Below are 57671 nucleotides of genomic sequence, written 5' to 3' on the forward strand. Positions count from 1 at the left end.
ACAGCTCTGAAGGATCCTTCAACCGATCGCTTTGGCTTTAACTGATCGGCATTAGAGCTATTGCCCAACCTTTTAGTCTGTATCTAAAGTCGATTTAGATTAGAAGTCGTAACGGATGCCCGCTTGTAGTTGGTCATCTTTATTGTCTCGCTGTTCAAACTTGTAACCAGCATATGTGCGAATGTGGCCGTTAAACTTGTACACCGCTTCAATAGCAAAGTTATTTGCTTCTTCGTCAGCCGCTTTATCGAACTCGCCGTAGTTGTATACGCCAATTAGTGATAGCTGTTTAGTTGCTTTGAAGATAGCTGAAAGCTCGTAGCCTGTGTAATCTTTATCTGCAACTGAAGCCATTGTGTATAGACCACCAACCGTAAACGCATCCATAGAAAATTGAGCTACAAGGTTGATTTGATCGTCATCGAAGTTACCATTCTTTTGAGAAACATAACCCGCACCAAGGTCAAAAGCGCCTAGGTTATACATAGCAGCAAGGCCAAAACTATCTGCATCTTTTTCATTTGCAGCGATGTAGTTAGCTTGTACCGTCAACGCGTCAAACTCGCCAGAGTAAAGGAAGTTATTCTCACGCTTATCTTTGTTGCCATCAACGGCATCAGCAGCATCTGCACCAAATGTTGCCATTGTATCTGTAATGTCAGTCAGCATTACCTGTGAAGAATCTTGCTTACCGTATGAGAACTCACCGAATTTGGTTCCTAAACCTGCGTAGTAGTAGCGATTGGTAAGAGATTCATTTTCAATTTTTACAGTATTGCCACTTCCGTCTTCGAACTCTGTTGTTGATGCGCTAGTGAACTCTGCTTCATACTTACCGAATCCATATAAACCGTCAGAAAGTTCAGATTTACCTGAAATATTCACACGAGCTCGTGACTTGTCTTTGAAAGAACTGTCAGATGCGCTTTCGTTGTTGTCAGATACGTTGAAACGAGCCTCCGCACGACCGCCAATTTTAAGTTCTGTACCATCAGAGCTGTAAACTGTTGCTGCTAGAGAAGAACCTGAAACTAGTGCCGCTACCACTGCAGAAGCTAGAACTGCCTTTTTCATAATCACTTACCTTGTATTTTAAAATCCGTGAGCAATGTGCTCTCCGTTTCGATATGAAGCTAATTTAGAGCAGCTAAATTAAGCTTTCATTTCTATAAAATTACATTTTCGTGAATAGGGAACTTTTTAAGTGTTGATTTTATTGCACTTTCATTTCAATAGACTGAGTGGTTTGTGAATGGTTATATAACTTATCGGTTCTTAAGTGCAGACTTTCACAAGCTTTTATTTAGGGGAAGTGATGATGATATGCGTGAGTATTATGGGAAAGTCAGAGCTTGTTCATCTTATTAACTGTTTGTACTGATTAAGATATCCTCTATGATGCAAAAACTTAGAAGAGAATAGATTTTGCTCAACAAGATGGAGACGTTGGATGAAAACAGAGTACTTAGGCGATGTTTTACAAGGTAGGCAGGTTATTGGCTCCTTGAATGTTGAAGACCTACCCGTTGGAGAGCACCAGTTTTGGTTTCAAGTCACCAGTGATGGGCTAGGGCAACCTAAGAACATGCCGGTTTCTGTTTTCAAAGGCAGTCAAGAAGGTCCTAAGTTGATGATCACCGCCGGTATTCACGGTGATGAGCTAAACGGAGTGTTGGCTGCACAGCAAATTATCAGGGACTTAGTCGGTAAAACGCTCAAAGGTACGGTAACGATTGTGCCTACTGTGAATTTGTCTGGCTTGCTGAACCATAGCCGTGATTTTATCTCTTCGGATCCGGGCTCTTGCCCTGCCAACCTTAATCGACTCTTTCCGGGTGATGCGAATGGCCTAGCTGCGGAACGCTTTGTTGCGTCTTTGTGGGAGCGTTTGCTTAAGCATAATGCCACCTTCGCCGTTGATCTCCACACTCAAACTCGTGGCGCAGTCTACCCACTTTATGTATTTTCTGATTACCGCATAGAACAATGTTTGGAGATGGCGAGGTTGATGCAGCCCGATTGTGTTCTGAATGACCCAGGCGATCCAGGTATCTTAGAAACGGTTTGGAATCGAAGTGGAATTCCGAGCATCACGGTGGAAGTGGGTATGGGGAAATTTACTCAGCCTGACATGATTCAACGTGCGGTAGACGGTGTTTTTAACATGCTGTCTTATTATGAAATGTTCGAAATTAACCTAAATAACCCAGACAAAATGCAACTGCCAAGTATGGATTGGATAGAGGGTAATGATGTGGTTTCTATCCGCGCTGATATTGGTGGTTTTGTATTGCCGCAGGTTGAGCTTCTGCAGAGCGTAGAACAAGATGATTTATTGGCTATTCAATATGACGCTTTTGGTAATGAGTGTCGCCGTTATCACGCGCCGTCTGCTGGACGTGTCCTTAGCTACAACGTGGATGCGTTAAGGGAGCCGGGTGCGCTTGTTTGTCGCTTGCTAAGTTAGGCTTAGTCGGTTGGACGTTTCTGTGCTAATACACTGTGTTGCTATCTAAAACACGTAAAAAAAAGACCGAGCTAGGCTCGGTCAAAGGACAGTTGTCTAGAGTAAGCACGTCTTGGACTCATCGAGAGAACTGTTTTTAGAGTAGCGAGGCTAGATTAAGAATCCATTGCAAGATAGTGACACTTCGACTGCTTTTCTATTTCAAAAATAATATTGAAAACATTATCTTAAACTCATCAAAAAGCCGACTGCGAGTTACGCGAGTCGGCTTTTTATTACTTCTCTTTCGAATTTTTATCTCTAACTACACTCGATTAAAAAGCGTCGTCCACGATCTCTTTTAATCGGTCGTAAGGCACGTATCCCGGTAAGACCTGCCCGTTCATCATTAATGTTGGTGTGCCAGTTAAACCCAATGCGCTAAAGGTTTGGTGGTTGGTCATTAGCGTGTTGCTTTGTTCTGTGGTGGTGTCTAGTTGTGCCTCTGTTCCCGTCTTCTTGGCTACAGCTTGCAGTGACGATTTTGTGTGGCTACCGCTTTTCGCCATTAATAGTCGGTCTACTTCTGGGAACGCTTCTGGATTATCTTTCCATACTTTCATCGCGTATAGCGCTGCGTTGGTGTTTAGACCCGAAACCTGTTGCTGCTTAAATGATAGGTAGACATTGATGACCTTAATGTCGCTATTTTCAGAGGCCAGTTGAGTTAACCCTTTTTCTAAGCGCTTACAGAAAGGACAGTTGTAGTCGGTAAAATTAACGATGACCGATTTGCCATCTGGATTGCCAAGGATCGGGTGAGCGTCATTGTTGTATAACCAATCATGGCTTTCCGCTTGGGCTTTCTTCGCTTGCTCTTGACCTGCTACGTACTGCTCTAAACTGGTATGCAATCCAGAGATCGTAGAAGGGTTATCTTTCAGGAATTGATTAATTTCTTCAAGTTGTTGAGTTTGTTCTTTGTTTAATTCTGCGAAGGCATTAGTACTCAGTAGTGAGCCTAAAATCAGTGCGCTTATCAGATGCTTTTTCATATTGTCTTTTCTCTAATTCGTGATAATCGTGAGCGCTTATTGGGTTGCGCTCACATTAATATTGTTTGTTAAACTGGCTGAGTCGGTTTATTCACTTAGCTTTGCTCTGTTTTTCTTTGTGAGCGAGTTAGGCAAAGTAGGTTCTTAACCACAGCCCTATAGGAGAAGTAACGCCTGTTGCGATACTGCTGATCTTTCCGTCTTTGATGATGACGATGCTTGGAGTGACATTAACGCCCCAACTTCTGCTGATTGATCCAGAAAGATCATTGATAACAGGGAAGTCATACTCTTTTGCATCCAAGTAGCGCTGGACACGTTCGTCTGAACCAGATGACAGAGCGACCGAAATCACCTGATGGGAATCACTGAAGCTATTGACGGTTGGGCTTACAAATTTGCAGGCGCCACACCAAGTCGCCCAAAAATAGACAATGACTGGCTTACCATTTTTGCTTAGCTCGATAACATCAATATCTTCGCCTTGGAGCGATTGACCCACAATTGGAATCGCGTCGCCCTGAGGCATGCTCCTGCTGTGATAAAAGTCCATCGCAAATGAAACCACGCCAACGATCAATATCATTGAAACCAGTTCCTTTCCCCACTTCTTAAGACGACTTGGCTTTTTGGTATCACCCTTTACAGCGCTGTCTTCAGTCGTGCTAGATTTATCTTTATTGTTGGGAGTCTTCATCTATTATCTCGCAGCGTCGATGGCTTGAACGACAGTGTCACTGTCGAGAATGACAGGCAGTGGAATACCGCTTCTATAGCTTGGGCCGTAGACGATATTAAATGGCACACCAAATCGACCATTACTTTGTAGGTATTGAGTGACGCTTTCACTTGGTGTTGTCCAATCGCCTTTCATCAAAACAATGTCTTCTTGCTGCAGGTGGCTGTAGACAGGGTCTTGGAGAATGACGCCGATCTTGTTGGCCTTACAGGTAATACACCACTCAGCGGTCACATCGACAAATACCGTTTTGTCTTGCTCAACCAATTGAGGGATTTGTTTTGCATCTAGCTTTTGCCAATCGAGATCGTCAACAATCGGTGTCGCCCAGTTATCAGCGGTGACACTACCGACGATCAATGCAGCACCAAACACCAAGGTTGTGGTTGCGACGATAGGAATAAGTACCTTGCGGCCCAACTTACGGCCAATCCAAATCAATACTGTAATCACGATAAACAGTGACAACAGGATCGTCGGGAATTTACCAATGAATGGGCTCATTAGGCTTGCTAACCATAGACTGGTAATGAACATCATTAAGCCAAATACCAGCTTAACTCTGAACATCCATGCCCCAGGTTTTGGAAGCAGTTTTGTAAGACTCGGGAACAGCGCGAAAATCAACCAAGGTGCACTCATACCGATGCCGAGTGCGATAAAGATAGCCCACAACTCTTGGTAGCTTGCCCCAAGTGCATAAGCAACTGCGGTCCCTAAGAACGGAGCACTACACGGCGTTGCCAACAGCGTCGCAAACATGCCTTGAATAAAGTGGCCTGAATGTGAGTCATCGCCTTTGGTTGCCATCCAAGTGTTTAAACCTGATGGTAGTCTGAATTCGAATAACCCAAGTAGATTAATCGAGAACAGCAAAGTGATGATCAGCATGAACCCGATGAACCAAACATTTTGGAACTGGATTCCCCAACCAATCGCATTGCCACCCATTTTTAGAACGGTCATGCCAAGGGCTAGGAGTGCAAATGATGTAATGACACCTGACGCAGAAGCTAAGAATGAGAGTCGGATATGACGATTAGATGCGCCTTGGTTTTGAATGATGCTGTTTAGCTTCATTCCTAATACAGGCAGCACACACGGCATAATATTGAGGATTAAACCACCAATCAAAGCAAAGCCGATCATTGCAAGAAAACCGTTGTTACTTGCTTGATAAGCAATAGGTTTTGAGCCGACTTGAGCCGTCATTTCTTCGGCAAAATTAGTGTCTGAAACGGTGACACTAACGGTGCGATCCGTTAAGTCGACTTCGCCTATCCAGTTGCTGACGTCAAATACCGCGGTCATCGTATTGCCGGTGATGTGGACGCTTGGTTGAGCAAAGAAATCATCGATGACTTCTTTGCCATCGATCAACACCATCGGCTTATCCCAGCCTTCGTTACTGTTTAGTTGAGTGACCAGTTGTTGCTTGCTTTTGTCCCAAAATAGACCGTTCACTGAAGTCCGGTTCGCTTCTCTTGGAGATTGGCTCATGCCTTGGTTGAACAAGAACATCGCTTCTTCATCGAACTGCAATTGCTGCGTGTCGATAGGGAGTTCGATGTCATAGTCAGTCAAAACACAAATATTGGTGCACGACGGGAACGAGAGAGAAGCCTTAAATACAGCAGGTTGCGTTTTGTCTTTCAACGTTAGGGTGACAGGAAAGCTTACGTGCTTTTTGTAACCTAACGTCATCACGTCAAGTTGTTCATAGTATTTAGGGATCGGCCAATGCCAATCTACAGACTCTATATTAGTTGAATCAGACCAGTCCCAGCCTGGCGGAATGCCACCTTCACCTGGGCTGCGCCAATAGGTTTTCCAGTCACCGTCGAGTGTAACGTCCAATACAGTTTGAACGGTACCGCCGTTATCCGACTGTTCACCCGTCGACATCATTCGCATCTTAACTGGCGGATGCTCAGGCACGCTTATCCAGCCCGTGGTTTGAGCCAGGGCGGTAAATGACGTCATGACTAAGATTGCAGTGACGAAAGCTTTTGCGCATGTGCGCATGCAGAATGCCAACGAATCGACAAACTTAGTTAGTAGTGTGTTGTACACAAATGTATCTCCAAAAAATAAATAAAAGGGTGTAGTAGCCCGGTTATTTACTCTCTAAATATACAGTGCTTTAGATGCAATCGGTGTTTTGTCGGTCGAGTAGAGCGATGATTGTCTCCGGATAATCTCGAGATGTGCGGAGATAAGTTAAACGCAACAGCAATAATAAGTACGAATGGGATCAGCCAGCCGGTTTTTGGGGCGGCAAAGGTCAGCATTTTTGAACTTAGGCTGCATGAACTTGAATTGGGGGACGTTAACATTTTTGAGGCTTCTAAGCCGAAAACACTGGCGTATAGAGTGGCCATTTTTTCTGAAGAAGCGATGTCGGTTTGAGGGTTACTGGTTTCTGTATGAGTTTGTGCGCCAACTAGGACTGATTGACCATTAGCGGATGCAGATAACGATACTTTCTTTACGGCCAGAGTGCTCGCCAGACAAGTTACGATAACCAGTCCGGTAAGGAAGAGCGCCCAAAGCGAATGCTTTTGTCGGCGGTTCTTTGTGGATAAGAAAAGTAGTGATGTGTTCAGCAAATTAGTCAGTAATCAAATTTGTTATTAGTTAAAGCCAGCTCATTGAATTGTGGCTAGCTTAGATAAGTTCTCTTCGCGCCACAAGTCATAAAATGGTTAAAGTGAAACTATGTATAAACGCGGAAAACGGCAGGTACACGATAAACGACGCATAAACACCAATTCACGCGAATACGACCTTGAGTTCTAGCTAAAGTTCACAACAACTGAAAGTTATCGCTAATTATTCTGTATCGAGTGGTCTAACCAAGATGAGGCGATACAAAAAAGCCCAACAGACCGTCAGTGAATGTGTTGGGCTTTAATCATTGGTGCTATTGGAAAGGCTTAGTGAGTGCGGCGAGGGCCGTTACGTACCAAGTCTTTACCGTTATCAAACACTTCTTTGGTGATCCAGCGAGCAAGCAGAACTTTGTGACTGCTGTTGAATACAGCAACGAAGTGACGACCATCTGAATTATTGGTTGCCATGCCTACACCTTCAACGCCTTCAAGGCCTAAACCGCCAGCTTCCACTGAAATTAGGAATTGCTCTAGTTCTTCTAGAGACTCAATAATATCAAGTTCGTTGTTCATTTTTATGCTCTCTTGCTGTGAGCCAACATCGTATTTAGGGCGCTTTAGTGCTGTGCTCGAATGAAGATATTGGCTGTTGTTCTTTGTTGGATGCGTACTCTACAGGTCATAAGAGGGGATTGGAACTCTCAAATATTAGAAGCAGGCTGATAATTTGCGAATTTTTAACATAACATACGTTTAAATGCTTGTTATCCATATTCTTTTTACTACTATTTATAGGGTCAATTTAGACAGTGATAGGAATTAATATGATGAAGGTTTGGCGTTGTCTATTGTTAATGTTGGCGTTTGTCGCATTTGGAAGTTATGCGCAGAGCGTTGAGAAAATCGCAGAAGTACAAGATCAGTTAATGCTCGATCTAGCAACATTAGAAACGGCGCATGATGCTGAAAAACCCTTTCTTGAAGATATCTTAAGGCGTAAGAATCAGGGCCTACGCGAAGAGATTTTTTCACAGCTATCGTCAGATAAAAAAGAGGGGCTGGATGTCACTCTTGCTCAGCAGGTCGAACTGCTACAAAAATTGCTGTCGTTGAATGAAACTAAAATCGTTTCAATGAGTAAAGAAAACCGTTCAGCTGAAGGTGACGCTAAAAAACGCCTTGAATTGCGTATTCAAAAACGAATCGGAATGATGGATGTCTATTATCAGCAGCTTGCTAAGACCTTAAATTGGTCGAAAGAGCGTGGTGTTGATGTTGCTGTTCCTGAAGGTGAGCTCAAAACGGCACTTGTTTCTCGTTCTCAATATCTTACTAATGCAATTCTATACACGGATACACAACGTCAAGATTTAGAACGCCGGTTATCTTATGTAAGTGAAGAAGAGAAAGCGACGATTAAAACTGAGCTTGAACGCTTCAGTGAGCGAACTAGCGTTATGGTCGCGAGCTTAGAAGAAACCATCACGCTAATGGAACCGTTTGGCGTGGATGTGACTTCGTACAAACGTGTTTTGCTAGCGACGACAGGTGACATTAACGCCGATGTGTTGGATGTTGATGTTGCACTGGAGCTGTTGGATGGTTGGCTTCGTTCGTTCAGTTCATGGGCTTTTGAAAATACCCCTTCTTTTATCGTTAAACTTGCTCTGTTTCTCGGTATTTTGTATGTAACTCGCCTTATTGCTAACGTGGCTCGCAAAACCGTTCGTAAGAGTGTTTCGCACTCTAAAATGGACTTCAGTGTATTGATGCAGGACTTCTTTGTATCCATCGCATCTAAAGCGGTCGTGTTTATTGGTTTGCTTATCGCACTGTCTCAAATAGGGATAGAGCTAGCACCTCTTCTTACTGGTTTCGGTGTAGCCGGTGTCATCATTGGTTTCGCATTGCAAGACACACTATCTAACTTTGCATCGGGTTTGATGATCTTGATCTACCGTCCTTATGACGTCGGTGACATGGTTAAAGTGGCAGGCGTGCAAGGCACGGTAAAAGACATGAGCTTAGTATCGACGACTGTTCAAACCATTGATAACCAACGCTTGGTGATCCCAAACAACAAGATTTGGGGTGACGTGATCAACAACATCACGGCAGAACGTGTAAGACGTGTTGATATGGTTTTCGGTATTGGTTATTCAGATGATATCGATAAAGCGAAAGCGGTATTGAACGACATCATTCTTGCACACCCTCTAGTGTTGAAAAAACCAGAGCATATGATCAAGCTTCATACCTTGAATACGTCTTCTGTTGATTTCGTAGTACGACCTTGGGTTAAGACTGATGACTATTGGGATGTGTACTGGGATGTAACGGAAACCGTGAAGAAACGCTTCGATGAAGAAGGCATCACGATTCCATTCCCTCAACGAGATGTACATATTTACAATCACGAAGAGAACTAAACGAAAGATCTAGTATGAAAAGCTATTACGAAAAAGCTAAGCATGGCTTAGAGCCATCATTCTTAATGTGATATCAAATGGACGCTGAACAAGCGTCCATTTTTATTGGCTGCCGTTTATATTGAGCTTCATTCTTTTATGTCACTCAACCGCCTTAGAATTACGTTATGATGGGGTAGGCTTAGTTTGGACAGTTGAAATCGAATGGATGATTCACAGAAAAAAACGAATACTAGAAATACACCTGTAAGAAAAGCGACCCGAATCGAAAGCGTCATGAACTCTGCGATGTGGCATTTAACTCAGCGAGATATGACGGAAAGCGAGTTGGTTGCGAAGCTCAAAGTGAAAACCGACAATCAAGAATGGATCGATGAAACTCTAGGGACACTGAAAGGCTTCGGGTATCTCAAGTCTGACCAAGTGTTTGCTGAACAATTCGTGGAACAAGCTTTTTCTGGTGAATTCGGTTCTCGATATATTGTCGAAAAATTGAAGAAGAAAGGCCTGACCGATTCAGTGATTTCTGATGCAATCCATAAGGTGTCTTTCGAAAAGTCTATTGATGAACAGACCATCCTGATAGACCGCATCAACCATTACTATACAAGTTTTACCATGAGCCGTGAAAAGCTTGTCGCGACCCTGCAAAAGCGTGGCTTTAGCTATCAACAAGTTAAGGTAGCGATTGACCAGCACCCACAAGCGCATCAACTGAAAAGTAACATTCAAATTAAGGCCGAGAAAGCCGACTTGGAAAAAGAGGTGCTCAAGTACGCTCGTAAAGGCAAGGGACTGACTGCCATTCAGCAAGAACTTAGACAACGACAAATCGACACAAGTGAACTGTCATCGCTCATCGACCGATTGATTAATGAAGAGCAGCTAGATTTCTATTCTTCGTGTTTAGAACAGTTGCAGAAGAAGCCTTATGACCTAAACGATCATAAAGAACGCTCTAAGGCTTACGCGATGCTAAGTCGAAAGGGGTTCTCTTCTGACGAGATCAAATTTGCATTGAGTGAAGATAACGAATAACTAAGCCGGAAAAATTTCCTATTGTAGTATGTTGGTTTGTCCTAAGTAACTATTGGACAAAAACGTTTTAGGTGTACTGCTCTAAACCGTTTCGTTCAGATTAGAAAAAGTCCTTGAAACCTTAAACGCTTGTTATGCGATTGGACACTTTTTCAGAGATCTAGCAAAGTAAAACTCTTTTGCACTTTCGATACTTTGCTTATTTACTGCTGCAACATCAGAGTAATTAAGGAAACTGTCTGGAGTATTAGCTGCAAACGCAAACTTAGGAGAGATAGGCATTAAAAAAAGATCATGATAGCTGTCCGCACATAAGAATTGACCTTTGCTTGCTTGGAGCAAGCCCCACTTTACATCTTTAAAGTCGAGCATGTGTTGGTCGATTCCAGATTGGATTAGATGCCCCGTCAATTGTCTCGCTGGAATTTCACCCTCTGAATTCACAAATCCTGCACGCTTAACCTCAATGATTTCCTGTTGCTCCTTAGTTAAACGAAGGCCGGGCACACCACTAAGTTTTGCGTTTGACAAACGATTTAGATGAGCCTGATGACGTAAACGCCATAAGACAAAATATTTAGATATTGCATGGTGGTTTCTTTCTTTTGAAATACCAAGGTTATCGATTTGCTCATGATAACCATGCTCAATATCTACCATGTAACCACGCTCAGCACGCTCATCCCAATTGCGCTTAGTACAAAATATTTTCGCTCGCTTGTTCCGAGGGAAGGTTAGAGAAGTTGACTTCTCAAATACTTCAACATTGTCGGTATGGTTATAAAATTTACCTATTGAATGCGCTGTATGAAAATGCTGTTCAATTGTAATTCCTAGTGGATTTCTCTTTCTAGGTCTTTCGTATTCCATGGTTCCCTCTTGAATCGCATAACGCTTTATAGACGGACTTTTTCCGTCTATGTTGCTGCTATTTGTTATGAAACTCAAATGTTATCAATCTGTTGTGTGAATTTGTGTATATTTACAGGGGTGAATTACGGAAAAACTCCGTATATGAGACTAAAGTACGGATTAGATTAACTTGGTCTTTTGATGTAATGGCTAGATCGTCCACTCATTTGGTCTGAGAAGCTTTGGGGCAAAAATGAGTTATGTCACTACTCATTTTTGCCTTTTTCATTAGCATTAAAACTCAATCTATCGACCGTATTGCCCAACAATGAATTTCTCAAACTCATCACACATCTGATGATTTGATTTGTCATTATTCGCCAACTCGGTAGCCCCATCAACGATCGATATCTTCGCATTCAAATCAGAGACTGGTGCACGTTCTCTTGTCGACAGTTGTTTGATTTTTTGCTCCTCAATCGCCCAAGCTTCCTCTGGCGATAAGTTACACTCGTCAGCAAGGTATTTGGCATTGAAACCTTCTCCAGTCAGGCTCTCTATCGTTCCATTGTGATTAACGCTATTGCCTTTATACCAATAGTGCTTAGCTAACAAAGGGCCGATCTCTGGGTTATCCGTTAAGTAGCCAAACTTATCAGTGAAATACGCACGAGTTTGATACACCGCCATATGAGCCAGCAGGTAGCCTTGATACGCGCAAGATGCTTCATCCGACAATAGATGCGGGATCGCCATTAATGGGCGAGGGCTACAAGCTAATCCAAGAATCGTTTTCTCACTGCTACGAGCCAGAGCAGTGATCTTTTCAGGTGTCAGATCTTCATCCGCCAATTCGTAAAGTGCTCGCTCGAAATACGGAACCACTAAAATGCTGCGCTCTTGATAAGCTCTGAAGGGCTGTTTGTTATCGATGATTGCTTTGATTAACTCGTCAGGTACTGCTTGGCCATCTGCATTAAGCGCGTATTGTTTGAGCCAATCGGCATCATTCAACAGGCTATCACAGAACATAGACTGAGTTTCCGCGTAAGCCATCGAGGTCGGTGCAAACTCTTGAGAGAAGCACGGCGCGTTCATTTTCACGTTGGCAAAGTGAGCAGCGTGACCACCTTCGTGGAACAAGGTGTTAATCCCATCATAACCACTGCCTACCTGATCGGGCTTAGCATTACTCGTGAAGTTGACTTGAGCTGGCACCCAAGTGTCTTGGTCATAGAAAGAAGGAATAGGCCCGTGACAGAAACCATTAGGGTATTTACCTTTGCGATCAAGCAGATCCAATTTTAATGTCGCTTGAGAGTATTCGATATTCAGGCGGCCAAAAGATTCAATCCAGCGTCGAAGTGACTTTGAGAATGGAACATAAGGATCAAGATCATTCATAACGTCACCTGCAAAAGAGTAGGTAAAGTTATGGGCTTGAAGTGCATTCTCGCCTTTCTGTTCTGCCAAATTGGCTAGGCTTTGCTGATGGCTATCGCGTGTACGTGCTTCGAAGTCATCCAGAATCGTAAACAGTTGTTCTGTCGTCATCTGTTCGGTTTTCAGCACTGAGTAATCAAAGAAGGTTTTAAACCCCAGTGATTGAGCAAATTGGTTACGTTTTTTGATCAGCTCAATAAAGCCGTTAGCCAGCAGCCATTGCTCTAAATCTAATAATGCTTGATGTGCAGAAAGCCTAACTTGTTCATTACCATTACTTCTAACGGCTGAACCTAAAACGGGCAGTGACCCTTCTGTTTCATCACCAGTTTCATTTACGTAAGTCATCACATGATTTTGTTTTTTCTCAAACAGTTCAGCCTCAAACTTTATGAGATCGGCTTTAAGCTTCTGTGACTGCTCAGACTCAATAGCATGAGATCTAAAGGTCGCTAACCAACCATTCAAGCCTGTCAGTGTACTCTCTTTTTCGAGGGGATCTTGAATTTCATCGATAACAGCGAGTTGCGTTTCGATAGCAGTAATCTGTTCGGCAGAGCTAAGAAATTCCGTCCACTGAGTCTGCGCGAGTGTCGAACCATCGTGGTCGTCACTGATCCCCATATATGTATCCCAAAAGAAGTCTTCTTTCGCTTTATGAGTCGCAAGATACTTTTGATTCAATTGGTTGAGATAGTTCGTTGCAGTCATGACATTCCTTGAAAATTAACCAGTAATTTCAACATTATGACACATTCATTGAATGTATTTTGTGATGATAGATATAACTGAATGCAAGTCACAGCCTATCGGTTTACTTTACAGCGTATTAGTGATAATTAATTAACTGTTAATGGTTTGTTGTTTGCTAGTATTAATTTGAAATAGTTCGCTGATTTCTCCAGCCTTTTATTGAGTAAATGGATGTACTCAAGGTCAGCGCTTTTGTAAGGAAGAGGTTTAGGATGGATCCTATTTTATATATCGAAGTTGGTGGTGTTGTTTGGCAAGTCTTCCCTGATGGTACTTGGCTTCAATTACCTGCTACGCAGCCAAAAGTTGAAGGCGTGCAAGTCGTCAGCATTGAACCTCAGAATTTACAAGAGGCTCAGCCCTTAACTGAGCCACAAATAGACGCAGTTGAACAACAGTTGGAAAAGGTGGTCACCGAACTCGTTAACAACATTCAAAGCGCACCTCAACAGCCTAACTCAGTAAATGACCAACCTAGTTCCAGTGCCTCTTTTATTGCTTATGTTCGTTCCACCTTAGATGAAACGCTTGCAGAGGCGGGTTTTGATACGCGTCCTACAGAATATGTCGACGAAGATACAACCTCGAATGAGGGTAACCTTGATATTTTGTTACCTAGTGCACTCTTAACCGTTGATATTTTAGATGGTGGTGACGGTTACGAAAACCAGTTTGAAGTACCAGGTGTCACGATTACGGGCACGGCTGTGGATGTTCGAGACGGGCGTACCATTGTTCTGACCATCACTGATGTTAACGGAAACACAGTAACCACCACAGCCATCACAAACGATGAAACGTATGTCGTCAATGGGGTCGACCTTTCTTCATTGGAAGAGGGTGATCTCCAAGTCGACGCGGTCATTGCTGATGATTTTGGCAATAGCATTACAGCTAACGATTCCACAATCAAAGACACATTAGCCAACATTGAGGTTGACTTCGATGGCTTTGGTGATGAGTTTTATAACAAGTTTGAAGTAGAGAATGGCGCATTAGTTGGTACTGTAGTCAATGTTGAAGATGGACAGACTATTTCAATAACGATTACAGACAGTAACGGCTTATCTGTGAGTTACTCAACGGTAGTCTCAGGAAATAGCTGGACGCTCGAAAACCAAGATTATTCCAATTTCGCCGAAGGTGAACTCACTGTTGTTGCAAGCACCATAGATATTGCCGGAAACCCTACCACAGCAACGGATACCATAGAAAAAGATACGATTGACCGGATTCTCGTTCGATTTGATGGATTTGGTGATAACTATTATAACGAAAATGAAGTTGGCAAAGGTGCTCTGATTGGAGCGATCTTCAATGTCGAAGACGGCCAAGCTATTGATATTAAGATTACAGATAGCAATGGTTTATCTGTTGACTATACCACAGTTGTTTCTGGTAATTTTTGGAGCCTGAAAGACCAAGATTATTCTGGCTTTGCCGAAGGTGAGTTGACGGTTGTTGCAAGCACGACTGATGTTGCAGGCAATACTATTTCTTCTACCGATACAATTATCAAAGACACGTTAGTGAACATTGGTGTTGATTTTTCTGCCTCTGATGATGAGTTTTATAACCAAGCTGAAGTCTCTAATGGAGCCTTGGTTGGTACTGTGGCAAATGTGGAAGATGGTCAAACTATATCCATTACGATCACCGATGTTAGTGGCAAATCGGTTGATTATTCCACGGTTGTGTCTGGAGGTACTTGGACTCTGACTGGCCAAGACTATTCAGGTTTTGCTGAAGGTGAGCTAACGGTTGAAGCAAGCGTTACGGACGTTGCGGGCAATACAGCAACATCTAGCGATACCATCGTCAAAGATACACTAGTTAGTATTGGCGTCGATTTCTCTGCATCGGATGATGAGTATTACAACTCAGCAGAAGTGAGCAATGGCGCATTGGCTGGAACGGTACTAAATGTTGAAGATGGGCAAACCATTTTCATTACTATTACGGATAGTGCTGGCACCTCGGTTGATTATTCCACGGTTGTGTCTGGTGGTACTTGGACTCTCACTGGTCAAGATTATTCAGCCTTTGCAGAAGGCACCTTGAAAGTAGAAGCGACGGTTACCGATGTCGCAGGAAATACTGCGACATCCAGTGACACAATAGTTAAAGACACGTTGGTTGATATAGACGTTGATTTTGATGGCTTTGGAGACGAGTTTTACAACCAAACCGAAGTAGATGCAGGTGCATTAGTCGGGAGTGTTGGAAATGTTGAAGACGGTCAGACAATTACCATTACGATAACCGATAGCTTAAATGTGTCTCAAGTTTATACAACAATCGTGTCAGGTGGCAATTGGACTCTTACGGGACAAGATTATTCTAGCTTTGCAGAAGGAGAATTAACTGTTGAAGCTAGTGTTACTGATAAAGCAGGTAATACCGCAGCATCTAGTGATACGATCGTTAAAGATACGTTAGCGGACATCAGTGTCGATTTTGATGGTTTTGTTGATGAATATTACAACTCTGCCGAGGTGAGTAATGGCGCACTGGTCGGCACGGTGACCAATGTTGAAGATGGTCAGGAAGTTTCCATCATTATCACCGATGTTGATGGCAAGTCAGAAAATTATACCGCGACAGTCACTGGTGGCGAATGGACTCTCACAGGTCAAGATTATTCAGCCTTCGCTGACGGCACTTTAACGGTAGAAGCCACCGTTACGGACGTTGCAGGCAATATTGCTACTTCTAGCGATACCATCGTCAAAGATACGTTAGCGGACATCAGTGTCGATTTTGATGGTTTTAGTGATGAATATTACAACTCAACAGAAGTAAGTAATGGGGCTTTGGTTGGTAGAGTCTCCAATGTGGAAGACGGCCAAACGATTTCAATTACTATCACAGACAGTGTTGGTACCTCGGTAGAGTATTCAACCACGGTTTCGGGGGGAAATTGGACTCTAACAGATCAGGACTATTCTGACTTTTCCGAAGGCACTTTGACGGTTGAAGCCACCGTTACCGACATTGCGGGCAATACAGCGACTTCCAGTGACACAATAGTCAAAGATACGTTAGCGGACATCAGTGTCAATTTTGATGGTTTTGGTGATGAATATTATAACTTAGCCGAAATTACTAATGGTGCCTTGGTCGGAACGGTCGCGGACGTTGAAGACGGTCAAACGATCACTATTACTATCACCGATAGCCTTAATGTCTCCCAAGTTTATACTACCACAGTAGCTGGCGGAAACTGGACGCTGACAGGTCAAGACTATTCGGGGTTTGCAGAAGGAATCTTAACCGTAGAGGCTAGCGTTACGGATGTTGCGGGCAATACTGTTACTTCTAGCGATATAATCGTTAAGGATACTCTGGCAAGTATCACAGCAAAATTCGATGATGCCGACAACATACTCAACACTGAAGAGGTTCAATCTGTTCGTCTACAAGGTGTTGTTCAAAATGTAGAAAATGGACAGCCTATTACCGTCACAGTTTCGGATAGCAATAATCAGTCTATCACGTTACAAACCGTAGTTGTTGCAGGGGCTTGGAGCATCGATGATGTCGATCTGTCTGCATTTGCGGATGGCAACATTACCGTAGAAGCAGTTACCGTTGATATTGCAGGTAATGAAACAACGGGCACAGACTCGACAGGAAAAATTGATACCGTCCCACCTGTTATCGATATTGATACCTTATCTGGTTTCAACATCTTAGATTTTCGTAGTGGTGATTTAACCACCATGCAGGGTACGACCGATGTTTCCGAAGGTTTACCTGTCTACATAGAGATCAATGATGGTACGCAAACGCTGACTTTTGAAGGTGTAGTTGATGCGTCCGGTGGCTGGCTAGTTGAGAATATTGATGTCTCTAGCTTAGACCCATCTACTGAGTGGATTATCGATGCGAGAGTTGTTAACTCGATTGGTAATGAAGTCAGTGATGACATGCCAAGTATTATACTGCCAGATTCAGTCTCATTTTCTGAAAGTACGGTTGGTATCTTTGGAGATCAAACCCAAGTCGCTGACATCAATATTCAGTTTGCTGATGAGTTTGCTTTTAGTGCAAACCAAGTCTCTGCTGAGGGAGTGACGTCTCAAGGTCAATCTATCGCTATTGAATTAGAGTCTGACGGTCAAGTGATCAAAGCAACACGAACCGATGGAACACTGGTTTTCGAAGCTAAGATTGTTGGAGATACCGTTGAAATCACTTTCTACCAAGCGGTTGACCAACAGGCTGGTGAAGAGTTACTTCAAACGGCGATCATTATCGAAGGTCTTCAGATTGATGATGATGGAACCACTGAGCTCGTTTTAGGCGAATTACCGATCACGATTCTAGATTCTGAACCTTTGCTGTTCGGCGAGTCTTACTCGATGGTTGAAGGTGAAACATCGTCAGGCAACGTTCTCAGTAATGACATTGACCTTGATACCGCACTGACGATTAGTAGCGTCGAAGTAGGGGGAATCAGTAAAGACATTTCAGGTGCAACTCCTGCGGTGTTTAATACCGGGGATGGGGTATTGACCGTATTTGCCAATGGACAGTGGACCTTTGAAGCAAATCGAAATCTAGATCATAACCAAGAACATACCGTTACCTTCAATTACGTTGCCGCTGACTCTAGTGGTGATTTTGGTTCTGCAACGGCGACCATTGATATCACTGATGGTGCGGCAGGACAGATATTGGATGATTCGAAAACGGTGACGGAAGTCGACGTGACCTCTGGTTCGCAAACCATCAATGCTCAATTTACGATATTAGGTGGTTCGGATAACCCAGACCCCGATTCTATACAATTTAGCTCAGAGACCGTCGCGCAACTAGAAGCATTAGGTATCACTTCGGGGGGCGATTCTACGGCACTTTCTTACACCCTCAGCGCTGACGGTCGTACTATTACAGCTAAGCAAGGTGACGATGATGTGTTCTCGTTTTCAATGACGACAACGGTCGACGGGAATAATGTACTTGCTGATATTGTGTTTGTGATTGAACACCCACTCGATCATGTTCTTACCAGTGATTTACTCACGATTCCGTTGAATATTATTGGTACAGATACTGATGGCACTGCTTTAGAAAACGGTCAAATATCATGGGTGGTAGAGGACGGTAATGATCCGAGTTTGGTTCTTGATTCAAATGCTTCAGTCAACGAGTCGGATCTAAGCAATGATCCTATCGGTGAAGTCAGTAGCACCGGAACCTTCAGTGTTGGGATTGGCAGTGATTACTTAGACAGTGTGTTCTTTGATCTAGCAGATCAACCTCAGCTCTTCAGCGGCGGTGAACAGATTTATTACACTGTTTCTGAGGATGGAACATTATTGACTGGCTACGCCGGACCAGTAGTGGGTGGCGATGTTGCCTTTACTGTGAGTTTTGCCGCGCCCGCATCCGGTGATGTAGACAGCAGTGTGGATTATGTCTTCACTCTTTATAAAGGCTTAGATCAAACCAATGGTACGGATTCTCTTCCTTTTACCGTTACTGCTCGCGATTCAGATAATGATGAAACCAAACTAGACCTTAACATCTCTATTACTGACGGTGGTGAACCGTTTATTGGAAGTGGAACTGTTGAACTATCTGAAACCCCTATCGCCAATACGACACCAGATAGTGTAAAACAAAGCGCAGTGGTAAATTTGGATATCACGGCATCGCATGATCCTATCGTTTATCTTGGTATTGATGTGACAAACGGTCAGGCGGTTTTAGATGGTGATGGGGAAGCCGTTACTCATAATGGTGAAGCTTTAACTTGGAGAGACAATGGTGACGGCAGTTTCGATGCGATATTAAGTAATGGCGATGTCATTATGCAGATTCGTCTACCTTCGGACTATTTCCTAGAAGCCAATGCCTCCGGTACAGTTGCCGTTGAGATTGATCTATATCGCTCTATTGACCATGGCACTGGGTTAAAAGATACCGAATTGAATATACCGACAACGGTTGTCGTTATTGATTCAGACGGTTCGCGATCCACTCAAGAGTCAGATATTAAAATATACGATGGTAAGGATCCTGCATTCTCGATTGTAGGCAGCATATCTGTCGATGAAGATGGACTCATTGGTGACAAGGAACAAACAGGGACTGAAGAACCAAGTCCATCGATAGCTATTATCCAAGGATCGGACGATATCGCATCCGTTTCAATCAACATCGATGCTTTTGATGCCCTCGGTTACAGCAGTGGCGGACGAGCGATATCTTTGCAAGAAGTGAATGCCGATGGCTGGTATTACGCTCAAGATACGTCGGGTAACGATATCTTCCGAATTCGTTTTAACAACGATGGCACTACAGAGTTCAATCTGTATGCGCCGCTCGATCATGCAACGGGTGATGGTGAAAACAACCTAGCTGTGAATTTTGAACTGGTTGTCACTGATGTCGATGGTGATAGCTCTGATCCGGCTATTTATGTTGTTAATGTTACGGATGCAGTGCCAACTTCTCGTTCTGGTTCCATTGAAATGGTGGAAGGCGATAATCTCAGCGGACAGTTCTTAACAGAAGAATTTGCTGGTGCGGATGGCGCCGTCATTGTTAGTTTTGACTATCGCGGTGATACCTACACTTTTACCGATGTAATTACGTCAATCGAGATTGATCTCATTAATGATTTTGATAATAGCGTCTACGGTCAGTTTACGCTTAACTCTGATGGCAGCTACCAACTGACTACTAATGCCAATGTATCAACTGACCCTACCGATCCTCGATTAATCGATGACATTGATTATTTGGTTCGCGATGCCGATGGTGATGAGGTCACGAGTACTGCTGAGCTTATTCTGGATGATAACGAAGGTTTTATTCGTTATGAAGATTCTGAAACCACAGAAGACAATGACGCGATTATCGTTGTAAGTGTGGCAACCGGCGATGTCGACCAAAGCGAAACCGTTACTGCTATCGAGTTCTCAGAAGCATCGCTAAACGGTGGTAGCTTGTACCTTGATGGGGTGTTGCTTCAAGTTGTAGACGGCAAGGTCACCTTGTCTGGAAGTCAATTGGCAGCGATTGATAGTCAGTTCACTGGGCCTAATGGACAGTTGACTTATCGACCAGCACTTCATGAATCGAATACGACCTCAACGGTTATTCTAGCGATCAACGCGATCATTAGTACTGACACGGTTCCAAAAGAGCTGACCGCAGATGTTTCTGTTTCTGTTTTACCCGTAGCGGATGCCCCGGATTGGTCCGATTCTGTATTTACATACCAATCCGTAGAAGACGACGCAGATCCAATTAAATTAGATATCACCGCTCAGTTGGTTGACCAAGATACATCTGAAGAACTGTCTTATACCATTAGCGGAATTCCAGACGGGTTGAATATCACCTTGAACGGTAGCGCCGTTAAAGAGGGTAAGGAATACACCCAGACCCAAATCGACAAAATGGAAATCAGAGCCGATGAAAATCTAGCGGGTCGATTCGAGTTTGAGATTACTGCGATTGCAACCGAAGCGGGAAACACCTTCGCTGACCCTGATGATAAAACTGCCGATATTGTTAATACCGTAGTTGTCGAGATTTCACCGGATGCGGATGCCCCAATTTTATCTGTCAAAGATTACAAAGGTCTGGAAGATGAAAGCATCTTCCTAAAGAACGTAATCAACGGTGCGTTGACTGATACCGATGGTTCTGAATCGTTAAGTTACCAAATTGAAGTACAAGACGGTTGGGTAATTCAAGGTGGATTGTTTGACTTAATTGGCCCTAATACTTATCTCGTGTCTGCTGAAGCGATAGAGAACGGTACTGCTTATTTAATACCAAAAGAAGACATCAGTTCATTTACGGAAGAGCTGTTTATTAAGGTGACTGCCGTTTCTTATGAATCGATAGTTGACTCGTTAGACCCTGTTAATGTGACCGCACTTAGCGATACCAAAACCATCAATATTTTCCTCAAAGGTGTCGTCGATGAGCCGATTGTTGTGGATGGTGGCAATGCGCACTGGGAATATGACAGCGATACAAAAATTATCAGCAATCAATCTGTCCTCAATGAAGATGGTTTGATTCGTCTCGATTTTGTAGTCCAAACCTCAGATGACGATGTTTCAGAAGAAATTAATATACTCCTGACCAATATTCCTGATGGCACCTTGCTGGTGGATTCACTGGGTGAGCCAGTGTCGTTAACCATCGCCTATATTGACGATGTAACAGGGCCAGTATTCCAGGTTTCTAACGCTCAACTGAATGATTTGTATCTCAAGCCAATTCCGGATTTTAGTGGCGAGCTAGAGCTAACTGTTATTGCTATCTCGACAGAGCCTGATGGCGATTCGGGTGAGTTCCCGATGACGTTGAAGGTAGAGTTAGCACCGATTGTCGATCAAGAAGATGGCCAAACGGTTAGTACTCAAGGTATTGAAGACAGCCAAATTGGATTGAATCTAGAGCCATCAGTGAATCAAGATGTTGATGGTAGTGAGTCTTTAACGGGTTATGTGATTGATAGCCTTCCTGCTGACCTGACTCTCTATTTCGATGGCAGTGTTATTGATGTGCCGGTTTCAGGGTTAGATTTAGAAAGTTTATTAGACTCTACGACGCCAACACTGTCCGAGCTTTTAAGTAGCGGAAGACTATCCGTCACCGCTACTGAAGATTTGAGCGGTACATTTTCGATCCCAATTACCTACGAAGTTACCGACACTTCGCCGACAGGCTCGACTGATGTAAAAGATATCTCGGGATCAATCAGTGTCACCGTCGATGCGAGGGTTGAGTCAGATACTCGTTTAGAAAGCTCTGGTCAGCTATACATCAGTGATGACGGCTCTCCAGTCAACGTGTCTGATGCCGTTACTTTTGTTGACGCTGATATGGATGGCTCAGAATACTTAGATTATATCTTGATCGATGTGCCTGATGGTTATTCGTTGATTATCGATCACCCGAACGGAGCCGCTCAAGATCTTTCAGGAAACTGGATTATCTCTGCGAACGGTCTTACGAGTGACTCTATCCAAGAGTTGGCGCAAGAAGTCTTGAGCGGTATGACGATCTCCAGCCCAAGCGATACTCCCGTTTTAGATATTGTGGTTCGTGCTCGTGTGATTGATGGCGAAGATTCGAAGTATATTGATACTTCATTCCAAATTCAGATCACTGGCCATGACGGCGGTGGCGGTACTTGTGACCCTGTTGGCCCACCAAGTCCCATTCAACCGGGTGGTGATATTAAGACTAATGAAGGCGAAGATATCGATTTAACGGGCTTGCTCAATACCAATGTAGCGAGTGACCCAGACAATACGATCTCTTTCTATATTCCTGCCGATTCGCTTCCTGAAGGCGTTGAGATTTCTGGAGATGGCGTTATTGCTGAATATGACGCGTCTGGCGAAATCGTTGGTTATTCGATCACTGCCGATGGCCTCTCGAAATTGACGTTAACTGGATTGGACGAAGACTTCGCTGGGTGTATTGATTTCACGATAGAGACGATTGAAACCTCGCCGTGTAATGGTGAGACTGTAACGACAGCTCAAACTATTAGTATTCAAGTCTTGCCTGTTGTGGATGACATCACCGTTGCCACGGATTCGACAACGATTCAAGAAGACATCGCCACGGATCTTAATCTTGAGCTTGTTCTTGGAGATAGCGTTGAAGACGGTCAGTTAATCACGGGTGAAGGCAATAGTGCTACTGGCAAGGAGACAGTTAACTCTCTGACCATCACAGTATCAAATGGTGTAACACTATCGGAGAGTCCTGCTGATACTGGCTTGTTGGTTGATAACGGCAATGGTACTTGGACGGTAACGGATCCTAGCCGCTTGAGTGATGTGTTGGTAACGCCACCTGAGCATTACAGTGGTGAAATTACCCTCACTGTGACAGCAAATATTACCGACAAAGCGGATTGCGTAACAGAAACGGATACGCAAGATAAAACGACTGTGGTGACTATCACCGTTGAGCCAGTCGCTGACGCGGCGAACTTGATAACAGAAGATATTATCGGAGACGAAGATAACTACATTTCATTGTCATCACTCAGCGCGGAGCTGATTGACCAAGATGGCTCTGAAAATATGTCCTTGGCATTGAAAGGAGTACCTGAAGGCGCGGTTGTTGCGATAAAGGTGGGCGACAGCTACGAATTAGTTCCTAACAATGGCGTCGATGGCGGTACCTTTGATGGTAACCCTACTTACGAGTGGCAGCTCGATCCAAGCCAGCTTGCCAACCTTGTAATTCTACCGCCGCGAGACTTTAGTGGCGATATTAATCTGTCTCTAGAAGCCATTACTCAAGAAATCGGCACCACAGAAATCCGCTATACCGAATCTGAATTTACCGTCGGTGTGAATCCTATTGGTGATAAAGTTGAGTTCTTCGATTTACCTGAACAGCTCACTGGAAGTGAAGATGATGGCATCGTGATTCCTCTTGATGCCAATAGCTTTGAAACTAACAGTGATGAGTTTTTAGCAATTACGGTAACAGTGAATGGAACTTCGGACCCATCAGGGTTAGTTGGGTTAGACCGAATTCGAATTGGATCAGAAACCAGTTCTTTCACCAGTGTTGGTGGCATCATACAGGCGACGATTCTCGTTAAAGCAAGTTCTGTTGATGAGCTTGAATTCTTTGCGGGCGATGCGTTTGGTAACCTCGATATTACGATTACCGGCCGAACGGTTGATCAAAATACGGTACTCGGTGAGTTAGTGGTCGACACGGGTGACCCGAGCTCACAAGACATGACGCTTATTATCACACCAGAGCCTGATGCACCGTTATTGAGCGTTGAATACTCTTCGATCGTGGCAGAAGCAAGTGGCACGATTCCTCTTGGTTTAGACCTTTCTCTTGTAAACCCTGCTGATTCAGAAGTGGGCTTCATTACAATTTATGATATTCCCGCAGGTTTGACGTTCTCACATGGCTCTATGGTCGATGGTCAATATGTTGTGGACTTGGCAGATGTACCGAATCTAGCGATTACGGGTGGCTATGATGGCGTTGACCCATTTGAAATTACCATCGAACCTTCTGCTGAAATAGGCAACAACCAAGCGGTAGGATTACCTCAAACGGTATCGGTTGAATTTGTTGTTGAAGGGGATTCTACGATTACCGCGACAGATGATAACGACCTGCTGATTGGCGGGACGGGCTCAGATAATTTTGTGTTCGCCTCTTCAGGCTTAGGGAGTGCAGAAGCACCAAGCTACGATGTGATTCAAGATTTTGATGCGTCTCCAGATACTGATGCAATTGACCTCTCGGGTATTTTGGGAAGCCTAGGGCTTAATACAGGGCTAGGGGCAACACAATATCTAGATTTAGAAGAATCTGGTGAAGGTGTGACCATTTCTATTAAACCTAATGGTGACGAAGACGTTCAACAAAACATCTTGCTAGCTGATGTCACGTACGACGATCTGTATCAAGGTGACAGTAGCAGTGCATTAGAAGCACAAATTTTACAAAAAATGATAGAAGACAATAATTTAACGCTGTAAGTTAGATGTACAGTCTATAAAAGGAAGTTTAGATTGGTAGAACAAAAAGACAGCTGGCTAGCTTGTGTTGAGTGGTTGTGTGAGCATTTTAATGTTCGCAGTCACCCTTCCAAAATAGTGTCTGGCCTCCCTTTAAATGAAGGCAGGCTCAATGAATCCCTTTTTCCAAGAGCGATTGAGAAATCGGGGTTAACGCTGAGCCACGTTAAAAAAGAATTATTGAATCAATGTCAGTTCCCTGTTGTTGCTGTTGAGTCCGCGACAGGGTCTCCTCTTGTCGTAACCCAAAGCTCCGTTGGCGACTTTCAAGTATTGAATTGTGAATCCAACTTAAGTCAACAAATTCTCCTTAAAGACTTAGTCATTAAAGTGGATGCATTTGTTTGGCAAGTGGGTGCTCAAGCGCTTGATGACGCCCGTGTTCAGGCACATGAGCGCAATGACAGTAAATCCAACACCCGTTGGTTGTGGCGGGTGGTCAAAGAAGTGAAGCCTTGGTATCGCGATCTGTTTATCGCTTCGTTCTTGATCAACGTGCTTGCGCTAGTGGTTCCGTTATTTACCATGAATGTGTACGACCGTGTTGTGCCAAACCAAGCGTTTAACACGCTTTGGGTATTAGCAGCAGGCGTTGGTATCGTTGTTATTTTTGATTGGGTATTGAGAAGCTCACGAAGCTCTGTGACTGATATGGCTGGGCGCTATATTGATAACAAGTTGTCTTCTCAGCTGTTCTCGAAAGTCCTTGGTATGAAGCTCGAAAATCGACCTCAATCGGTAGGCGCATTTGCCAGACAGCTTCAAGACTTCGATAGCGTGAAAGATTTCTTCACTTCTATCTCGTTAGTCACTTTAGTCGATCTGCCATTCACTTTGTTATTCCTACTGCTTATCGGCTGGCTCGGTGGCGCAATGATGTTCATACCTGTCGCGATCATGCTTGTTTTGATTGTGCTGAGCATCGCGATGAAAGGCAAGGTCGAGAAAACATTCGATGAAACCGCACGTCTCTCGACACAAAGACAAGCCCAGCTGTTTGATTGCTTAACAACCCTTCCGGATATCAAGCAAAACAATGCTGAGGGTATTACCCAGAAGCGTTGGGAACAGACGATTTCGTCGCTCTCTCAATGGCAGACTCAATCTCGTCATTACTCCAATATCGTGACGCACTCTATTCAGTCCAGTCAGCAGATCGTTACCATCACTCTGATCATCTTCGGCGTGTATCAGATCTCTGAAGGCTTGCTGAGTATGGGTGGTTTGATAGCCGTTGTGATGTTGAGTGGGCGCGCTGCAAGTTCGGTGAACCAGCTTTCTCTTCTATTGCTGAGGTTCCAGCAAACACGTTCGGCCGTTGAAGGGCTGAATCAGATTATGGAGCTACCTCAGGAAGAGTCCAAACACCAAGTTATCGACAAAGGAGACTTTGATGGTGGGGTTAGGTTAGATGAAGTGACGTTTACTTATCCAGAGACTCAAAGCCCTGCATTAAAGGAGATTTCCCTAGAGATCAAACCGGGTGAGCGAGTTGGTCTTGTCGGTGCGGCAGGCGCGGGTAAAACAACTCTACTATCGATTGTTGCGCGCCAGTATTTGCCAACAACAGGACAAGCTTTCTATCAAGAAATCGATGGGCAATTATGGCCAACCAGCGTTCTGCGTAGTGGCATGGGTTGGGTAGGGCAAACCACTAATCTTATTTTTGGCAGTGTTTACGACAACGTTACGCTTGGTGCGACCAACGTTGATGAAGAAAAGCTAAGACAAGCTCTTCAACAGTCGGGTTTGAATGGTTACATGGGGCGCCTAAGCAATGGCCTTGAAACACCTGTCGGTGAGGGTGGTCGGTTACTTTCTGGTGGTCAGCGCCAAGCCGTTGCCATTGCGAGAGCTCTGTATCGTTGTCCAAAGTTATTGATCATGGATGAGCCCACCAGCGCGCTAGATAATCAGGCCGAGATTCAGTTCTTTAATGCACTTCAAAGTATGCCGAGAGAAACCTCAATGCTAATCAGCTCCCATAAGTCTTCATTCTTGATGATGTGTGATCGAGTGATTGTATTGGATAAAGGTCAAATCGTGGCAGAAGGTGAACCTAAAGAAATTCTCTCTTTACAGAAGAAAAGTGTACCTAAAGGTACGAGCCGGTTTAAGACGGTATCTGTGGTGAAGGGAGGTCGTCATGAGTAATGATATTCAATGGACCAACAACCACTTAGCATTCCGCTCTCGAAAGCTGATTTGGTTGAGTGCTCTACTCATTGTATCAATTATCGGTTGGGCTACGTGGGCAACATTAGAAGAAGTCGTGATCGGTGAAGGTAAAGTCGTTCCAAGTCTTTCGGTGCAAACCATTCAGAGCTTAGAAGGTGGACTGGTTCAAGAGATCATGGTGCGACAAGGCCAATCTGTAGTGAAGGGGCAACCTCTAGCTAAGTTAGAAGACACACGTTTTAAGGCGGCGTTTTTAGAGTCGGCTCAACAAGCGGATACCTTGCTTGCTCAGCAATTAAGATTAAAGGCTGAGCTGTCGACGGTCGTTTTAAATAACGATGCGAAAGAGTGGTATGAGCGAGTGGTCTTGGTGCCTCAAGATATTGCGGTTGATGTATCAAGCCACCCTGCGTTAATGAATGCCAAGGCGAACTACCGAGAACGTTTAGGACAGTTGAAGTCTGAACTGGAAGAGGCGGCACTTCGTATCGAGCAACAAGACCAAGCTCGTGTCGATACGTTTAACAATATCCAGACTCTTGAAAGCAGCCTCGAGATTGTGATTCGTGAGCGCAACATGCTGAAAGACGTGGTAGCGAGCGGTGCTGTTGCGGAAGTTGAGCTACTTAAACTCAACCGTGATGTAGTCAAACTCAAAGGTGATATTGCTAGCTCAAAAGTAGCAGCGCAGAAGCAGATAGCTGCCTACTCAGAGTCGATAGCGGATCATCGAAGTATCGCTTTAGATTTTCGTACCAAAGTGCAAGGCCAGTTGAATGAAGTGGCGAGCAAGATAGCGCAGCTGAACGAAAGCCAGCAGGCGATTGCCGACCAACTCAAGCGTACTGAAATTGTCGCGCCCGTTGATGGCACAGTCAAAGAGATCTTTGTGCGTACCATTGGTGGTGTAGTTCGTCCCGGCGAGCCGATCATTGAGATCATTCCATCAAACAGTGACCTGATTGTTGAAGCGAGAATCTCTCCGCAAGATATTGCGTTTGTTCATAACGGGTTAGGTGCAACAGTGAAATTCACGGCCTACGATTTCGTCATTTATGGCGGACTTAAAGGCGAGGTGATTTACGTGAGTGCCGACGCCTTACAAACGGAAGACGGAAACGCCTATTATCGTGCCCATATTCAGTTAAACGAAGACCAGCAACAAAACTCTGCCTTTAGCATTATCCCAGGGATGCAAGTCGCGGTCGATATATTAACCGGAGAGAAAACAGTATTGAGTTATTGGTTAAAACCTATTTTACGAGCTAAGGAAAACTCACTTCGTGAACGATGAAGTGGGTTAAAGCATAAATATAAAAGGAAGTGTAATGCATTCAAAATTCTTACTCTCTTCTTGCTTGCTAATGAGTGGGCTGTCTCAAGCAGCTTCATTAGAAGAGTCCGTGGCCTTTGCCATCGACTATAGCCCAGAGATATTGGCGCAATACTCCCGATACCAATCGGTGGTCAGAGACGGAGACGCGGCGAGTGGTTTGTATATGCCGCAAGTGAACTTGTACGCGGCAGCAGGTTATGAAGAAACGCGCTACAACAGTGGTAGCAAACTTGATACCGATGATCGAGGCCTAACGAGAACGGAAATTGGCGTTAAAGTATCCCAGTTACTATTTGATGGTTTTAAAACCACATCGAATGTCGATCGACTGACGTTCGAAGCAGAAGCTGAGCGTCTAACTCTGATTTCGCGAGCTGAAAACGTATCGTTAGATGTGGTGAGAAATTACCTCGATATCCTAAAAGCAGAGACGCTACTTGAATTGTCTAAGCGTAATGTAAAAGAGCACCAAGAGATCTATCAAGATATCCAAGATAAAAAGAGCAAAGGCTTGAGTAGCAACTCGGATCTGGCTCAAATCTCCGCCCGTGTCGCGACCGCGCAGTCTTCACTTATCGCCGCTCAGAACAACCTGTTTGATTTGCAAACTCAGTATCTACGCTTGGTTGGCAAACCTGCGGTGAACTTGGTTTACCCCCGGTTTGATTACGCTCTATTACCAAGCTCAGCACAGGTCGCACTTGAACAAGCTGTCGAGAATCACCCTGAAATCAAAGCCTCTTTGCTTGATATCGACGCGGCTCGTAAAGAGATGCGCCGCGAGAAAGGGGATTACTACCCAGAACTAAAACTTGAGCTTCATGCCAATAAGAATGACAACGTATCTAACCCGCCAGGCGGTGTCGATGAAGATGCACGTATCATGTTGACGATGGATTATGACCTGTTTAATGGCTTCTCTACGGACTCCCGCGTGGAATCGTCAGCTTGGCGAGTGGAAGAGGCAAGGGCGATCCGATTACGAACAGAGCGTGAGGTTCGAGAAGGTACACAACTGGCTTGGAACGCTTACAAAATGCTTGAGCAGCAAAAATCCTTACTTCAACAGAATGTTGATGCAGCGAAAATTGCAGAGCTTGGCTATATCCAGCAATTCAATGTTGGCAGACGAAGCCTTCTTGATGTACTGGATGCAAAAGTAGAAGTGTTTTTGGCTCGAAGAAACTTCATCAGCACTGAATATGATCAAACGTTAGCGGCTTATCGAGTGTTAAATGCGATGGGTATGTTGACGTATGCGTTGAGGATTGAACATCCAGAAGAGTGGCAAGGGGAGAATAAGTAATGAGATATTTTAAACTAGCGCTACTTAGCTCTATCTTGCTAATGGGATGTGCAGAAACGCCTGATACGACAATGACACGCCACCAAATTGATGACTTAGCGGATAATGACCGAGATGGTGTGATTAACCAGCGAGATCTATGTGCCGATACGCCAGAAGGTGTAACGGTAGACATTAAAGGGTGTGCTAATTGGAAAATTGTCGAAGATGTTGAAGTATTAAGTGTGGCATTTGATTTTGATAAGTATGACCTTAAACCTGATCATACCGCTGTATTAAATGAGTTGGTGCGTTTACTAGGAGAGCAGCCTGATGCTTCGGTTACCTTGGTCGGAGATACCAGTGCTGAAGGTACAAACGTTTATAACAAAGCATTGGCCAAGAAAAGAACTGGCGTGATTCGAGACGCATTGATTGATAGAGGCATCAATGGTGAGCGTATCTTCGAACAAGAGTTTACTCAGATAACCAGCTTAACTCAGCACCTTCACAAGCGTAAGCGCAGAACGATTGCGGTGATTAAGACAGAAAGCATGGAAGTGAATCCATCTTGGAACATCTTCACTTCAGAAATGCAGCTCGATAGTAATAGCGATGTTGAGTCTAAAACGTCGATTGATCCAGTAGGAGGCCAGTAATGAAACGTCTATCGAATAAATCGGGCTTACTGCTTGCTGCTGTACCTATGTTGTTCTCTGCATCGACGTTCGCGAATGATGCCAGTGACATTGGTTTGGTCGCGATTGAGCCGAATATGCAGGGGCTTGTAGAATATCTGCTTAAGAGCCAAGAGATCGACTTAGAAATCTTGTTGAGTGACAGCGTCCCAGAACAGATGATCATGCAGCGCTCGCGTGTTGGTATCACTTCCAAAAAGTGGACTGACAAAGAGATGGCTAGGTTTGATATGCGTTACGGTTATAGGCCAACAGAGCTGATGTTTACCGCTGACGTGATTGCGATTCTAGCCAATGAAAATAACCCTGCGACATCAATCACCGTCGCTGAATTAATTGATGTGTTTGGTTGTTCTAACGATCCTAAACATCCAAAATGGTCAGCAAGTAGTGATATTCGTAACGGTGAAAGCCTAGATACTCATATGTTGCCCTTTGCCATTGATCACAACCTGAAAGGCCATACTACCTTTTCAAGTTGGGTCGAATGTGGAACAGAAGGAGAATATGCCCATACTCAGTTCTTAGCGGATTTACCTGATCTGATTAATAAGATTGAAGACGAAGATGCCGCCATTGGTTACACCGTTTACTCAGATCAGATCTCTGATGTGAAATGGTTGAGCGTGGTTGATAACCTAGGTGTGAACTACGACCTAAACAAAGAAACGATCCTCTCTGGTCGTTACCCGTTAGCAACGGTTTATTACATGTACTTGAATATTCCAGCGCATCGCAAAGGCTTTACGGAACAAGAGGAGTTCTTTGTTGGGCTTACCTTGTCACAAGATCATCAAGTCGTTTTGAACCAATACGGCTTCATCAGCTTGCCGCCAGAAGCTATTCAACGTAACAAAGTCAGATTGTCGCTTGAAGAGCCTGCTATTGAAGGTGGCTACAAGTAATGGGTATGTCATGTTGTAACTGTTGTGGGAGAGTGATATTCTCTCTTTCGTAATGGTTCTCAACGTGACGGATTACGTTATTCGGTGATGAAATTATCTAGCGGGCATGTATGCCCGTTTTTTTTCGCCTAAAATTTGCGACTCGAGCAGTTGTTTGTCGTTTGGTCACGTATAATGGACACTTCATATAGCGCTAAATAAGCCCAGTCGATGAAAATCTTTCAAGTTCTAATCTTGCCTCTAATGCTGTCCCTCAATGCTATTTCATTTTCAGCGCAAGCAACCGAAAGCTGGTGGCTAAGAACAGTATTTAACAGCAGCCCAAGTCTGCCGAATTCTCAAAACTATATTAATGATATCGAGTTGATGGATTGTGGTGAGATCGAAGGTACTTTGTTGTGCAGTGACTTAACCCAATATTACGACCTGGATGTGTATGTTGAACTGGAGTTGGGGGACTCAAGTGTCGAAACGGTTCGCTTAAACCTGCCATATTCGGACCTAAGTTACACAAAGCTTCAGGCATACCTTCGCCAAGATGGCTTTGCTCTCAGTTCAATTCGTATTGGTGAAGATGAATTCGATGTTACAGCTCAACTCGAACAAGCTCGAAATGAAGGTGTTGGTTTCGATAAGGTGGATAAACAGCTGGTCGAATTCATCAACGCGCCTCACGGTTCAGCAGAGCAACTGAGTGTGTGGAATGTGCCTAGCTTATCTTCTTCTAGCTCTACTTCTCCTTGGATTCAGTTACAGAGTGATGGTGACAACTTAACGGTTGAACTTAATCGTTTTTAATTGCTCAAATTTATAGATAGTTTCGTTATTTATTAGGCTAAACAAGCCTTTCAGGAGAACGGCTCGCGGGCAGACAGCAAGTTATAATTCATTTAAGTGTTCGTTTTTCTGCGGCTCTCACATTTTTAATAAGCGTTTAGCTTTGCCATTTGTTATACGTTGAGCCTTCGGTAAAACGAGCTTAGGATACGTTCAGTATTGATAAAGGAGACAACCCATGGTTGCAAGAGTAACGATAGCGCCACAAGGCCCAGAACTTTCTGAGTTGGTGCAAGGATACTGGCGTACAGCAGAGTGGGGCATGACCCCGCAACAACGCCTGACTTTCCTGAAGCAACATATTGATTTTGGCATCACAACTGTTGATCACGCGGATATTTACGGTAACTACCAATGTGAAAAGTTGTTTGGTGAGGCGTTAGCGCTTGAACCAAGCCTTCGTGATGATATTCAAATCGTCACCAAGTGCGATATCAACCTATGTGGTGACCACACTCCAGATCGTAAGATCAATCACTATGACACCAGCGCGCAGCATATTTACCAATCAGTAAATAACTCATTAGAGCGCTTAGGTGTTAACGATATCGATGTATTGTTGATTCACCGCCCAGACGTTTTAATGGATGCGGATGAAGTAGCAGAAGCGTTCGCAGAGCTACACAAAGTAGGTAAAGTTAAGCACTTCGGTGTTTCTAACTTTTCACCGCGTCAGTTCGAACTGCTTCAATCTCGACTCGGTAAGCCGTTAGTGACTAACCAAGTTGAAATCAACCCATTGAACTTTGAAGTGGCTCATGATGGCACGCTAGATCAACTGCAGATGAACCGTATTCGTCCGATGGCATGGTCTTGTCTCGGTGGTGGTAGCATCTTCAGTGGTGATTCAGCGCAAGCGGTTCGCGTTCGTGATGAGCTAGAGGCGATTCGTCAAGAAGTCGGTGCAGACAGCATTGATCAAGTGATTTACGCTTGGGTTCGTCGTTTACCATCTAGTCCAATTGCAATTATTGGTTCTGGTAAGATTGAGCGTGTGAAGACGGCCGTTGATGCACTGAAAATCGAGCTGACGCGCGAACAGTGGTATCGCGTATGGGTGGCATCTAAAGGTCACGGTGTGCCATAGAAAGCAATTCGTATAGAAGTCAAAGCCAGCTAAGTAAGCTGGCTTTTTTGTGTTCGCCTAACATGTTTCTCCAAAACTGTGATTAAGGTGGAATAATTTTCAAAAACACTCATAATGCACTCTGTTTTTCACCAGTTGGATATTTCCATTGAGCACTTCAAAATTCTCTTCAATCGCCCTTAAACCAGAGCTTCTAAATACGTTAGATTCTCTTGGTTATACTGAAATGACGCCGATCCAAGCGTTAAGTCTTCCTACTATCCTAAATGGCAAGGACGTTATCGGTCAGGGTAAAACGGGTTCAGGTAAAACAGCTGCTTTCGGTTTAGGCGTGCTGCAGAACCTAGGCGTTAAGCGTTTCCGTGTTCAGTCTTTAGTGTTATGTCCGACTCGTGAGCTTGCAGACCAAGTAGCAAAAGAGATTCGTACTCTTGCTCGTGGTATTCACAACATTAAAGTGCTGACACTATGTGGCGGTATGCCAATGGGCCCACAGATTGGTTCACTAGAGCATGGCGCACACATTCTTGTAGGCACACCTGGTCGTATTCTTGATCACCTAGAGAAAGGCCGCATTGACCTGTCTGAGCTGAACACACTTGTGTTAGATGAAGCGGATCGCATGCTAGAGATGGGTTTCCAAGACGCTTTGGATGTTGTGATTGAAGCGGCGCCAAAAGAACGCCAAACTCTGCTATTCAGTGCGACTTTCCCTAAACAGATCAAATCTGTTGCAGACCGCATTATGCGCAATCCAGAAATGGTGAAGGTTGAATCAACACACGATCACTCAAGCATCCAACAACACTTCTACAAGTTAGAAGGTTCTGAAGCTCGTGATGACGCTCTAGAGTTGCTGTTACTTCATCACCAACCGGAGTCTGCGGTTGTGTTCTGTAACACTAAGAAAGAAGTGCAGAACGTAAACGATGAGCTAAGCCACCGCGGTTTCAGTGTTATCGAACTTCATGGTGACATGGAACAGCGTGAACGTGACCAAGCTTTGGTTCAGTTCTCAAACAAAACCATCTCGATTCTAGTGGCGACAGACGTTGCGGCTCGCGGTCTTGATGTTGATAACCTAGATGCTGTGTTCAACTTTGAATTGTCTCGCGACCCTGAAGTTCACGTACACCGTATTGGTCGTACTGGCCGTGCAGGAAGCAAAGGCGTAGCGATCAGCTTCTTTAGCGAAAAAGAGATGTACCGTGTTGCTCAAATTGATGAGTACATGGACATGCCAATCGAGCCATCTGAACTGCCAGCAAAACCAATTGCTAAGCCGTACTACTCAAACATGGTTACCATCCAAATTGATGGCGGTAAGAAAGCTAAGCTTCGTGCTGGTGATATTCTTGGCGCACTGACGGGCCAAGGCGGCATTGATGGTAAATCAGTAGGTAAGATCAATCTGTTTGCAATGCGTGCTTACGTAGCGGTAGAAAGATCTGTGGCTAAAAAAGCACTGAACAAAATCGAATCAGGTAAAATGAAGGGTCGTCAATTCCGCGCCCGAATCCTGAAGTAATTCGAGACTGAATCCCTTTGCTGCGATATGTCTAATTAACGACATTGCTAATTAATGGCATTGCAGTAAAGGGTGTTCCACAAAATGCCACTTAAGTTTCTTATCTTAGGTTTATCGACCTAGTCCTCTATACCAAAGCATTATTCATCGGGTCTTATCGAATAAAGATCGTTGATATGTTTTCCTTCGCTAAGATACCAAGTCATCGCTTCCTGTCGATTGTGAACGAATATCGTGATTGTGGTTATTGATCCATCGTCAAAATAACAAAGCTCATATTCTAAATCGCTTGTATGATCAGGAATAGCGGCCATAGCTTCCCTCCCAAATATCAATCATTTTAAATACGTCAACCCAACTCATTTATAGGGCTCGTATCACGTCAAATGAGTAATAAAATCAAGTTACATCACTGCCATTAATTATTTTTAGTTTAATCATTTGCCTAAATAGCTAGATTAGCAAGTTTGGGTCTCAATTTATCTCAAAGTTTTTACGACCACTGTTTATTAAGACTACTTTTATAAGAGCTAGAATTAGCGTTATAAAAACTGGGCTAACCTTAAAGGGATGAGTTAATCGGTTTGTGGCTTTGTTGAATGTCGTGAGAGGGTAGAATGAGAAAGTGCCGGTGGTTAGTTTTAGTGATCTGTTTTCTATTTACTGGGTGCGGGACCAAGTTCGCCTATAACAATATAGGTTGGTTTGTCGTTAGCTATATAGAAGATTTTGTTTCCCTCTCAAATAGCCAAGAATCAGAGCTTGAAGAGCGATTAGATATATTACAGAAATGGCATAAAGAAACTCAGCTACCTCTGTATATTTCGCAATTAGAAGCGATTCAAAACGTAGAACGGTCGGATATGAATCCCGCTTTTATTGTTGGCCAAAGTGAAGAAACGAAAGAGCATATTCGCTCAATCGTCAATAAGTTCGCTCCAGATATTTACGCCTTGAGTATGCAGCTTAGCCCTAAGCAAGACAGGGAGTTTTTAAAGAACTTTCGTGAAAAGCAGCAAGACTATTATGAAGAAAGGTTGTCGTTGAACGATGCCGATTCGAGAGAGCGATACCGAAGCAGAATTGAAGAGCGCGCAGAACGGTGGTTAGGTTCAGTATCGAAAGAACAAAAACAGATTATTTTGGCTTGGTCTAAAGAGTGGGTAAATACCAATAGCAGTTGGCGACAATATCAAAACAACACCTATCAAGAGCTAACGACGCTGATGGCAAAGAAGAGCGATCTGCATATTGCTCAGCCGATTATCATGAAGTTGCTTTTAAACAATGAAGCTTATTATCCTGATGAACTTGAGTCACAACTCAACCAAAATATGGAAACATCAGCCAAGTTTTTAGTAGATATCGCCGCGACCAGCAGTAACAAGCAGTGGGCGTATTTTATGAATGAATTAGAAAGCCTCAAAGGAACGTTGAAGTCATTGCAAGAGTAGAGCGTCCCTTTTAAAGGCTAGCGGTTATTGTCGAGCTAGCCTTTCATCCCACTTTAAGGTGAATTTCGGAACCTAACCCCTGTTGCTCATCAGTAGTTTTGGAATCGAACCTTTGGCTGTCTTCGATATTTTCTGCATCAATTGGAAGCTCGGCTGTGGAATACCGTGGTCACTCTGCAGCTCATCGATCATTAATAACCACAACCTTGCTGTCATTTCTGAATCGGCTAACGCTCTGTGGAAAGTACCGTCGTTGTCGATATTTTTGAAACGCACAAGGTCGCCTAGCTTATGAGTTGGTGCGTCTTGGATTAGACGACGAGCTATCAACATTGAGCAAGCGAACTGTCCATTGTAATCGCGACCAATATTATCTAATTCCGCATCAAGAAAGCGCTTATCAAATGAGGCATTGTGAGCGACAAGTTGGCTGTCTTGAATGAAGTCTGCAAACTCATCCATCACTTCACTACAACTGGCCGCTGTGCTTAACATACGGTTACTGATTCCGGTATAACCTTCAATGAATCCACTCACACGAAATCCCGGGTTCATGAGCTGCTGGAAGGTGTCGACGACTTCGCCGTTAACGAGTTTAACCGCACCGATCTCAATCGCTCGGTCGCCCATATTTGGTGATAAGCCTGTGGTCTCGAAATCGAGAACGATAACGGAATCTGCGGAGTTTGGAGCCATCGTGTTTCCTAATTGCTGTTTGGTAGTATCGCTTTGTATGGGGCGTTTGGTGTTGCTATGGGTCAATCAGTTATTTGCTAGTGCCGATAGTAAGTTCAGTGTAACCCGTCGAATCGTCGTGCTCTCTGCTGAAGGTCAAAGTATCGTAGCGGTGAACGATAAGTTCAGTGGTGGTTGCGATAATCGTCCCTTCAAGCAAATGCCCACCAATCACGTTGCCATTCTCATCAGCAACGGATATATGAACATGCTGGTGGTTTGGGGTTAGCGTCGCCATAAGAGACACAATTTCGAACGGAGCTGTGATTAGCTTGGTGTTGTTCGCATTAGCTAAACGAATATTGAGTTGAGAGACACAACCGACACAAGAAGCGATAGAGCCTGCCGAGATGTTGTGTGTGGTCACTAACCTTTGGATCTCAAGCTTTAGGTCTTGGCCGCGGGTTAATCTCGTTGCGATAGGAGTAATCATCTCATACCTCTGTTTTATCTGTGTATCAAAGAACAAAACGAAGCCGCATAGGGCTTCGTTTTATTTTCATTTTGGCTAATGCGACTTTTCTTTTGGTTAATGCAACTTTGCATTTTCTGTCGCTGAAATTACTTAGTCTTGTTGCTGTTCTCTTTTCTTCTTAGGAACGAAGTTCAATACTGAGATTGGCACTTCTTTGCGTGGTTCGAAACCTTCAACAACGCGACGTTCAATCAAGTGACCCAGACGCTTTTCAATAATGCACAGGTTTTTGAAGTTATCTTTCGATAGGAAAGATATCGCTTCGCCAGACGCATCAGCACGGCCTGTACGACCAATACGGTGAACATAGTCGTCCGCTGGGAAAGGCATGTCGTAGTTTACTACGCGGCTTAGGTTGTCGATATCGATACCACGAGCAGCAACACCCGTCGCGACTAAGTACTTTAGACGACCTTTCTTGAAGTCAGCCAAGATTTTTTCACGAATCGCTTGGCTACGTCCACTATGGAAAGCTTCCGCTTGAATACCACGTTTCTCAAGTTGAGCAACCAACTTAGCAGCGCCGTGCTTGGTTTCGATAAAGATAAGCGCTTGGTCCCAGTTGCCTTCGGTAATCATGTGGCTCAATAGTGCTGACTTACGGTCTTTATCTACGGTAACTAACCATTGCTCAATGTTCGCTTTAGACGCATCTGTCTTGGCAATCGAAATCTCTTCCGCTTCGCTGATAGCACTTTTCGCTAGCGCGCGCACTGGCGTTGAAAGCGTTGCTGAGAACAGTAGATTTTGGATGTCTTGTGGTAGACGCGCGATGATCTTGTTGATGTCTTCAATGAAACCCATGTCTAGCATGCGGTCAGCTTCATCTAGAACCAGAACTTCAACTTCATCAAAGTGAATGGCACGTTGTCCGTACATGTCGATCAAACGACCTGGTGTTGCCACAAGAATGTCGACACCTTCAATCAGGCGATCTTTCTGGTGTTGGTAAGATACGCCACCGTACATCGCTAATGATGTTAGGTTTAGGAACTTCGCGTACTTAGTAATGTTCTGTTCAACCTGAACTGCCAGCTCACGCGTTGGTGTCAGGATAACTGCGCGGATACGTTTTTTACGCTGCGTTTCACCTTTGCTTAGCATTTCTAAGATAGGGAGAACAAAGCTCGCAGTTTTACCTGTACCTGTTTGTGCTGCAGCAATAAGGTTCTTACCAGAAAGAACAATCGGAATTGCTTTTTCTTGAATAGAGGTTGGCTTTTCATAGCCTTGTTTTGCAACGGCTTTAACAATAGGTGAGCTTAATCCAAGCTTGGAAAATGGCATAAGTTTCTCGGTATGATTTGGCTAAATAGCGATGGAAAGGTTTAACAATCTTATACAAGGATAAGATTAATGGCGGCATTCTACCATGTTGCTTGTGTACCGCTAGTCACATGCACATAAAAAAATCCAGTGTCGACAAGACACTGGATTTTTAGTTTTGGTTGATCGCGATCTAGCTTTGCTTTATCGAAAGCGCTTAAGCGATCTCAATCTTCTCAGCTTGGTTCTGCTCTACCATTGATAGTGCTAGCGCTTCTGCGGCCTTAATGCCGTCGATACCAGCAGACAGGATACCGCCTGCGTAGCCTGCACCTTCACCAGCCGGGAAGAAGCCCTTAAGGTTGATGCTTTGGAAGTCTTTGCCACGTTTGATGCATACAGGAGAAGACGTACGTGTCTCAACACCGGTAAGTAGGCCGTCTGGCGTAGAGAAACCTTTGATCTTCTTCTCGAACGCTGGGATTGCTTCACGAATCGCTTCGATAGCAAAATCAGGCAGCGCTTTTGAAATATCAGTCAGGTGGATACCCGGCGTGAATGACGGTTGTACTTCACCGATTGCACTTGGATCGCGACCTTTCAAGAAGTCACCGATTTTTTGAGCTGGTGCATCGTAGTTTTCACCACCAAGAACATAAGCGCCGCTTTCTAGTTCACGTTGTAAACGGATACCAGCCAGTGCGTCACCTGGGTAATCACGCTCTGGGTCGATACCTACAACGATCGCGCTGTTTGCGTTACGTTCTGCACGAGAGTATTGGCTCATGCCGTTCGTTACTACGCGGCCTTCTTCAGACGTTGCAGCAACCACAGTACCACCTGGGCACATACAGAAGCTGTATACAGTGCGGCCATTCTTACAGTGGTGAACGAGTTTGTAGTCCGCAGCACCTAGGATTGGGTTGCCTGCGTTCTTACCGAAACGAGCTTCATCGATCATCGATTGCTTGTGTTCGATACGGAAACCAACAGAGAAAGGCTTCGCTTCCATGTAAACGCCACGATCGTACAGCATTTCAAACGTGTCACGAGCACTGTGGCCAACAGCCAATACCACGTGACGAGATTTGATCTCTTCACCGTTAGAAAGCGTTAGGCCAGTGATTTGACCATCTTCCATATGAACGTCGTCAACACGAGTGCTGAAACGGATTTCGCCACCAAGTTCAATGATAGAAGCGCGCATCTTTTCGATCATGGTAACCAGTTTAAAGGTACCGATGTGCGGCTTACTTACGTATAGAATTTCTTCTGGTGCACCCGCAGCAACGAACTCTTCAATTACTTTACGGCCGTAGTGCTTTGGATCTTTAACTTGGCTGTACAGCTTACCGTCAGAGAAAGTACCTGCGCCGCCTTCACCAAACTGTACGTTTGATTCTGTGTTCAGCGTACGCTTACGCCAGAAACCAAAGGTATCTTTCGTACGCTCACGAACTTCTTTACCACGCTCAACGATGATTGGGTTGAAACCCATTTGAGCAAGCACTAGGCCAGCGAATAGACCACATGGGCCAAAACCGATAACCACAGGGCGCTCAGTTTGGTTCTCAACCGCTTTAGCAACAAACTTGTACTCCATATCAGGAGTCACTTTTACGTGCGGGTCGCTAATGAATTGTTCTAACAACTCAGCTTCGTTTTCAACGAGAACGTCAAGCGTGTAGATAAGTAAGATCTTTGATTTCTTACGAGCATCGTAGCCACGTTTAAAGATATTAAAAGAGAGTACCTGATCAGAGTTAATACCAAGTTTCGCTTCAATAGCGTCTTGAATAGCAGACTCTTCATGGTCTAGTGGGAGTTTAATTTCGGTTAAACGTATCATTTCGATGTCTCGTTTTTATAGGTGTCTTAGCTAGATCGTTTCTTAATACAGAGTTTGATGGAAACGCTGATGTTCAAAGAAGCGATAAGCTCACAATGGCGCGCATTTTACGAGAAATTGATTTATCTGTCATACTAATTTGGAAACATGGAGCAAATAGACACGATATTAGAGCCGTATGATGTTGAATTTTGCTTTGGGATGAGTATTATCCCCATTCTTCAATTTTGACTAACTTATAGAGCAGAGCATCATGGCATTTGTCGTAGGCGATAATTGTATTCAATGTAAATACACAGACTGTGTGGCAGTGTGTCCCGCAGATGCGTTCCATGAAGGCCCAAACTTCATGGTAATTAACCCGATCGAATGTATCGATTGTGGTTTATGTGTACCTGAATGTGATGCTCAAGCGATCTTCCAAGAAGACGAACTGCCAGAAGATCAAAAGATCTTCATCGAAGTGAACGCAGAGCTCGCTGAGATTTGGCCTGTGCAAACGGAAGTAAAAGCACCAATGGATGACGCTGAAAAGTGGAATGGTGTGTGTGATAAGTTGGCAATGCTAGAAAAGTAATTGTTGAAAAGAACTCAAATAAAAAGGCGTACTGATTTAATCAATACGCCTTTTTTAATATCTGAACACTGTCGATTAGCTAGTTAGCTTAGAGGTCTAGCTGTGCTGACGACGCATGTTGTCGAGAATGATGCCAGTCGCCATTGCAACGTTCAAAGACTCTGCGCCACCGAATGCTGGAATCGTAATCTTATCTGTCACGTATTTAGCGGCGTGTTCACGAATACCGTGAGACTCGCTGCCCATCAGCAAAATGCCATTTGCAGTGAAGTCAGTCTTATGAACACTTTCGCCTTCCAAAAATGCACCGTAAACCGGTAGATTCGCTTGCTCTAAGTAAGCTGGTAAGTCAGTTTGACTTACGTGTACTCGGCCAAAGCTGCCCATAGTCGCGCTGATAGTTTTAGGGTTGTATGGGTCTGCGCAATCACTGCTCGCAACGATATGCTTGATGCCATACCAGTCTGCTACGCGAATAATCGTACCTAGGTTGCCAGGGTCTGAAACGCCATCAAGCGCAATCATCAGTCCTGTTGCTTCTGGTAGTTCAAACGTTGGGATCTCAACAACTGCAATCGCGGCATTGTTACTCACCAAAGTACTTGCTTTGGTTAGATCATCCAGCGAGGCTTCAACACAATCAAACTCAATCAGTGAAGCATGATTTTCAGATAAGAAATCAGCGGTAGCAAAGACGTTCTTCACGACTAAGTCACTATTGAACAGCTCAAGAACGTTCTTTTCACCTTGAACTAGAAACAGGCCGTGGGCTTTACGTTGTTTCTTTTGGCCCAAAGCACGAAGGAGTTTTAATTGGTTTTTTGAAATCATGTTTTTATCCTAGATATAAGCCCGCGCATTATAGAGCAAAGGTTAGCGAACCAAAAGCGTGATGACTCAATGCGATCCATATAAAAAGCAAAAGCAACCTACTTAAAAAAGAAAAGCGCACTAAATAGCGCGCTCTTATGGGATTTACTCACCTAAGTTAAGTTGAACTGACAGCCTAATACGGAGCCGGGTAGCGTTTAAATACTGTGTTGATATCAGTCAGGATCTCTTCTGATAGCGGTTTACTGAAAGCGGCTACGTTCTCTTTTAGCTGCTCCATCGTAGTTGCACCAATGATGGTGGACGTCACCCCATCAACTTGATTACACCATGCCAATGCCAGTTGGCTCGGAGTAAATCCATGAGCGTTTGCTACTTCAACATAGCCTTTAACCGCTTCGTTGGCAGATTCAGTGTCACGGAAAATGCCTTTACGTTGCATGTAAGTCCAACGGCTGCCTTCCGGTCTTGCGCCATCGATGTACTTTCCACTCAACATGCCTGCAGCTAAAGGTGACCATGGCAGGTAAGCGACATCTTCATGCACACAGTTCTCAATCAGATATGGCCAGTCTTTTGCGTGCAGTAGGCTAAATTCATTCTGAATCGAAACCATACGTGGCAAATCGTGTTTTTCACTCAGCTTGAGGTAAGTGTTAATGCCCCAAGTAGAATCATCTGAAAGCCCGACATGGCGAATTTTACCCGCCTTAATACAGCTTGCCAGTGCTTGTAGGATTTCCAACATCTCAGCTTCATGCTGCTTTCGGTCAATATCACTAATCGAATGTGATTCGGGAAATGCTTACCAAAGTGAGGTGTAGTGCGATTTGGCCAGTGAAGTTGGTAAAGGTCGATATAGTCTGTTTGTAGGCGTTTTAATGATGCATCAACGGCTGCGATCACGGCTTCACCTGTTATCGGCCCACCATCTCGAACCCAAGGAAGCCCTGGCCCGGCAATTTTGCTCGCAATGATCAACTCTTGTCGACGCTGTGGGTTACGCGATAACCAGTTACCAATGATCGCTTCTGTTTTTCCGTAGGTATCTGGAGAAGGTGGAACCGCGTACATCTCTGCAGTATCGATAAAGTTAATACCTTGGCTTAATGCGTATTCGATCTGTTGGTCGGCTTGCTGCTGCGTATTTTGTAGCCCCCAAGTCATGCTGCCAAGACAGATACGGGAAACGGGAATTTGACTACTTCCTAGCTTTGAATATTCCATTGAATTCGGGGTTCCTGTGGTTAGGTTCTCTGGTACTCGCATTATAGTTTTGAAAAGAGGGCGAATGAGGAATGAAAACGAATATGAATTATTAGCACAAAATGACACGACAAGGTATGGCATCGGGGAGTTTAGTGAGTCATTTCTCAGCGCTGCAAGCTAGTGTGTGCAATGCGTGAAAATACATTCGCGAGAAACTATGAGCCAATTGGTGATCGAGAAGTGAAGAACAACAAGCAATGAGCGAAGGTTTAATGTTCAGCTTGTTTGGGAGTGGGGGAGAGGAGAACAGATCAAAAATAAAAAAGCTCTACCGGATAGAGCGTAGAGCTTTTTTATAGGGGTCTTAATAGTGCTAGGTATTCATTGAGTTACGAGGTCGCGTTTGTGTCTAATCCACCCTGGATCTGCGCCTGTCTTAGAGCTTCCTGCCTTTGAACTTCTTTCTCAGTTAATACTGGTCGAAGCGTTTCCTCAGAGGCTTGAGGAGAGAAAATGAAATATTTATTAATCGTCATAACTGTGTCTCCGTGTAACGTATGACAGATTCTGCATCAAGGATAAATTGTGATCATCATCCACTTTGTACTTTTGTTAGGCTGAGAGCGGAGGGCGTAGAATGCGTACAAAGCGATCTCTTATCATCCGTATGCAATGTTGAACTGACGAAACCCTCTGTTTTCAAGTATAGGAAGCGCATCTAATTTCGCACAATAATGATTTAGAGCAATTACATACATGGTCAGGGGCGTAAGATGAAAACCCTCGCTACTGACTCTGTGCTCGTATTTATTTAACGATGTATCACTTATCGACATAATAATTAAGTCAGTAAATCAATTACTTAATCCATGGTGAGATGAATTATGGAAAAGCTTGTAGAACGTTTTCTGAATTACGTTACTTTTGATACCAAATCCGATCCTTCTAATCAGCAATGCCCAAGTTCACCGGGTCAAATTACCTTTGCTGAAGCCTTAAAGTTAGAATTGGTGGCATTAGACTTAGTTGATGTGTCTTTAGATGACAATGGATACTTGATGGCGAAACTGCCGTCGAATGTCGATTACGATGTGCCTGCGATTGGCTTTGTGGCGCACATGGATACCGCTCCTGACGCATCAGGCGCCAACGTGAAACCACAAGTGATTAAAGATTACCGAGGTGGAACGATTGAATTAGGGGAAAGTGGCGAGAGTTTGAACCCAAGCCAGTATCCAGATCTTGATTCTTTACACGGTCACGACCTGATTACGACTGACGGCACAACTCTGCTTGGTGCCGACAACAAAGCGGGCATCGCTGAAATCATCAGTGCAATTGCTTACCTGAAAGCGAATCCAGACATCAAACACGGCGACATCTGCATTGGTTTCACGCCGGATGAAGAGATTGGTCGCGGTGCGAACCTGTTTGACGTTGAAAAATTTGGCGCCGAGTGGGCGTACACCATCGATGGTGGCCCAGTAGGGGAGTTGGAATTTGAGAACTTCAATGCCACGAGCGCCGATGTTATCTGTCATGGCGTGAACGTTCACCCGGGCACCGCAAAAGATAAAATGGTGAACTCGATGAACATTGCAGCGCAATTCCAATTGATGATGCCTGCGCAAGAAACACCAGAGTGCACAAAAGGTTATGAAGGCTTCTACCACCTGAAATCGGCGGAAATGGGTGTGGCTCGCTCTGAGCTGGGTTACATCATCCGTGATTTTGAACGTGAGGGTGTAGAAGCACGTAAGGCATTCATGCAACAGAAAGTCGATGAGCTGAATGAGCGCCTTGAGAAAGGCCGTGTTGAGCTGGTGCTAACCGATAGCTACTTCAACATGAAAGAGATGGTTGAACCGCATCAACATATTATTGAATTGGCCAAGCAGGCGATGATTGAGTGCAATGTCGAGCCAATGGTTAAACCAATCCGAGGTGGTACAGACGGTGCTCGTTTATCTTTCATGGGGCTACCATGTCCGAATATCTTTACTGGTGGCTACAACTTCCACGGTATTCATGAGTTCATTACCATTCAAGGCATGGAACAGGCGGTTAAAGTGATTGTTGAACTGTCACAACGCACAGCCGTTCACTACCAAAAATAGCGGCCTTTAGCACGATATCTCTTTGTTTTTTTTGAGAGTATTCAATAATACTCTCTTTAAGCATAAGGGAGTACGCAATGAAAAAGTTAGTTTTACTTTGCACCCACTTAGCCGTGGGTGCTTTTGGTTTTGGGCTGGGTGTTTACGCATTACCTATCTTGATTGAGCCTGATTCTCCTTCCTCAAGTTCTGTTGAAGCGATCAGTGAGCAGGCTATCTACACGGGTGAGTTCACTAAAGATCGACAAGACAGTGACTTCTTGCACTGGGGAGAAGGTATCGTTTCTGTGTCTGAAAGTGCGATCGCTTTTGAAGGTGAATTGGCGCCGGGGCCTGATTACAAGGTCTACCTCTCACCTAAGTTCATTGAAACCGAGCAAGCTTTCAATGACAGCAAGAGCGAGTTACTGAGAGTCGGAGATGTGAAAACATTCGACCGTTTTATGGTTGAGCTTCCCGAAGGTACTGATCTTAATCGATTTAATACGGTTGTGATTTGGTGTGAAACTTTTGGTCAATTTATTACTTCTGCCAAGATAAAATGATAGCCTTAGCTAGGCTAATACCAGATTGTAAACGAGCGCTCAGGAGTTGAGCGCTTTTTCATAGTGAAGTCTCCGCTAATCGTTGTAAAGCTCGTCGTTGTAATGCTAAGGAATAAGTAATGGAAAAAGTGTGGCAAGTAATTGATTTTCTACTCGCTCATAAGTTTATTTTTAGTGCGTTGATTATCACTATTATTTTAATCATTCGCCGAATCACCTTATCTCAAATAAGAGGTGATGTTGCTTTGCTTAGTGAAGACCAACGTAACTGGATGTCACGAACCAAAAACGGCACATTCGCGATTATTGTTGTAACGTTATTTGTGTTGTGGAAATCCGAAATCAGCGAGTTTGCGCTATCTGTCACGGCCATTGCTGTTGCGATAGTAGTGGCTTCAAAAGAGATCATTTTGTGTTTCACCGGTTCTATTCAGCGTGCGAGTTCTCGCTCATTTAGAATCGGCGACTGGATCGAAGTGGGTAAAATAAGCGGTGAGGTGATTGAGCACAATTTGATGGCGACTGTGATTCAAGAAATCGATTTGTATCATGGGCAATATCACTTCACTGGTAAGACAGCCACGCTGCCTAATAGTATGTTCTTCACCTATCCGGTAAAGAACCTCAACTTTATGAAGCGCTATGTTTATCATAACTTTTTTGTGACGGTGAAAGACTTTGTAAACCTATACCCTATGGTGCCGGGTCTTATTGTGAAAATTGAAGAGCATTGCGAAGAGTTTATCGATGTTGCTCGCCGTTACAACGGTGTGATCGAAAAGCACGCTGGTGTTGACCTTCCGGGTTCTGAGCCTCACATCCATATCACAAGCAGTTCGACAGGTGAGCAAGAAGTCCATTTTATGATTTTCTGTCCAACCGAGAAGGCGGTTCATCTAGAGCAAGAGATTCGTAAAGACTTTATGGAAGCGTACGCGGAAGCATTCCCAACGAGCGCTTAGTTTGCTCATCAGTTTACAGTGACCAAGCTATAGTCTCTAAACTATAGCGTCCAAACTATAAGTCCAAACATAAGAAAGCCGAGAGCGATACTATCGACTCTCGGCTTTTTTGTTCTTGCTATTTGTTAGCTTAATCTAGGTCAGCGAGTGGTAACCAATCCACTTGTACACCAGCTTGCTCAAACATATCTTGGCTAACTTTAATCTTGTCGCCCCAGCGAGAAAGGAAATCCTCACTTTGCTCTGGGCAATGTACTGCTGAAATACCTGTTTGGATGATTTTTGCTGCACAGTTTGGACAAGGGAAATGAGTCACCCAGATTTCACAGCTGTCCAAATCACGCTTGGCGAATAAGATCGCATTTTCTTCAGCGTGAAGTGTCTTGAGGTACTTCATCTCTCTGTCATCAGTATCCGCACTATCAGACACGCCATGTGGGTAGCCATTAAAACCAACAGAAACAATGCGGTTGTGCTTAGTGATTACGGCGCCGACTTGAGTTGAAGGATCTTTACTCCAAGAACCGACCAATTCCGCCATTTGATAGAAACGTTTAGCCCATTTTGAAATCATGAGAATTCCTTAACAATTAAATGTGAATGCTTATCTGTCTGACAATACATTATGTTAGACAATATCCATAGAGAACAAAAGCTGAGAGATTGATTTACTTAGGAATTGTAGCGTGTTTGTAATCACTTTATAAGCACTTGGTTTCAATTAACATATTGATACACTTTGGCCAGTTATAATTGATATTCCTCGGACAATGGTAACAGAGGTGTTACGTAAATTTTATGCTGTTCAAATACTAATAAGTGACGGTATAACCATGCGTAAAAAGTTGATCCTTACTGCTCTTGCAAGCTCTCTTATTCTTGCTGGATGTGGGCAAGATGCTCAGAATGCCAAGCAAGCGCCTTTACCTCTCGTAGCTGTACAGGATGTTAGCGTCGTTTCTCACCAACAAAGTAAGTCGTACATCGGTCGTATTGAAGCCGTTGAAGACACGGCAATTACTGCACAAGTTTCTGGCTACCTGCAAAGCCGCCATTTCAAAGAAGGCCAAATGGTCGAGAAGGGGCAATTGCTTTACTCAATTGAGCCTTCATCATTTGAAGCAGAAGTAGCAAGCGCGAAAGCGGCTGTTGCTCAAGCGAATGCCAACCTTAAAAAAGCCGAACTTGATTTCAATCGTGGTAAGAACCTACTTCCTAAGGGCAGTATTTCTCAATCTGAATTTGATGCATTAACGGCAAACCTATTAGGTTCTCAAGCACAGTTAGAAGCAAGCCAAGCTCAGTTAAACGCCGCGAATGTCCAACTTTCTCACACCAAAATTATCGCGCCTTTCTCTGGAAGAATCAGTGACACTAAAGTAAGTAAAGGTGACCTAGTTTCACCGTCTTCAGGTGTTCTGACAACTTTGGTTAGCCTAGACCCAATCCATGCATCGTTCAGCATCAGTGAGCGTGAGCGTATTGAGCTGGGTATGGACCGCATCGAAGGCGATGGCAGCAGCGACTCTGCAGGTGTTGAAGTTCAGATCATGCTTGAGAACGGTGAAGCGTTCGAACATCTAGGTCAGCTTGACTTCTTGGGCAACCGTATCAACCTTAATACTGGTACGATCGCGATGCGTGCGATTGCTGATAACCCGAATCAGCAACTACTTCCAGGCCAACACGTTCGCGTTGATCTACGTGAAAAACAACCTATTGATGTTGTGACTATTCCTCGTCGTGCAGTGCAAACCGACCTCGAAGGCGACTTCGTGATGGTATTAGTTGAAGGAGAAGCCGAACCCGTTGCTGAGCGCAGAAACATCGAAATGGGTCGTCAGGTTGAAGGTGGTGTGATTGTTCATTCTGGATTAGAGAAAAACGACGCAGTCATCACTCAAGGCCTACAGCGTGTACGTAATGGTATGTCTGTTCGTATTCAAGCTTCTGCTGAACAAGCTGAGTAAGGGGACTATTTATGTTAAGTCGTTTCTTTATTCAAAGGCCTAAGTTCGCCCTTGTTATATCCATAATCTTAACGCTGGCGGGTGCGATTTCTCTCGCTATCTTGCCAGTGGCTGAATATCCAAAAATTAGTCCACCGTCGGTCAGTGTGTCGGCATTCTACACGGGCGCAAGTGCTGAAGTGGTGGAACAGGCGATAGCCGACCCCATAGAAACGTCGGTTAACGGCGTTGAAGATATGATCTACATGTCTTCTAAAAGCGCTAACGATGGTTCATACAACCTTAATGTGACCTTTGATGTTGGTACTGACCCAGATATGGCTCAGGTCAACGTTCAGAACCGAGTTGCTCAAATCGAATCGAAGCTTCCGCAAGAAGTTCGAATGGTGGGTGTCACCGTTAAAAAGCGTTCACCAGACCTTTTGATGGTATTGAACTTCTATTCGCCAAACGGTGAGTACGACGATCAATTCTTGATCAACTACGTTAACCTAAACATTAAAGACCAACTGGCTCGTGTGAAGGGCATCAGTGAAGTTAACGTGTTGGGTGGTGGTGAATACGCGATGCGTGTTTGGTTAGATCCTGAGAAAATGGCTAACCTCAATATCACCACTTCAGACGTGAATCGCGCGTTGGCAGAGCAGAACGTTCAAGTTGCTGCAGGCCGTATTGGTGCTGCACCTTATAACAACGCACAAGAAGTGCAGTTCAACTTGGTAACAAAAGGCCGATTAGAAACAGCTGATGAGTTTGAAAATGTTGTTCTTCGTGCAACTCAAGACGGTTCAACGGTTTACTTAAAAGACATTGCACGTGTTGAGCTTGGTAAAAAGTTCTACGACGGTAATGGTAAATACCGTGGTCAAGATGCGTCGATCGTAACGCTGTCACTTCAATCAGACGCTAACGCGCTGGAAAGTGGCAAAGCTGTGATGGCGATGCTGGAAAACTTAAGCAAGAACTTCCCAGAAGGCGTGGCGTATGAAGCAAGTTACGACACTACACTGTTTGTTGCTGAGTCGATCAAAGGGGTAGTAAAGACCTTAATCGAAGCCATCTTGCTGGTTATTGCGGTAACGTACCTGTTCTTGGGTAGTGCGCGTGCAACCTTGATTCCTGTAGTTGCGATTCCGGTATCTTTGATTGGTACGTTTGCCATCATGCAGATGACGGGTTTCACTATCAACACGGTAACCCTGTTTGGTTTGATACTAGCGATTGGTATCGTAGTAGATGATGCGATCTTGGTTATCGAGAACGTTGATACCACAATGGCTAAAGACCCAACCATTTCACCGCGTAAAGCCACGCTTATTGCGATGAAAGAAGTAACGGGGCCGATCATTACGTCGACCTTGGTTCTACTTGCGGTATTCATCCCTGTTGCAATGCTTCCTGGTATTACTGGCATCATGTACCGTCAGTTCGCTCTGACTATCTGTATCGCGGTTGTTATCTCTTCAATTAACGCATTAACGCTATCACCTGCATTGTGTTCACTGGTTCTTAAGCAGGGTGGTGGTAACACGGCGCGTTGGTACCAAGCATTTAACCGTGGTCTAGAGTCTGTTACTAACAAATACGGTCAAGTGGCTGGCTTCTTAGTTAAGAAAGGCGTTCTGCTGTTCACTTTCTTCTTTGTGGCTTTGGCGGCTGTGACTTATTTTGCGAAGACAACGTCTACGGCGTTTGTACCTCAAGAAGATAAAGGCATTTTGCTGGTTAACGTTCAGCTTCCTGACGCGGCATCCTTGTCTCGAACCGAAGAAGTGACTAAGCAGCTGCTTGAAATGGTTGAACAAGAGCCGGGTGTTGATGGCGTAACACTGGTTAACGGCTACGCATTTATGACGGGCGCTTCTGCGTCGAATGGTGCGTCAATGTTCATCAAGCTTCACGATTGGGACATGCGTAATGCACTGGATGGTCAACACTCTGCTCAGGCTATCTCACAGCGTATTAATGGTCGTGCTGCGACTGAACTTCCTCAAGCTGTCGTGTTTGCGATGGGGCCTCCAGCAGTACCGGGTATGGGTGCAGCGTCTGGTTTTGAATTCGTTCTTGAAGATACATTAGGTCGTAGCCGAACTGATCTAGCGATGGTTATGAATGACGTGATTGCAGAGGCCGCTAAACAGCCCGAGATTTCACATACATTCAGTACCTTCCGTGCCAATGTACCGCACTACTATGTCGACATTGACCGTGAGAAAGCGCAGCAACTTGGTATTCCGTTGTCGGAAATCTTCCAAACACTACAAGGTAACTTAGGTTCTCTGTACGTGAATGATTTCACCATGTTTGGTAAAAACTTCCGCGTAACCATGCAAGCTGACAGTGAACACCGTAGCAGCATGGATGACCTACAACGATTCCACGTTCGTTCGTCTAATGGCGAGATGATCCCGTTAAGCACATTGGTGACTTACGACCAGATCTTCGAACCAGATGTAGCATGGCGTTACAACATGTACCGCAGTGCCGTGATTCAAGGTCAACCTGCAGAAGGTTACTCAAGTGGTGATGCGATTGCGGCAATGGAACGCGTAGCTGCAGAAGTATTGCCTCAGGGGTATCAGTACGAATGGACAGGCATGGCTTACCAAGAAGTACTAGCAGGTAACCAAGCGATCTTTGCTTTCGCACTGGCTCTGATCTTCATCTACCTGTTTATGGTGGCTCAATACGAGAGTTGGACAATTCCGATTGCGATTATCCTCGTGGTACCTGTCGCAACCTTAGGCTCCTTCTTGGCATTGAATCTAACGGGCACTCCGCTGAACCTTTATGCACAAATAGGTTTGGTTCTCTTGATAGCCTTGGCCGCGAAGAACGCAATCTTGATTGTGGAATTCGCAAAGGTAGAGCGTGAAGAGAAAGACGCACCGATTGAAGATGCGGCGGTGAAGGGCGGTACTTTACGTTTCCGTGCTGTGAACATGACGTCTTGGTCGTTCATCTTAGGTATCTTCCCGCTTATCTTTGCTGCGGGCGCAGGTCACGTGAGTCAGAACTCTTTGGGTATTTCACTGATCGGCGGCCTGTTATGTGTGTTACTGGCGGGTACGTTCCTAATCCCTGGCTTCTACGCATTCGTGCAACGTAAGCGTGAGAAAGCACACGGTGGTAATACCAAGCTGGTTCCGCTTGATGACGAATAGGGGATTGAGTGTCTTGTAAGATTCGTCTCTTACAAGACCAACCCTCGGAAAACTAATTCCTTGTAAAAACTAAGGTTTAGCATTGCGCTAAGCCTTTTTTTATTCCACTTATGAATAAGAACGCCTTTTATATAAACAAATGTTTGTCATGTGATAGAGCTAACACTCTAATTTGGGTTTTGTAATAAAATGATGTTTTATTGGTAAGTATATGTTTAATATGATTTTAACAAGGTTCAGCTAACGGTTGTATGCTCGAAAACATTTGCACAATAGTGTGAAGTGTTTCAAAATTACGAAGTTATATTGAAATTTTTTGTGCATTGAGGTTCTTATGAAAGTCATTGATTTATTTAAACACCGAGGCGATAGCATGTCTTCGCAACACTCAGAGTTTATGCAATGGATGTCTCCAGCTCTTAGAGATTACTGGGGCGACTTTCTTAATCGTACGCAAAATAGCCATTTCTTTGCGTGGGTTCGTGATCACCACAAACCTGCTGTCAATGAAGATGCACCAGAGATGCCGGTGGAACAGCCGATCGTACTTAAGCCAGAAGCACAACTTGTGTTTGATGAGCTTAATCAACAGATCGGTGAAGTCATCCATACTGGCGACTGGATCAATGTAAGTCAAGACCGTATTAACCAGTTCGGCCTTGTTACTGAAGATATGCAGTGGATTCACACTGAGCCTGAAAAAGCGGAAACAGACTCTCCGTTCAAAACAACCATCGCACATGGTTTTTTAACTTTATCTCTGCTTCCTCGATTGACTGACAGTGTTGACCCTGACAAGTCTCAATTCCCAACAGCGAAGATGGTCGTAAACATTGGTCTTAACCAAGTACGTTTCCCATACCCTGTTAAATCGGGCAGTAATGTTCGTGCTAAAAGTACGCTAACAAAAGTAACGCCAATTAAGAAAGGCCTAGAGATTGAACGCGAAATTCGCGTCGAAATCGAAGGTATTCGTCGTCCTGGCGCTGTGATCGTTTCAGTGATTCAACTTCACTTCTAAACGAACCATATAGATTCCAAAAAAAAGAGAGAGCTTAATGCTCTCTCTTTTTTTTCATAAGATAAAACTCACTCACTTATTTAATGCGAGTGTAGCCGTACTCTTCGATAAGGTCTTGCCCTTGCTTTGACTTCACGAACTTGATGAAGTCTTTGCTCTCGTCAGAAACTGAGTCTGTCTTGTGCAGCAACAAGAATGGGCGAGCCAATTCATAGCTGTGGTTAGCAATGTTCTTAGATGTTGGCTCTACGCCTTCAAATGTAATTGCTTTAATCGAACGGTCGATTGAACCAACAGAGATAAAACCAATCGCGTGTGGGTTATGGTTAACAATCGTTTTAACCATGCTGTTGCTGTTTACAACCAAGTTATTTGGGTTGATGTCAGACACTAGACGGTCATTAATGATCTTCGTTAAACCAAGCAAGCTTTCGAAGCTATAGCGTGAGCCAGAAGACGCTTCGCGAGTGACAACTGCGATAGGCTGATCTGCGCCACCCACAGCTTTCCAGTTCGTGATTTTGCCTTTGTAGATATCGAACAGCTGCTCACGTGTAACGTTGCTTACAGCGTTTGAGCGGTTAGTTACTACAGCTAGGCCGTCAAAGGCAATTGGAAATACCTTCAACTTCTCGTCTTGTTCGCGGTCGGTTAAATAACGCGAGCTCATACCGATGTCAGAGACACCTTTATTAACCATGGTAATACCTGCTGTAGAACCAATGCCCTGAACCGCAATATAGTTATCAGGGTGAGTCTTGTTGTACTCCTCAGCTAATACATCCATCACTCGTGATACTGAAGTGGAGCCCGAAATAGTGGTTTCTTGTGCTAAAGCAGCATGAGAAGACAGGGCTAAGGATAAAAGAGAGGCAAGCGCGACTCGTAACATAAACAACTCCTAGTTAATAACATTTGTCGCATATGATAGGTCGGTTATATGACACTTTTGTGAAATTCCATACTCTCGATGTATAGCTGTTCGCTTGATGAGTCGTAGCTTTCTGGGTTTCCGAAAGCAAGATTCGTTTCTGGGAGCAGGGCCGGTATTTTGATTACGCTTGTTCGCTAAAATGTTTGTTGAGTCCTAAGCTAAGTAGAGGAATTCACTACTTAGAAGTTTCTATGAAGTTTCTATGAAGTTACAAGGGGTGTTATGTCCGTCATTCATATCGAGCTGAATCGTCTTTTAATTGGGGCCGAGAGGCTCTGTACATCTCGAAATCGAAGTTTACCTGTCGAGCTAGGCAAATCCCTATATGAAGAGTGTGAGGGTGGTGTGCTGTTTTCTCAGGCGCATTATCTACTCGACTCATCTCACAGTGATTATACGAACGAGATCGTCTGCGTGACTTTTGATGAGTCGCTGTCTTGTTGGTTAGTGATGGTGCCGCTTGAAGGGGATGTCGAAACCGACTCTGTGAATTGGGGGCCGTATCCGTACCTTCCTAAATCGAAGGATCTTGATGCTATTTTGGCGGAAATAGAAAAAGACCCTAAATCGTACTTCTGGTCATAGTCACTCTGTTTTCACGTTTGCTGGTGGCCTGCTCGCAAAGCTGAATCAATGAGTATCAAAACTCAACCACTGAATCCCAAAGCCAAATCATCTCATCCCACACCCAAGTGGCTTAATATTGAAGCCACTTGGTTTACACCAGTTCCCAACTAAGACGTCCACATCAATCTATCGCTTTGTTTCTTTAAACTTGCGGCTTTACGCTCTGCAGTTGTGCTTGTGCCACTAGCGATCGGAAGTCTTTTGGTGTTTTTCCGTGATACGTTTTAAAGGCCGTGCTGAAGTGAGCGGCACTTTTAAAGCCTGACTCATACGCGATTTGAGTGATCGACTTATCCGATGTTCTTAGCTGAGTGGCTGCATGAGCAATACGTTTTATCTTTAATAAGTTTGAGAACGACAGATCTTCAGCCGATAAGCGACGTTTAAGCGTAGCCGGTGACATTCCCATGTAACTGGCGAGCGTATCCAAAGAGATATTGTTTTCAATGTTTTGCTCGATGTAATGAATGACTCTTTGGGTCACGGTTAACCTTGAAGCTCGAGCAATAATAGCCAATAGAGCTGGGTACTGTTCCACCATCAAAGACAGCAAACTTAAGCCTAATTGAGTGAGTGCGTAGTCATTCTGAGAAGAAGAGTTGGCCAGTGACATGATGAGATCTTTCAACTGACAGAGCTCAGTATCCGTTTGATTGAACTTAATGTACTTGTCTGGGATTCGAGCGGACTCTAAATCGCTGAACTGATTAATGAACTTTTGAAAGATAGCCAAATCAAAATCTAAGCAGGTTGCGCTGAATTCGCCATTTTCAGTGTTAACCGTGATGTCTTTAATCTGACCAGAATTGTAAAGGGTGAAATCTCCCGCTTGCAACGAGGCTTGAGTACCATTGGGCAATACAAAAGAAATGCTGCCTTTCGACACTATAAAGATACCGTTTTTAGAGGCAGGATAACGTTCTCGTCTCCTGGGAATGAAGTTTCTGAACTGAGTAACTGTGATTGATGACATAGTGAGCTTCTTTGACGTTGTAAATTGATTGCTTATTGATTGTTTTTTTTAAGTATTGTTTAAGCATGAGACATTTACAAAAAAGGCGCTAATAATTAGCGCCTTTAGAAGTGAACCTTTGAAGCTTTTGACCTTGATAGCTTTGACCTTGAAAGCCGTAACCTTGAAAGCTGTAGCTGTTAACGCCTTTAAGCTTCGGTTTCGTTTGTCGTTTCAGGCTCGCTAGGCAAGTCCGCAAATACTTGGGTAGGTTTTGCTACTAAGTTACGGTTTTCCTGATTAACTTCAGAGAGAACTACTTCTAAAACGTCTCCCAGTTTGTATACCATTTCTTTATCGATAGATACAGTACCCATATCACCGTTGCACTCTATTCTTTCTTTATTATTAAGAATGAGAGATCCAGGGATAAATGCAGCAGCACCATTTTCAAGTAAACGTACACGCATACCTGCACGGTTAATATCGAAAATCTCAGCTTGGAAACGAGTTTCTTCTGCTGGAGCATTGGCTAGAGTGCGAGCATACAACCAATCGCCAACATTACGCTCAGCCATGCCGTGGTGACGGCGGTGCAGGGCAAGTTCATCACCGATAGTTTCATCTGGTGTTTGAATTGGCGCTTTACCTAAGATGTGTGCTTTAAGCATACGGTGGTTAATCATGTCGCCATATTTACGAATTGGAGAAGTCCAAGTTGCGTAAATATCTAATCCCATCGCGTAGTGCGGTGCAGGCTCATTGCTGATCTCGCTATACGCTTGGAATTTACGAATACGGTTGTCGTAGTAGCTGTTATCTAAAGAACCTAACCAACGACGTAGAGTAGCAAAACCTTCTAGAGAAATGATTTGCTCTTCAGTGAACGGCGTTTCCGCTTGCGGGTTTACCAGTTCAAGAACGTCGGAGATTTTCTCAGCCTTGAAACCAGAATGGCAGTTAAACACACCTTGGTTGAAGCTCTCTTTTAGTACTCGGCCCGCACAGATGTTCGCGCTGATCATTGATTCTTCAACCAGCTTGTTTGCGCTACGACGCATGTCAGCGTGGATAGCGACAACATCGTTATCTTCGCTCAGTTCAAAGCGGTAGTCAGGGCGATCTGGGAACACAACAGCGTTTGCTGAGCGCCATGCTGAACGTGCTTGAGCAAATTGGTGAAGATCAGAAACAATTGCAGCAATCTCTTCTGATGGTTGCCATTTCTCTGATGCACCTGTTTCTAGCCAGTCTGATACGTTGTCGTAAGCAAGACGAGCATGAGATTTGATGTTTGCAGCGAAGAAGTTAATGTCATCACCGATAACGCCACCTTTAGATACCGTTACTGTGCAGCAAAGTGCAGGACGAACTTCGTTCTCGATCAGTGAACATAGGTTGTCAGCAAGATCACGAGGCAACATTGGGATGTTGCGACCAGGAAGGTAGATAGTGAAACCGCGCTCGCGTGCCACTTTATCCATCGCATCATCTGGAGAGATGTAAGCCGTTGGATCAGCAATTGCGATAGTCAGTTCAAAATCACCGTTCTCTTTCTTCTTCGCGTAAAGCGCGTCATCCATATCTTTTGTGCTTTCGCCATCGATAGTCACAAAAGGGACGTGCGTCATGTCTACACGTTCAAGATCGGCGTCATCGTTGATTAGCCAGTTGTCGATGCCTTCAGGCTCACTGTTTGGTAGATCGTTTTGTGCCAGCGTTACCCACCAAGGTGCAATCTTGTCGTCAGCGTCTGTGATTTTCTCAGAGATCTGAGCCAAGAATCCGTTGTCACCTTTTAATGGGTGTTGAACGATATGAGCAACAACCCAGTCACCTTCTTTAAGCGTTTCAGGGTTTAGACCCTTCATTGCTTTCGCTTTAAGTTGCAGTTTTTTGAGCTGCGGGTGATCAGGAACAACGTTCAATCGGCCTTTGAAAAGCTTAACTCGTGCAATAAAGCGAGTAAGACCTTGTTCAACCAATTCCTCAGGCTCTGCTACTTCGCGCTCTTTCTCTGTGCGAATGATGGCAATCACCTTGTCACCGTGCACACATTTCTTCATGTACGGAGGCGGGATAAAGAAGCTTGTTTTGCTATCAACTTCGAGAAAACCAAAACCTTTTTCAGTGGCTTTGATGGTACCTTCCTTTTTAGGGAGGGTTTCTTGGATTTGCTGCTTGAGCTGAGCGAGTAGAGGATTATCTTG

Annotated in this window: 39 protein-coding genes and 1 pseudogene (1 of these 40 running past the window's edge); 21 read left to right on the top strand and 19 right to left on the bottom strand. The window is 44.2% G+C overall.

The genetic code is table 11. The annotated features are described in order from the left end of the window. Positions 1–99: 99 nt before the first annotated feature. Positions 100–1074: a porin gene (locus tag AB6D06_RS19340; RefSeq protein WP_017064330.1), complete on the bottom strand. Its 975-nt coding sequence runs from the start codon at positions 1072–1074 to the stop codon at positions 100–102. A 376-nt stretch (positions 1075–1450) separates the two neighbouring features. On the opposite strand from AB6D06_RS19340, the gene AB6D06_RS19345 reads away from it, so the two are divergent. Then, on the top strand, positions 1451–2467 hold the full coding sequence (locus AB6D06_RS19345; protein WP_372111451.1) for a succinylglutamate desuccinylase/aspartoacylase family protein: 1017 nt from the start codon (positions 1451–1453) through the stop codon (positions 2465–2467). 314 nt (positions 2468–2781) lie between these two features. Here the strand turns inward: AB6D06_RS19345 and AB6D06_RS19350 are convergent, their stop codons facing one another. The 4 genes from AB6D06_RS19350 to AB6D06_RS19365 form a co-directional block, all read right to left on the bottom strand. Further along, the gene (locus tag AB6D06_RS19350; RefSeq protein ID WP_372111454.1) at positions 2782–3501 is read right to left on the bottom strand and encodes a DsbA family protein; all 720 of its coding nucleotides are present in this window, start codon (positions 3499–3501) and stop codon (positions 2782–2784) included. Positions 3502–3628: 127 nt separating this feature from the next. Then, positions 3629–4198 (bottom strand): protein disulfide oxidoreductase, encoded by a 570-nt coding sequence (locus tag AB6D06_RS19355; protein ID WP_372111457.1) that lies wholly within the window; start codon positions 4196–4198, stop codon positions 3629–3631. A gap of 3 nt (positions 4199–4201) precedes the next feature. Further along, positions 4202–6265: a protein-disulfide reductase DsbD family protein gene (locus AB6D06_RS19360; RefSeq protein WP_372111489.1), complete on the bottom strand. Its 2064-nt coding sequence runs from the start codon at positions 6263–6265 to the stop codon at positions 4202–4204. 911 nt (positions 6266–7176) lie between these two features. Beyond that, complete coding sequence (locus AB6D06_RS19365; protein WP_017062732.1) at positions 7177–7425, bottom strand: hypothetical protein; 249 nt, start codon at positions 7423–7425, stop codon at positions 7177–7179. Between the two features lie 251 nt (positions 7426–7676). Between AB6D06_RS19365 and AB6D06_RS19370 the strand changes: the two genes are divergently transcribed. After that, the gene (locus tag AB6D06_RS19370) at positions 7677–9281 is read left to right on the top strand and encodes a mechanosensitive ion channel family protein (RefSeq protein ID WP_017064335.1); all 1605 of its coding nucleotides are present in this window, start codon (positions 7677–7679) and stop codon (positions 9279–9281) included. A 204-nt stretch (positions 9282–9485) separates the two neighbouring features. After that, positions 9486–10319, top strand: a complete 834-nt coding sequence (locus tag AB6D06_RS19375; protein WP_065583710.1) for a RecX family transcriptional regulator — start codon at positions 9486–9488, stop codon at positions 10317–10319. 132 nt (positions 10320–10451) lie between these two features. Here AB6D06_RS19375 and AB6D06_RS19380 read toward each other — a convergent pair whose 3' ends face one another. Beyond that, a complete protein-coding gene (locus AB6D06_RS19380; protein ID WP_102332665.1) occupies positions 10452–11189 on the bottom strand; it encodes a hypothetical protein in 738 nt (245 codons plus the stop codon). Between the two features lie 288 nt (positions 11190–11477). Then, the gene (locus AB6D06_RS19385) at positions 11478–13325 is read right to left on the bottom strand and encodes a M3 family metallopeptidase (protein ID WP_102427995.1); all 1848 of its coding nucleotides are present in this window, start codon (positions 13323–13325) and stop codon (positions 11478–11480) included. Between the two features lie 254 nt (positions 13326–13579). Between AB6D06_RS19385 and AB6D06_RS19390 the strand changes: the two genes are divergently transcribed. The 9 genes from AB6D06_RS19390 (at position 13580) to dbpA (ending at position 34773) form a co-directional block, all read left to right on the top strand. Next, positions 13580–24880: an Ig-like domain-containing protein gene (locus tag AB6D06_RS19390; protein WP_372111462.1), complete on the top strand. Its 11301-nt coding sequence runs from the start codon at positions 13580–13582 to the stop codon at positions 24878–24880. Between the two features lie 33 nt (positions 24881–24913). Then, on the top strand, positions 24914–27073 hold the full coding sequence (locus AB6D06_RS19395) for a type I secretion system permease/ATPase (protein ID WP_017059470.1): 2160 nt from the start codon (positions 24914–24916) through the stop codon (positions 27071–27073). After that, positions 27066–28391 carry an HlyD family type I secretion periplasmic adaptor subunit gene (locus AB6D06_RS19400; protein WP_017059471.1) on the top strand — a complete coding sequence of 442 codons (1326 nt, stop codon included), beginning with the start codon at positions 27066–27068 and terminating at the stop codon, positions 28389–28391. Before AB6D06_RS19395 ends, AB6D06_RS19400 begins: the two co-directional genes overlap by 8 nt. A 34-nt stretch (positions 28392–28425) precedes the next feature. After that, a complete protein-coding gene (locus AB6D06_RS19405) occupies positions 28426–29739 on the top strand; it encodes a TolC family outer membrane protein (protein WP_017059472.1) in 1314 nt (437 codons plus the stop codon). Then, positions 29739–30377, top strand: coding sequence for an OmpA family protein (locus tag AB6D06_RS19410; protein WP_017059473.1), 639 nt, complete (start codon positions 29739–29741; stop codon positions 30375–30377). Before AB6D06_RS19405 ends, AB6D06_RS19410 begins: the two co-directional genes overlap by 1 nt. After that, positions 30377–31321: a PstS family phosphate ABC transporter substrate-binding protein gene (locus AB6D06_RS19415; RefSeq protein WP_372111467.1), complete on the top strand. Its 945-nt coding sequence runs from the start codon at positions 30377–30379 to the stop codon at positions 31319–31321. The genes AB6D06_RS19410 and AB6D06_RS19415 overlap by 1 nt, the downstream gene beginning before the upstream one ends. A 210-nt stretch (positions 31322–31531) precedes the next feature. Beyond that, positions 31532–32119: a hypothetical protein gene (locus AB6D06_RS19420; RefSeq protein WP_017071598.1), complete on the top strand. Its 588-nt coding sequence runs from the start codon at positions 31532–31534 to the stop codon at positions 32117–32119. 217 nt (positions 32120–32336) lie between these two features. Continuing rightward, positions 32337–33245, top strand: coding sequence for an aldo/keto reductase family oxidoreductase (locus tag AB6D06_RS19425; protein ID WP_102333939.1), 909 nt, complete (start codon positions 32337–32339; stop codon positions 33243–33245). A 148-nt stretch (positions 33246–33393) separates the two neighbouring features. Next, the gene (dbpA, locus tag AB6D06_RS19430; RefSeq protein WP_372111470.1) at positions 33394–34773 is read left to right on the top strand and encodes an ATP-dependent RNA helicase DbpA; all 1380 of its coding nucleotides are present in this window, start codon (positions 33394–33396) and stop codon (positions 34771–34773) included. A 140-nt stretch (positions 34774–34913) separates the two neighbouring features. Here the strand turns inward: dbpA and AB6D06_RS19435 are convergent, their stop codons facing one another. After that, complete coding sequence (locus AB6D06_RS19435) at positions 34914–35087, bottom strand: RNA helicase (RefSeq protein ID WP_065677708.1); 174 nt, start codon at positions 35085–35087, stop codon at positions 34914–34916. A 303-nt stretch (positions 35088–35390) separates the two neighbouring features. On the opposite strand from AB6D06_RS19435, the gene AB6D06_RS19440 reads away from it, so the two are divergent. Then, the gene (locus AB6D06_RS19440; RefSeq protein ID WP_136973986.1) at positions 35391–36227 is read left to right on the top strand and encodes a DUF6279 family lipoprotein; all 837 of its coding nucleotides are present in this window, start codon (positions 35391–35393) and stop codon (positions 36225–36227) included. 72 nt (positions 36228–36299) lie between these two features. On the opposite strand, the gene AB6D06_RS19445 is transcribed toward AB6D06_RS19440, so the two are convergent. From AB6D06_RS19445 to AB6D06_RS19460, 4 genes are all read right to left on the bottom strand, one after another. After that, positions 36300–36923, bottom strand: coding sequence for a PolC-type DNA polymerase III (locus tag AB6D06_RS19445; RefSeq protein ID WP_136973987.1), 624 nt, complete (start codon positions 36921–36923; stop codon positions 36300–36302). A gap of 70 nt (positions 36924–36993) precedes the next feature. After that, complete coding sequence (locus tag AB6D06_RS19450) at positions 36994–37395, bottom strand: PPC domain-containing DNA-binding protein (protein WP_371721934.1); 402 nt, start codon at positions 37393–37395, stop codon at positions 36994–36996. Between the two features lie 132 nt (positions 37396–37527). Next, positions 37528–38724 carry a DEAD/DEAH box helicase gene (locus AB6D06_RS19455; RefSeq protein ID WP_102393310.1) on the bottom strand — a complete coding sequence of 399 codons (1197 nt, stop codon included), beginning with the start codon at positions 38722–38724 and terminating at the stop codon, positions 37528–37530. Between the two features lie 196 nt (positions 38725–38920). Then, a complete protein-coding gene (locus AB6D06_RS19460; RefSeq protein ID WP_048606003.1) occupies positions 38921–40552 on the bottom strand; it encodes an NAD(P)/FAD-dependent oxidoreductase in 1632 nt (543 codons plus the stop codon). A 253-nt stretch (positions 40553–40805) separates the two neighbouring features. Between AB6D06_RS19460 and fdxA the strand changes: the two genes are divergently transcribed. Beyond that, on the top strand, positions 40806–41129 hold the full coding sequence (fdxA, locus tag AB6D06_RS19465) for a ferredoxin FdxA (RefSeq protein WP_065584753.1): 324 nt from the start codon (positions 40806–40808) through the stop codon (positions 41127–41129). Between the two features lie 96 nt (positions 41130–41225). Here the strand turns inward: fdxA and AB6D06_RS19470 are convergent, their stop codons facing one another. From AB6D06_RS19470 to AB6D06_RS19480, 3 genes and pseudogenes are all read right to left on the bottom strand, one after another. Further along, positions 41226–41960 (bottom strand): RNA methyltransferase, encoded by a 735-nt coding sequence (locus tag AB6D06_RS19470; protein WP_065584752.1) that lies wholly within the window; start codon positions 41958–41960, stop codon positions 41226–41228. 175 nt (positions 41961–42135) lie between these two features. After that, positions 42136–43127, bottom strand: a pseudogene (locus tag AB6D06_RS19475) (aldo/keto reductase). 431 nt (positions 43128–43558) lie between these two features. Next, a complete protein-coding gene (locus AB6D06_RS19480) occupies positions 43559–43705 on the bottom strand; it encodes a hypothetical protein (protein WP_017059486.1) in 147 nt (48 codons plus the stop codon). A gap of 348 nt (positions 43706–44053) precedes the next feature. Here AB6D06_RS19480 and pepT point away from each other — a divergent pair, with 348 nt between their 5' ends. The 3 genes from pepT to AB6D06_RS19495 all read left to right on the top strand — a co-directional run bounded on the left by pepT (position 44054) and on the right by AB6D06_RS19495 (position 46793). Further along, positions 44054–45286: a peptidase T gene (gene pepT, locus AB6D06_RS19485; RefSeq protein WP_372111476.1), complete on the top strand. Its 1233-nt coding sequence runs from the start codon at positions 44054–44056 to the stop codon at positions 45284–45286. A 77-nt stretch (positions 45287–45363) separates the two neighbouring features. Beyond that, entirely contained in the window at positions 45364–45831 is a 468-nt protein-coding gene (locus tag AB6D06_RS19490) for a DM13 domain-containing protein (protein ID WP_372052339.1), read from the top strand. Positions 45832–45950: 119 nt separating this feature from the next. Next, entirely contained in the window at positions 45951–46793 is an 843-nt protein-coding gene (locus tag AB6D06_RS19495) for a mechanosensitive ion channel family protein (RefSeq protein ID WP_372111480.1), read from the top strand. Positions 46794–46923: 130 nt separating this feature from the next. Here the strand turns inward: AB6D06_RS19495 and AB6D06_RS19500 are convergent, their stop codons facing one another. Next, on the bottom strand, positions 46924–47367 hold the full coding sequence (locus AB6D06_RS19500) for a dCMP deaminase family protein (protein WP_004737813.1): 444 nt from the start codon (positions 47365–47367) through the stop codon (positions 46924–46926). A 259-nt stretch (positions 47368–47626) separates the two neighbouring features. On the opposite strand from AB6D06_RS19500, the gene AB6D06_RS19505 reads away from it, so the two are divergent. The 3 genes from AB6D06_RS19505 (at position 47627) to AB6D06_RS19515 (ending at position 52948) form a co-directional block, all read left to right on the top strand. Beyond that, positions 47627–48763 carry an efflux RND transporter periplasmic adaptor subunit gene (locus AB6D06_RS19505; RefSeq protein ID WP_065584750.1) on the top strand — a complete coding sequence of 379 codons (1137 nt, stop codon included), beginning with the start codon at positions 47627–47629 and terminating at the stop codon, positions 48761–48763. Between the two features lie 11 nt (positions 48764–48774). Further along, positions 48775–51927 (top strand): efflux RND transporter permease subunit, encoded by a 3153-nt coding sequence (locus AB6D06_RS19510; RefSeq protein WP_017068408.1) that lies wholly within the window; start codon positions 48775–48777, stop codon positions 51925–51927. Positions 51928–52261: 334 nt separating this feature from the next. Beyond that, on the top strand, positions 52262–52948 hold the full coding sequence (locus tag AB6D06_RS19515; protein ID WP_017059493.1) for a MaoC family dehydratase: 687 nt from the start codon (positions 52262–52264) through the stop codon (positions 52946–52948). A gap of 76 nt (positions 52949–53024) precedes the next feature. Here AB6D06_RS19515 and AB6D06_RS19520 read toward each other — a convergent pair whose 3' ends face one another. Continuing rightward, positions 53025–53840, bottom strand: a complete 816-nt coding sequence (locus AB6D06_RS19520) for a phosphate ABC transporter substrate-binding protein (protein ID WP_017064361.1) — start codon at positions 53838–53840, stop codon at positions 53025–53027. A gap of 264 nt (positions 53841–54104) precedes the next feature. Here AB6D06_RS19520 and AB6D06_RS19525 point away from each other — a divergent pair, with 264 nt between their 5' ends. Continuing rightward, complete coding sequence (locus AB6D06_RS19525) at positions 54105–54467, top strand: DUF3024 domain-containing protein (protein WP_017059495.1); 363 nt, start codon at positions 54105–54107, stop codon at positions 54465–54467. Positions 54468–54651: 184 nt separating this feature from the next. Here the strand turns inward: AB6D06_RS19525 and AB6D06_RS19530 are convergent, their stop codons facing one another. Together AB6D06_RS19530 and rnb are read right to left on the bottom strand one after the other, a co-directional pair. Continuing rightward, on the bottom strand, positions 54652–55482 hold the full coding sequence (locus AB6D06_RS19530; protein WP_017064362.1) for an AraC family transcriptional regulator: 831 nt from the start codon (positions 55480–55482) through the stop codon (positions 54652–54654). A 188-nt stretch (positions 55483–55670) separates the two neighbouring features. Further along, positions 55671–57671: the 3' portion of an exoribonuclease II gene (gene rnb, locus AB6D06_RS19535; RefSeq protein WP_371722077.1), read on the bottom strand. 6 nt of this gene lie beyond the right edge of the window; the window shows 2001 of its 2007 coding nt (coding positions 7–2007); its start codon lies off the right edge, out of view — the gene reads right to left on this strand; the stop codon is at positions 55671–55673.

This window comes from Vibrio sp. 10N.239.311.G01 (assembly GCF_041465805.1).
GTDB lineage: Bacteria > Pseudomonadota > Gammaproteobacteria > Enterobacterales > Vibrionaceae > Vibrio > Vibrio crassostreae_C.

Coding starts and splice junctions, on each gene's coding strand:
- AB6D06_RS19440 (WP_136973986.1), top strand. CDS start 35,391: ATGAGAAAGTGCCGGTGGTTAGTTTTAGTGATCTGTTTTCTATTTACT.
- AB6D06_RS19345 (WP_372111451.1), top strand. CDS start 1,451: ATGAAAACAGAGTACTTAGGCGATGTTTTACAAGGTAGGCAGGTTATT.
- AB6D06_RS19470 (WP_065584752.1), bottom strand. CDS start 41,960: ATGATTTCAAAAAACCAATTAAAACTCCTTCGTGCTTTGGGCCAAAAG.
- AB6D06_RS19365 (WP_017062732.1), bottom strand. CDS start 7,425: ATGAACAACGAACTTGATATTATTGAGTCTCTAGAAGAACTAGAGCAA.
- AB6D06_RS19425 (WP_102333939.1), top strand. CDS start 32,337: ATGGTTGCAAGAGTAACGATAGCGCCACAAGGCCCAGAACTTTCTGAG.
- AB6D06_RS19445 (WP_136973987.1), bottom strand. CDS start 36,923: ATGGCTCCAAACTCCGCAGATTCCGTTATCGTTCTCGATTTCGAGACC.
- AB6D06_RS19505 (WP_065584750.1), top strand. CDS start 47,627: ATGCGTAAAAAGTTGATCCTTACTGCTCTTGCAAGCTCTCTTATTCTT.
- AB6D06_RS19380 (WP_102332665.1), bottom strand. CDS start 11,189: ATGGAATACGAAAGACCTAGAAAGAGAAATCCACTAGGAATTACAATT.
- AB6D06_RS19500 (WP_004737813.1), bottom strand. CDS start 47,367: ATGATTTCAAAATGGGCTAAACGTTTCTATCAAATGGCGGAATTGGTC.
- pepT (WP_372111476.1), top strand. CDS start 44,054: ATGGAAAAGCTTGTAGAACGTTTTCTGAATTACGTTACTTTTGATACC.
- AB6D06_RS19410 (WP_017059473.1), top strand. CDS start 29,739: ATGAGATATTTTAAACTAGCGCTACTTAGCTCTATCTTGCTAATGGGA.
- AB6D06_RS19510 (WP_017068408.1), top strand. CDS start 48,775: ATGTTAAGTCGTTTCTTTATTCAAAGGCCTAAGTTCGCCCTTGTTATA.
- AB6D06_RS19370 (WP_017064335.1), top strand. CDS start 7,677: ATGATGAAGGTTTGGCGTTGTCTATTGTTAATGTTGGCGTTTGTCGCA.
- AB6D06_RS19415 (WP_372111467.1), top strand. CDS start 30,377: ATGAAACGTCTATCGAATAAATCGGGCTTACTGCTTGCTGCTGTACCT.
- AB6D06_RS19420 (WP_017071598.1), top strand. CDS start 31,532: ATGAAAATCTTTCAAGTTCTAATCTTGCCTCTAATGCTGTCCCTCAAT.
- AB6D06_RS19490 (WP_372052339.1), top strand. CDS start 45,364: ATGAAAAAGTTAGTTTTACTTTGCACCCACTTAGCCGTGGGTGCTTTT.
- AB6D06_RS19455 (WP_102393310.1), bottom strand. CDS start 38,724: ATGCCATTTTCCAAGCTTGGATTAAGCTCACCTATTGTTAAAGCCGTT.
- AB6D06_RS19350 (WP_372111454.1), bottom strand. CDS start 3,501: ATGAAAAAGCATCTGATAAGCGCACTGATTTTAGGCTCACTACTGAGT.
- AB6D06_RS19340 (WP_017064330.1), bottom strand. CDS start 1,074: ATGAAAAAGGCAGTTCTAGCTTCTGCAGTGGTAGCGGCACTAGTTTCA.
- AB6D06_RS19375 (WP_065583710.1), top strand. CDS start 9,486: ATGGATGATTCACAGAAAAAAACGAATACTAGAAATACACCTGTAAGA.
- AB6D06_RS19525 (WP_017059495.1), top strand. CDS start 54,105: ATGTCCGTCATTCATATCGAGCTGAATCGTCTTTTAATTGGGGCCGAG.
- AB6D06_RS19520 (WP_017064361.1), bottom strand. CDS start 53,840: ATGTTACGAGTCGCGCTTGCCTCTCTTTTATCCTTAGCCCTGTCTTCT.
- fdxA (WP_065584753.1), top strand. CDS start 40,806: ATGGCATTTGTCGTAGGCGATAATTGTATTCAATGTAAATACACAGAC.
- AB6D06_RS19515 (WP_017059493.1), top strand. CDS start 52,262: ATGAAAGTCATTGATTTATTTAAACACCGAGGCGATAGCATGTCTTCG.
- AB6D06_RS19400 (WP_017059471.1), top strand. CDS start 27,066: ATGAGTAATGATATTCAATGGACCAACAACCACTTAGCATTCCGCTCT.
- AB6D06_RS19360 (WP_372111489.1), bottom strand. CDS start 6,265: ATGCGCACATGCGCAAAAGCTTTCGTCACTGCAATCTTAGTCATGACG.
- AB6D06_RS19495 (WP_372111480.1), top strand. CDS start 45,951: ATGGAAAAAGTGTGGCAAGTAATTGATTTTCTACTCGCTCATAAGTTT.
- AB6D06_RS19450 (WP_371721934.1), bottom strand. CDS start 37,395: ATGATTACTCCTATCGCAACGAGATTAACCCGCGGCCAAGACCTAAAG.
- AB6D06_RS19530 (WP_017064362.1), bottom strand. CDS start 55,482: ATGTCATCAATCACAGTTACTCAGTTCAGAAACTTCATTCCCAGGAGA.
- AB6D06_RS19460 (WP_048606003.1), bottom strand. CDS start 40,552: ATGATACGTTTAACCGAAATTAAACTCCCACTAGACCATGAAGAGTCT.
- AB6D06_RS19390 (WP_372111462.1), top strand. CDS start 13,580: ATGGATCCTATTTTATATATCGAAGTTGGTGGTGTTGTTTGGCAAGTC.
- AB6D06_RS19435 (WP_065677708.1), bottom strand. CDS start 35,087: ATGGCCGCTATTCCTGATCATACAAGCGATTTAGAATATGAGCTTTGT.
- AB6D06_RS19405 (WP_017059472.1), top strand. CDS start 28,426: ATGCATTCAAAATTCTTACTCTCTTCTTGCTTGCTAATGAGTGGGCTG.
- AB6D06_RS19480 (WP_017059486.1), bottom strand. CDS start 43,705: ATGACGATTAATAAATATTTCATTTTCTCTCCTCAAGCCTCTGAGGAA.
- AB6D06_RS19385 (WP_102427995.1), bottom strand. CDS start 13,325: ATGACTGCAACGAACTATCTCAACCAATTGAATCAAAAGTATCTTGCG.
- AB6D06_RS19355 (WP_372111457.1), bottom strand. CDS start 4,198: ATGAAGACTCCCAACAATAAAGATAAATCTAGCACGACTGAAGACAGC.